At 59.2% G+C, this 56360-nt stretch carries 58 protein-coding genes (1 of these 58 running past the window's edge); 28 read left to right on the top strand and 30 right to left on the bottom strand.

Annotated features, from left to right (window positions below):
- A protein-coding gene (locus MWU49_RS12850) for an amidohydrolase (RefSeq protein WP_246973053.1) crosses the window boundary here: on the bottom strand, positions 1 to 1385 show its 5' portion. Its footprint begins 343 nt before the window's first position; only the first 1385 of its 1728 coding nucleotides appear in the window; it begins with the start codon at positions 1383 to 1385; its stop codon lies off the left edge, out of view.
- A gap of 269 nt (positions 1386 to 1654) precedes the next feature.
- Positions 1655 to 1996, bottom strand: a complete 342-nt coding sequence (locus tag MWU49_RS12845) for a hypothetical protein (protein ID WP_246973051.1) — start codon at positions 1994 to 1996, stop codon at positions 1655 to 1657.
- A gap of 291 nt (positions 1997 to 2287) precedes the next feature.
- On the opposite strand from MWU49_RS12845, the gene MWU49_RS12840 reads away from it, so the two are divergent.
- From MWU49_RS12840 to spoT, 4 genes are all read left to right on the top strand, one after another.
- The gene (locus MWU49_RS12840; RefSeq protein ID WP_246973049.1) at positions 2288 to 3304 is read left to right on the top strand and encodes a hypothetical protein; all 1017 of its coding nucleotides are present in this window, start codon (positions 2288 to 2290) and stop codon (positions 3302 to 3304) included.
- A gap of 140 nt (positions 3305 to 3444) precedes the next feature.
- Positions 3445 to 4068 (top strand): guanylate kinase, encoded by a 624-nt coding sequence (gene gmk / locus MWU49_RS12835; protein WP_246973046.1) that lies wholly within the window; start codon positions 3445 to 3447, stop codon positions 4066 to 4068.
- A 409-nt stretch (positions 4069 to 4477) separates the two neighbouring features.
- Positions 4478 to 4741 carry a DNA-directed RNA polymerase subunit omega gene (gene rpoZ / locus MWU49_RS12830; RefSeq protein WP_035232669.1) on the top strand — a complete coding sequence of 88 codons (264 nt, stop codon included), beginning with the start codon at positions 4478 to 4480 and terminating at the stop codon, positions 4739 to 4741.
- Positions 4742 to 4915: 174 nt separating this feature from the next.
- Positions 4916 to 7024 carry a bifunctional GTP diphosphokinase/guanosine-3',5'-bis pyrophosphate 3'-pyrophosphohydrolase gene (gene spoT / locus MWU49_RS12825; RefSeq protein ID WP_246973042.1) on the top strand — a complete coding sequence of 703 codons (2109 nt, stop codon included), beginning with the start codon at positions 4916 to 4918 and terminating at the stop codon, positions 7022 to 7024.
- A 121-nt stretch (positions 7025 to 7145) separates the two neighbouring features.
- On the opposite strand, the gene MWU49_RS12820 is transcribed toward spoT, so the two are convergent.
- A complete protein-coding gene (locus tag MWU49_RS12820) occupies positions 7146 to 7604 on the bottom strand; it encodes a transposase (RefSeq protein WP_246973041.1) in 459 nt (152 codons plus the stop codon).
- A 244-nt stretch (positions 7605 to 7848) separates the two neighbouring features.
- On the opposite strand from MWU49_RS12820, the gene MWU49_RS12815 reads away from it, so the two are divergent.
- Both MWU49_RS12815 and MWU49_RS12810 read left to right on the top strand, forming a co-directional pair.
- Positions 7849 to 8235 carry a RidA family protein gene (locus MWU49_RS12815; protein WP_246973039.1) on the top strand — a complete coding sequence of 129 codons (387 nt, stop codon included), beginning with the start codon at positions 7849 to 7851 and terminating at the stop codon, positions 8233 to 8235.
- Positions 8236 to 8641: 406 nt separating this feature from the next.
- Complete coding sequence (locus MWU49_RS12810; protein ID WP_246973036.1) at positions 8642 to 8878, top strand: DUF2789 domain-containing protein; 237 nt, start codon at positions 8642 to 8644, stop codon at positions 8876 to 8878.
- Between the two features lie 317 nt (positions 8879 to 9195).
- Here the strand turns inward: MWU49_RS12810 and MWU49_RS12805 are convergent, their stop codons facing one another.
- The 4 genes from MWU49_RS12805 to MWU49_RS12790 form a co-directional block, all read right to left on the bottom strand.
- Positions 9196 to 9774: a VTT domain-containing protein gene (locus MWU49_RS12805; RefSeq protein ID WP_246973034.1), complete on the bottom strand. Its 579-nt coding sequence runs from the start codon at positions 9772 to 9774 to the stop codon at positions 9196 to 9198.
- Positions 9775 to 10159: 385 nt separating this feature from the next.
- A complete protein-coding gene (locus MWU49_RS12800) occupies positions 10160 to 11266 on the bottom strand; it encodes a 5-(carboxyamino)imidazole ribonucleotide synthase (RefSeq protein ID WP_246973030.1) in 1107 nt (368 codons plus the stop codon).
- Positions 11267 to 11309: 43 nt separating this feature from the next.
- Positions 11310 to 11801, bottom strand: a complete 492-nt coding sequence (gene purE / locus MWU49_RS12795) for a 5-(carboxyamino)imidazole ribonucleotide mutase (RefSeq protein WP_035232652.1) — start codon at positions 11799 to 11801, stop codon at positions 11310 to 11312.
- A 527-nt stretch (positions 11802 to 12328) separates the two neighbouring features.
- Entirely contained in the window at positions 12329 to 13174 is an 846-nt protein-coding gene (locus MWU49_RS12790; RefSeq protein ID WP_246973028.1) for an NAD-dependent epimerase/dehydratase family protein, read from the bottom strand.
- A gap of 214 nt (positions 13175 to 13388) precedes the next feature.
- Between MWU49_RS12790 and MWU49_RS12785 the strand changes: the two genes are divergently transcribed.
- Both MWU49_RS12785 and recG read left to right on the top strand, forming a co-directional pair.
- Positions 13389 to 14291, top strand: a complete 903-nt coding sequence (locus tag MWU49_RS12785; RefSeq protein WP_246973016.1) for a hydrogen peroxide-inducible genes activator — start codon at positions 13389 to 13391, stop codon at positions 14289 to 14291.
- Positions 14292 to 14391: 100 nt separating this feature from the next.
- Positions 14392 to 16488, top strand: a complete 2097-nt coding sequence (gene recG / locus MWU49_RS12780) for an ATP-dependent DNA helicase RecG (protein WP_246973014.1) — start codon at positions 14392 to 14394, stop codon at positions 16486 to 16488.
- A gap of 425 nt (positions 16489 to 16913) precedes the next feature.
- Here the strand turns inward: recG and MWU49_RS12775 are convergent, their stop codons facing one another.
- Complete coding sequence (locus MWU49_RS12775) at positions 16914 to 17684, bottom strand: transporter substrate-binding domain-containing protein (RefSeq protein ID WP_246973012.1); 771 nt, start codon at positions 17682 to 17684, stop codon at positions 16914 to 16916.
- Positions 17685 to 17701: 17 nt separating this feature from the next.
- Positions 17702 to 18658, bottom strand: a complete 957-nt coding sequence (locus MWU49_RS12770; protein ID WP_246973010.1) for a sensor domain-containing diguanylate cyclase — start codon at positions 18656 to 18658, stop codon at positions 17702 to 17704.
- 223 nt (positions 18659 to 18881) lie between these two features.
- On the opposite strand from MWU49_RS12770, the gene MWU49_RS12765 reads away from it, so the two are divergent.
- The 3 genes from MWU49_RS12765 to MWU49_RS12755 all read left to right on the top strand — a co-directional run bounded on the left by MWU49_RS12765 (position 18882) and on the right by MWU49_RS12755 (position 20649).
- A complete protein-coding gene (locus MWU49_RS12765; RefSeq protein ID WP_246973008.1) occupies positions 18882 to 19142 on the top strand; it encodes a hypothetical protein in 261 nt (86 codons plus the stop codon).
- A gap of 167 nt (positions 19143 to 19309) precedes the next feature.
- A complete protein-coding gene (locus MWU49_RS12760) occupies positions 19310 to 20209 on the top strand; it encodes an NmrA/HSCARG family protein (RefSeq protein WP_246973006.1) in 900 nt (299 codons plus the stop codon).
- Positions 20210 to 20223: 14 nt separating this feature from the next.
- Positions 20224 to 20649, top strand: coding sequence for an SRPBCC family protein (locus MWU49_RS12755; protein WP_246973005.1), 426 nt, complete (start codon positions 20224 to 20226; stop codon positions 20647 to 20649).
- A 177-nt stretch (positions 20650 to 20826) separates the two neighbouring features.
- Here the strand turns inward: MWU49_RS12755 and MWU49_RS12750 are convergent, their stop codons facing one another.
- The 3 genes from MWU49_RS12750 to MWU49_RS12740 form a co-directional block, all read right to left on the bottom strand.
- The gene (locus MWU49_RS12750) at positions 20827 to 21189 is read right to left on the bottom strand and encodes an STAS/SEC14 domain-containing protein (RefSeq protein ID WP_246973003.1); all 363 of its coding nucleotides are present in this window, start codon (positions 21187 to 21189) and stop codon (positions 20827 to 20829) included.
- Between the two features lie 84 nt (positions 21190 to 21273).
- A complete protein-coding gene (locus MWU49_RS12745; protein ID WP_246973000.1) occupies positions 21274 to 21459 on the bottom strand; it encodes a hypothetical protein in 186 nt (61 codons plus the stop codon).
- A 354-nt stretch (positions 21460 to 21813) separates the two neighbouring features.
- Positions 21814 to 22260, bottom strand: coding sequence for a YtoQ family protein (locus MWU49_RS12740; protein ID WP_246972999.1), 447 nt, complete (start codon positions 22258 to 22260; stop codon positions 21814 to 21816).
- 150 nt (positions 22261 to 22410) lie between these two features.
- Here MWU49_RS12740 and MWU49_RS12735 point away from each other — a divergent pair, with 150 nt between their 5' ends.
- On the top strand, positions 22411 to 23205 hold the full coding sequence (locus MWU49_RS12735) for a DUF3298 and DUF4163 domain-containing protein (protein ID WP_246972998.1): 795 nt from the start codon (positions 22411 to 22413) through the stop codon (positions 23203 to 23205).
- 100 nt (positions 23206 to 23305) lie between these two features.
- Here the strand turns inward: MWU49_RS12735 and cobS are convergent, their stop codons facing one another.
- From cobS to MWU49_RS12720, 3 genes are read right to left on the bottom strand one after another with little or no spacing between them, the layout of a single operon-like run.
- Entirely contained in the window at positions 23306 to 24064 is a 759-nt protein-coding gene (cobS, locus tag MWU49_RS12730) for an adenosylcobinamide-GDP ribazoletransferase (protein ID WP_246972996.1), read from the bottom strand.
- Positions 24061 to 24603 carry a M23 family metallopeptidase gene (locus MWU49_RS12725; protein WP_246972993.1) on the bottom strand — a complete coding sequence of 181 codons (543 nt, stop codon included), beginning with the start codon at positions 24601 to 24603 and terminating at the stop codon, positions 24061 to 24063. Before MWU49_RS12725 ends, cobS begins: the two co-directional genes overlap by 4 nt.
- Entirely contained in the window at positions 24570 to 25454 is an 885-nt protein-coding gene (locus tag MWU49_RS12720) for a LysR family transcriptional regulator (protein ID WP_246972991.1), read from the bottom strand. The genes MWU49_RS12725 and MWU49_RS12720 overlap by 34 nt, the downstream gene beginning before the upstream one ends.
- Positions 25455 to 25737: 283 nt before the next feature.
- On the opposite strand from MWU49_RS12720, the gene MWU49_RS12715 reads away from it, so the two are divergent.
- A complete protein-coding gene (locus MWU49_RS12715; protein ID WP_246972989.1) occupies positions 25738 to 26514 on the top strand; it encodes a ferredoxin--NADP reductase in 777 nt (258 codons plus the stop codon).
- A gap of 203 nt (positions 26515 to 26717) precedes the next feature.
- On the top strand, positions 26718 to 27917 hold the full coding sequence (locus tag MWU49_RS12710) for an NAD(P)/FAD-dependent oxidoreductase (RefSeq protein ID WP_246972987.1): 1200 nt from the start codon (positions 26718 to 26720) through the stop codon (positions 27915 to 27917).
- A 380-nt stretch (positions 27918 to 28297) separates the two neighbouring features.
- Here the strand turns inward: MWU49_RS12710 and MWU49_RS12705 are convergent, their stop codons facing one another.
- Positions 28298 to 29548 carry an outer membrane protein transport protein gene (locus MWU49_RS12705; RefSeq protein WP_246972978.1) on the bottom strand — a complete coding sequence of 417 codons (1251 nt, stop codon included), beginning with the start codon at positions 29546 to 29548 and terminating at the stop codon, positions 28298 to 28300.
- 245 nt (positions 29549 to 29793) lie between these two features.
- On the opposite strand from MWU49_RS12705, the gene MWU49_RS12700 reads away from it, so the two are divergent.
- On the top strand, positions 29794 to 30081 hold the full coding sequence (locus MWU49_RS12700) for a DUF2218 domain-containing protein (protein WP_246972975.1): 288 nt from the start codon (positions 29794 to 29796) through the stop codon (positions 30079 to 30081).
- 127 nt (positions 30082 to 30208) lie between these two features.
- Entirely contained in the window at positions 30209 to 30775 is a 567-nt protein-coding gene (locus MWU49_RS12695; RefSeq protein WP_246972972.1) for a protein tyrosine phosphatase family protein, read from the top strand.
- 230 nt (positions 30776 to 31005) lie between these two features.
- On the opposite strand, the gene MWU49_RS12690 is transcribed toward MWU49_RS12695, so the two are convergent.
- The 3 genes from MWU49_RS12690 to MWU49_RS12680 form a co-directional block, all read right to left on the bottom strand.
- On the bottom strand, positions 31006 to 31200 hold the full coding sequence (locus tag MWU49_RS12690) for a YheV family putative metal-binding protein (protein ID WP_246972969.1): 195 nt from the start codon (positions 31198 to 31200) through the stop codon (positions 31006 to 31008).
- Between the two features lie 80 nt (positions 31201 to 31280).
- Positions 31281 to 33317: an oligopeptidase A gene (gene prlC / locus MWU49_RS12685; RefSeq protein ID WP_246972967.1), complete on the bottom strand. Its 2037-nt coding sequence runs from the start codon at positions 33315 to 33317 to the stop codon at positions 31281 to 31283.
- The gene (locus tag MWU49_RS12680; protein ID WP_246972965.1) at positions 33292 to 33474 is read right to left on the bottom strand and encodes a hypothetical protein; all 183 of its coding nucleotides are present in this window, start codon (positions 33472 to 33474) and stop codon (positions 33292 to 33294) included. The genes prlC and MWU49_RS12680 overlap by 26 nt, the downstream gene beginning before the upstream one ends.
- 43 nt (positions 33475 to 33517) lie before the next feature.
- Here MWU49_RS12680 and MWU49_RS12675 point away from each other — a divergent pair, with 43 nt between their 5' ends.
- Positions 33518 to 34060 carry a gamma carbonic anhydrase family protein gene (locus MWU49_RS12675; RefSeq protein ID WP_246973396.1) on the top strand — a complete coding sequence of 181 codons (543 nt, stop codon included), beginning with the start codon at positions 33518 to 33520 and terminating at the stop codon, positions 34058 to 34060.
- 382 nt (positions 34061 to 34442) lie between these two features.
- Here the strand turns inward: MWU49_RS12675 and MWU49_RS12670 are convergent, their stop codons facing one another.
- The 8 genes from MWU49_RS12670 to MWU49_RS12635 all read right to left on the bottom strand — a co-directional run bounded on the left by MWU49_RS12670 (position 34443) and on the right by MWU49_RS12635 (position 40971).
- A complete protein-coding gene (locus MWU49_RS12670; RefSeq protein ID WP_246972963.1) occupies positions 34443 to 35429 on the bottom strand; it encodes a lipid A deacylase LpxR family protein in 987 nt (328 codons plus the stop codon).
- A 176-nt stretch (positions 35430 to 35605) separates the two neighbouring features.
- Positions 35606 to 36055: an ion channel gene (locus MWU49_RS12665; protein WP_246972961.1), complete on the bottom strand. Its 450-nt coding sequence runs from the start codon at positions 36053 to 36055 to the stop codon at positions 35606 to 35608.
- A 3-nt stretch (positions 36056 to 36058) separates the two neighbouring features.
- Positions 36059 to 36871 carry a shikimate dehydrogenase gene (gene aroE / locus MWU49_RS12660; RefSeq protein WP_246972959.1) on the bottom strand — a complete coding sequence of 271 codons (813 nt, stop codon included), beginning with the start codon at positions 36869 to 36871 and terminating at the stop codon, positions 36059 to 36061.
- Positions 36868 to 37776 carry an oxygen-dependent coproporphyrinogen oxidase gene (gene hemF / locus MWU49_RS12655; RefSeq protein ID WP_246972957.1) on the bottom strand — a complete coding sequence of 303 codons (909 nt, stop codon included), beginning with the start codon at positions 37774 to 37776 and terminating at the stop codon, positions 36868 to 36870. Before hemF ends, aroE begins: the two co-directional genes overlap by 4 nt.
- 52 nt (positions 37777 to 37828) lie before the next feature.
- Positions 37829 to 38377, bottom strand: a complete 549-nt coding sequence (locus tag MWU49_RS12650) for an L-threonylcarbamoyladenylate synthase (RefSeq protein ID WP_246972956.1) — start codon at positions 38375 to 38377, stop codon at positions 37829 to 37831.
- Positions 38378 to 38443: 66 nt separating this feature from the next.
- Positions 38444 to 38662: a hypothetical protein gene (locus MWU49_RS12645; protein WP_246972955.1), complete on the bottom strand. Its 219-nt coding sequence runs from the start codon at positions 38660 to 38662 to the stop codon at positions 38444 to 38446.
- An 88-nt stretch (positions 38663 to 38750) separates the two neighbouring features.
- On the bottom strand, positions 38751 to 39824 hold the full coding sequence (dprA, locus tag MWU49_RS12640) for a DNA-processing protein DprA (RefSeq protein ID WP_246972954.1): 1074 nt from the start codon (positions 39822 to 39824) through the stop codon (positions 38751 to 38753).
- 76 nt (positions 39825 to 39900) lie between these two features.
- Complete coding sequence (locus MWU49_RS12635) at positions 39901 to 40971, bottom strand: LysM domain-containing protein (protein WP_246972953.1); 1071 nt, start codon at positions 40969 to 40971, stop codon at positions 39901 to 39903.
- A gap of 147 nt (positions 40972 to 41118) precedes the next feature.
- Here MWU49_RS12635 and def point away from each other — a divergent pair, with 147 nt between their 5' ends.
- The 6 genes from def (at position 41119) to MWU49_RS12605 (ending at position 47773) form a co-directional block, all read left to right on the top strand.
- Positions 41119 to 41625, top strand: a complete 507-nt coding sequence (def, locus tag MWU49_RS12630) for a peptide deformylase (RefSeq protein ID WP_246972951.1) — start codon at positions 41119 to 41121, stop codon at positions 41623 to 41625.
- Positions 41626 to 41804: 179 nt separating this feature from the next.
- Positions 41805 to 42785: a methionyl-tRNA formyltransferase gene (gene fmt, locus MWU49_RS12625; protein WP_246972950.1), complete on the top strand. Its 981-nt coding sequence runs from the start codon at positions 41805 to 41807 to the stop codon at positions 42783 to 42785.
- Positions 42772 to 44079 (top strand): 16S rRNA (cytosine(967)-C(5))-methyltransferase RsmB, encoded by a 1308-nt coding sequence (gene rsmB / locus MWU49_RS12620; RefSeq protein ID WP_246972949.1) that lies wholly within the window; start codon positions 42772 to 42774, stop codon positions 44077 to 44079. The genes fmt and rsmB overlap by 14 nt, the downstream gene beginning before the upstream one ends.
- The gene (trkA, locus tag MWU49_RS12615; RefSeq protein WP_246972948.1) at positions 44076 to 45452 is read left to right on the top strand and encodes a Trk system potassium transporter TrkA; all 1377 of its coding nucleotides are present in this window, start codon (positions 44076 to 44078) and stop codon (positions 45450 to 45452) included. Before rsmB ends, trkA begins: the two co-directional genes overlap by 4 nt.
- A 115-nt stretch (positions 45453 to 45567) precedes the next feature.
- Positions 45568 to 47019, top strand: coding sequence for a TrkH family potassium uptake protein (locus tag MWU49_RS12610; RefSeq protein ID WP_246972946.1), 1452 nt, complete (start codon positions 45568 to 45570; stop codon positions 47017 to 47019).
- Between the two features lie 127 nt (positions 47020 to 47146).
- The gene (locus MWU49_RS12605; RefSeq protein WP_246972944.1) at positions 47147 to 47773 is read left to right on the top strand and encodes a hypothetical protein; all 627 of its coding nucleotides are present in this window, start codon (positions 47147 to 47149) and stop codon (positions 47771 to 47773) included.
- A gap of 127 nt (positions 47774 to 47900) precedes the next feature.
- Here the strand turns inward: MWU49_RS12605 and MWU49_RS12600 are convergent, their stop codons facing one another.
- The gene (locus tag MWU49_RS12600; RefSeq protein WP_246972942.1) at positions 47901 to 49049 is read right to left on the bottom strand and encodes an alkane 1-monooxygenase; all 1149 of its coding nucleotides are present in this window, start codon (positions 49047 to 49049) and stop codon (positions 47901 to 47903) included.
- A gap of 145 nt (positions 49050 to 49194) precedes the next feature.
- Between MWU49_RS12600 and MWU49_RS12595 the strand changes: the two genes are divergently transcribed.
- A complete protein-coding gene (locus MWU49_RS12595; RefSeq protein WP_246972939.1) occupies positions 49195 to 49860 on the top strand; it encodes a GntR family transcriptional regulator in 666 nt (221 codons plus the stop codon).
- A 318-nt stretch (positions 49861 to 50178) separates the two neighbouring features.
- Complete coding sequence (locus MWU49_RS12590; RefSeq protein ID WP_246972937.1) at positions 50179 to 50643, top strand: hypothetical protein; 465 nt, start codon at positions 50179 to 50181, stop codon at positions 50641 to 50643.
- Positions 50644 to 50765: 122 nt separating this feature from the next.
- Here the strand turns inward: MWU49_RS12590 and MWU49_RS12585 are convergent, their stop codons facing one another.
- Positions 50766 to 51176 (bottom strand): hypothetical protein, encoded by a 411-nt coding sequence (locus tag MWU49_RS12585; protein WP_246972935.1) that lies wholly within the window; start codon positions 51174 to 51176, stop codon positions 50766 to 50768.
- A 26-nt stretch (positions 51177 to 51202) separates the two neighbouring features.
- Entirely contained in the window at positions 51203 to 53389 is a 2187-nt protein-coding gene (locus MWU49_RS12580) for an OsmC domain/YcaO domain-containing protein (protein WP_246972933.1), read from the bottom strand.
- Between the two features lie 211 nt (positions 53390 to 53600).
- Here MWU49_RS12580 and MWU49_RS12575 point away from each other — a divergent pair, with 211 nt between their 5' ends.
- The 3 genes from MWU49_RS12575 (at position 53601) to MWU49_RS12565 (ending at position 56323) form a co-directional block, all read left to right on the top strand.
- Entirely contained in the window at positions 53601 to 54206 is a 606-nt protein-coding gene (locus tag MWU49_RS12575) for a hypothetical protein (protein WP_246973403.1), read from the top strand.
- Between the two features lie 14 nt (positions 54207 to 54220).
- Positions 54221 to 55072 (top strand): hypothetical protein, encoded by an 852-nt coding sequence (locus tag MWU49_RS12570; RefSeq protein ID WP_246972930.1) that lies wholly within the window; start codon positions 54221 to 54223, stop codon positions 55070 to 55072.
- Positions 55073 to 55339: 267 nt separating this feature from the next.
- A complete protein-coding gene (locus tag MWU49_RS12565; protein WP_246972928.1) occupies positions 55340 to 56323 on the top strand; it encodes an IS110 family transposase in 984 nt (327 codons plus the stop codon).
- Positions 56324 to 56360 lie beyond the last annotated feature (37 nt).

The raw sequence follows: 56360 nt of genomic DNA, 5'->3' as shown, positions 1-56360 counted from the left end.
GAGGCAGTGGGACTGATGTGATATGCCCACTCCTTGCCCAGGGTTTGATCGCGGTGCCAATCGCCCCAGTAGTAGGTGTGCATGGAGAAGAAGGACGGCATGATCTTCAACGCCTGCATCTGATCGAGCTGGGCTTCGGTGATGGTTTGCGCATGAATCATCACGGTGCGCCGATCGTCATTGCCATACTCATCGGCGGCCACTGCCACGGCATCAATCAGCGCCTGCGCCGCCGCATCACCATTACAGTGGGTCAGTAGCTGCCAATTATTCTCGAACGCCAGATTGACCAGCCGCTGCCGTTCTTCCGCAGCAGGAATTGCAGGATAGCCCGCATAGTCCGCCGACTTGCCTTCCGGCGGCACCTTGTAGGGTTTGCTTAGCCAGGCGGTTTTGCCCTGCGGCGAGCCATCCAGGCTCAGCTTGGCGCCGGCGATACGGAAGTGGTTTTGATAGGTGGGACTGACTCCGGATGCCAACAGGTAGTCAGTGGCGGACTGAACATCCGGATAGACCGCCACATCCAGCTCCAGGCGCCCCTCGTTAGCCAGCTTGCGCCAGGTTTCAGAGGCTGGGGGACTGGCTCGGCCTTCCTGAGCCGTGGTGAAACCGTTCTCTTTATAGGCGTCGACCCCAGCCAGGGCGATTTTTTCGTTGCTGTCCGCATCCAGTTCGCCAAACAACCGGAACAGGGGCTGGAACATGGCCATTTCTTCCAGCACGCCGTTGGGGGTTTTACCATCGGCTTCGCGACGAATGACACCCCCCTCGGGATTGGCCGTGTCGGCAGTGATGCCGGCCAGCTCCAGCCCCTTGTGATTCATGGCGCCAAGATGTCCCGATTGATGGATGATCAATACCGGCGTATCTGTCGCCACCCGATCCAGTTCACTGGCAGTGGGATGACGCTGCTCTTGCAATTGGGAGTCGTCATAACCAAAGCCGATAATCCAGCCGGTCTTGGTAATGGCTCCATCATTTTGACCCTGCCATGCTTTCAATAATTCGACCAGGCTGGCCACGCTGTGGCCATCCCCATCCGGCGGCGGCAGAAGGTTAGCCACCAGCTTCTGAATGCCGGCATTGTAGATGTGGCCATGGCCATCAATGAAACCCGGCAGCAGCGTATGTCCTTGCAGGTCGACTTCGCGCTCTGCCTTCGCAGCATCTCTTGCCTTGGCCAGGTCGCCCACGAACAGGATCCTGCCATCCTTGACCAGCAACGCCTCCGCATAAGAAGGCGTATCGCCCACCATGGTGAGAATGGAACCTCCGCTATAGAGCACATCGGCGCTCTCCTGCGGGGCCTTCGCATCACAGCCGGTCAGCAACAGCGCCGCCACCAGGCTCCCTGCCAACCATCCTCTGCCAGATAAGATACTCATTGCGCTCTCCCTTGAGACAGACATTTCCCAGTCTCAGGGACAGTAGCAGTATTTGCCGGAAAAAGGACCAACAGCAAGACCCGGCTGGATTTGATATCCAGCTGATCGCTACGTACTGAGAACCCAACACTCTCACAAACGTCGGCGAGAGAATGAAGCGTCGGGGCGCAGCCCACCCCCTGCCCGCCAGGGAGAGGTGGGTAGAGAGGGAGTGCCGATGGGCGGAGGGCGGAGCGCGCCGCCCGTAGCATGCCGTTAGACCGCGTAAGTCATTTCTTGGCGGGCTTGTCGGCCTTGCCTTCGGTTTCGTCCAGATAGTTCTGCATCATTTCCATATGCAGCTCCATCTGCTTCATCATGTTCTTGATGTGCTCTCTCTGCACTTCCGGGTCGCCGTTCATGGGCATGCCCTGCATTTGCTGCTGCATCATGCCCATATGCTCACGCATCATCGGCATGGTGACCGGGCCCTCGCCGTTGTACATCATGTGGCCTGCACCCATGCCATGCATGCCGCCCATTCCGCCCTGCCCCATGCCTCCCTGCGCGGCCAGCGCAGATACAGACAAGCCCAACAGGGCGGCACTGACAGCTGTCTTGATGATCTTCATTGTCTCGACTTGGTCCGTTGGCATTAATCCAATGCCGTACCAGTCAGTGTCTGCCCCCGTTTACCCCGCAGCGTTGATCCAGGTCATGAACCCTTCAGAGAATGAGGCACGGCAATGGGAAGCCGAGAGTACAAAGGCAGGGAAGGTGGCACCCCCCTTCTGTCTGCCCTCTTGTTAAGGCGGGCTTTTTTCTTCCTTGCTCTTCCATCCTGGTGAACCAGCAGTAACATGAGCTCCCGCTTAAAAGCTGTTATTTGCATATTTCTCCATCTTTACCAGCATGGATGCATCATGAAAAAAGGCATTTTCATTCTCCTGATCGTCAGCTTTCTGCTGATCGGCATCAGCAAGATTGGTCATCAACTCAAGGCCACCTGGGACACCCAGCAACGCCTTTACGCAGGCCTTCTGGAGAACATCGCCAAACAACAAGCGAGCGTGGATGAACTTCAGGCGCGTATTGATGCTACCGAGTCCAAAGTGGTGCTGTCGGATCATGATCGCTGGCTGATTGCGCATCTGGGCAAGGTCCGGGATGGGCAGGCAAAACTGCTCCATGGCCTTCAGGCACAGTCACAACAGTTTTTCCTTCCGCTGTACCGTAGCTGGTTTGGCAATGGCTTCATGCTGGTGATCTTTGCCCTGACCGTAGCCATGGCCCTGCTGGGCAAACCGGGACGGCTGAGCAAAGAAGAGCAGGACTGGTTACAACGGCCACTGCATGAGATACCCGACCTGTATGTGGATCCGGGCGCTCACCGTCACCAGCTCGCCCCACCCGGCTCGGCCAGCAACTTCATCACCGCCCGCCTGAAACCGCGCAATGCGGATCAACTCGCCATTGTGCGCAGCCGCAGCCTGACCGCCATGGGCCTGGCCTTCCTGCTCGCTCCCCAGGGCGGATTGCTGTTTGATCTGAAGACACTGGTCGATACCTTGCTCAACACCGATACCCCCTTCACCGAGCTGCCCTGGAACACACTCAGCAACAGCCTGATGGTATCTATCCCCTTCGCACTGGTTGGCCTGTATCTGCTATTCCACACTGGCCACGGCGTACGCATCGATCGTCGCAAACAGGTGATAAATCTGGGAGACCGCACCCTGCCCTTTCGGGACGTGGCATCTCTGCAATTGAATCAGATCCTCACCACCGGAGAGCGCACTTACCACAACAGCCAGATTCAGCTGAACCTCAACAATGGGGAATGCCTGTCACTGCTCAATCACGCCGGTGACGACGCCATGTATGTGGACCTGATCCGGTTGGCACGCTTCATGGGCAAGCCGGTTGCCCTGAATCGTTAAGGAGCCTCTGAATAACGCCTTAATGACCACATGGCGTCGCCAGCACCCGCATATCCATTCCCCAACTGTCGATAAATGACGGGCCGCAACCTTCCCCCTATAATGCGGCCTTTACCCGGGATCACAGGACACCGCTCGTTATGGCCGACAAAGGCACGCTCTATATCGTTTCCGCCCCGTCTGGCGCCGGCAAGACCAGCCTGGTCGCTGCACTGGTCGACTCTCTGGCCCACCTGCGTCCGTCTGTGTCCCATACCACCCGGCCGATTCGCCCCGGCGAAAAGGATGGGGTGAACTACCACTTCACCGACCGCGATGCCTTTGTCCGTCAGGTGGAACAAGGCCGCTTCCTTGAACATGCCGAGGTGTTCGGCAACCTGTATGGCACCAGCTCCGACTGGGTAAAACAGACCCTGAACGGTGGCGAAGACGTGGTGCTGGAGATTGACTGGCAGGGTGCCACCCAGATCCGCAAGCAGCTGCCGGAGTCGGTAAGCATCTTTATCCTGCCGCCCTCCCTGGAAGTACTGGCCGAGCGCCTGCGCGGCCGGGACACCGATGGCGAGGATGTGATCCAGCGCCGGCTGGACGGTGCCCAGGAAGAAATGAGCCATTACGGCGAATTTGACTACCTGATCGTGAATGATGACTTCAACCGGGCCCTGTACGAGCTGGAAGCCATCGTCGAGGCCCGCCGTCTGGATACCCGTCGTCAGAGCGTGCGGCTGGAGCCGGTGCTGGAGAATCTGCTGGCGAAGCGGTAGGCGGGCACTCCAATCCCTTTATGGGAGCATGCCTGCTCGCGATTGGCGCATCGCCAACCTCACAATCGCTTGCAGGCAAGCTCCCACAGAAGAACCGCCGCAGGAGCCACCCTGCTGGCGATGCAATGCTGATAAGAAGCTCTTCGCCTGCGGGCCTGGCGCCTACGATCCTGGACTCCCTCCCCTGTGGGAGCGTGCCTGCACGCGATAGGACATATCCAACCGCACCATCGTCTGCAGGCAGACTCCCACAGCCTCGCTGTCGCTCGGATAGCCATGCAAGCATGGGCTCCTGCGAAGCCTGTCGCCCGCCGGCACTGGACTGATCAGCTTTTCACCATTAAAATCCCCGCCTTGCGAATTTTAGTTGGTGCTGCCCGCTGGCCGCACCCGCCTGTAGGAGAACAACATGGCACGTGTAACCGTAGAAGATTGCCTGGAACAACTGGATAACCGCTTCGAGCTGGTACTGGTGGCAGGCAAGCGCGCCCGTCAATTGCAGACTGGTGGCAAGGAGCCGCGTGTGGCCTGGGAAAATGACAAGCCCACCGTTGTTGCCCTGCGCGAAATCGCCGAAGGTCACGTGACTGCGGATTCCGTGGACAGCCCGCTGGCCGACCGCAACGCCGACGTGGACGAGCTGGCACTGCTGACCCAGTCTTTCGGCGAGTAATTCCTGCCGGTTTGGCGGAAATACCCGCGGGTATTTCCGCCCGACATCCCCATAGCTTTCCCCCTGTGTGCTGATAGGCACAACCTGTCTCCTTGTCATAGACAAAGCCCGTCCTCAAATCTAAGCTAAGAGTGAATCTCACTAGCTAACCCGCCAAGGGCGTGACGAGGACTTTTGCCCACGATTCATAATCTGGAAAAACGGCTACGCAGTTACCTGGACGACGAGCAGATCGACCAGGTCGTACGCGCTTATCATTTTGCCGAGAAGGCACATGAGGGGCAGTACCGCCGTACCGGCGATCCTTACATCACCCACCCGCTGGCGGTCGCCAATATCCTCACCGACATGCACATGGATCACGCCTCACTGATGGCGGCCATGCTCCATGACGTGATCGAGGACACCAGCATCAGCAAGGAACAGCTCGCGGAAGAGTTCAGCGAGGAAGTGGCCGAGCTGGTGGATGGCGTATCCAAGATTGCCCAGATCAAGTTCGAATCCAAGGCCGAGCAGCAGGCAGAAAACCTGCGCAAGATGATGCTGGCCATGACCCGGGACATCCGCGTCATTCTCATCAAACTGGCTGATCGCCTGCACAACATGCGCACCCTGCATGTGATGCGCGCGGAGAAGCGCCGTCGTATCGCCACCGAAACCCTGGAACTGTACGCCCCCATCGCCTTCCGACTGGGTATGTACAACATGCGGGTGGAATACGAAGACCTGGCCTTCCATGCCATCTACCCCATGCGCGCCAAGCTGATTGGCCAGGCGGTAAAAAAGGCCCGCGGCAACCGCAAGGAAATCCTCACCACCATCAAGACCAGCCTCGAGCATTGCCTGGAAGAAGAAGGCATCGAGGCACGGGTGCTGGGCCGCGAGAAGCATCTCTACAGCATCTATAACAAGATGAAGGAACAGCACAAACCGTTCGCCGACATCATGGACGTGTTTGGTTTCCGCATCATCGTGGATCGCGTGGATACCTGTTACCGGGTACTGGGCGCAGTACACAACTACTTCACCCCGATCCCCGGCCGCTTCAAGGATTACATCGCCATCCCCAAGGCCAACGGCTATCAGAGCCTACACACCACCCTCAAGGCGCGCTCCGGCATCCCCCTGGAAATGCAGATCCGCACCGAGGAAATGGAGGCCATGGCCAACAACGGCATCGCCGCCCACTGGCTGTACAAGTCCGACGGCGAGCCCGGCACACCCACCCACAGCCGCACCCAGAGCTGGATGCAGCGCCTGCTGGAACTGCAGCAGAAGACCGGTAACTCCATGGAGTTTATCGAGAACGTGAAGGTGGACCTGTTCCCGGACGAGGCCTACATCTTTACTCCCAAGGGCGACATCAAGGAACTGCCCGGTGGGGCCACTGCGGTGGATTTTGCCTACGCGGTGCACACCAAGGTGGGCAACAAGTGCGTGGCCGCCCGTATCGACGGCAAACTGGCCGCCCTCTCCACGCCGCTGGAATCCGGGCAGACGGTGAAGATCATCACGGCGCCCAACGCCACTCCGAATCCCGCCTGGCTCAACTTCGTGGTCACCGGCAAGGCACGCACCAACATCCGTCACTTCCTCAAGCATCAGCAGCGGGAAGATGCGGTGGAGCTGGGTCAGCGCCTGCTGGAAAAAGCCCTGCACAGTTACGACATGGGTCTGGATGATCTGCCCATCGAGCGGGTAGTCAGCGAACTGGCCGGCAACGGCTACTTCGAGCTGGACGACCTGCTGGAAGATATCGGCATCGGCAACCGCCTGGCGCCGCTGGTGGCCAGAAAACTGGCCGGCGCCCGGGACGATGACGAACGCCAGGAAGATGACCGCAAGCCGCTGGCCATTCGCGGCAGTGAAGGGCTGATGGTGAGCTATGCCAAGTGCTGCTACCCGCTGCCCGGCGACACCATCATCGGCCACCTCAGTGCCGGTCGCGGCATCGTGGTGCACCGTGATACCTGTAAAAACCTGCTGGCGGAAATGCGCAACGCCCCGGAAAAATGCATCGCACTGAGCTGGGACAAGGACGTGGAGCAGGAATACACCGCCGCCCTGCGTATCGATCTGATCAACAAGCGCGGCGTGCTGGCCACCCTGGCCAACAGCGTGTCCGAGCTGGGCTCCAACATCGACACCATCGACATGGCCGAGAAGGACCCCACCCTCACCACCCTGAACGTGACCATGACCGTCAAAGACCGCATCCACCTGGCCCGCATCATCAAGAAGCTGCGGACGCTGGATAGTATTGTGCGGATTCACAGGCTTTAAGACGGTCGCGATATTTCCCTGTGGGAGCTTGCCTGCAAGCGATTAAGCATTTGATCAAGGCCCAAATCGCCTGGGCATGCCCTGAAGGGCACAGAGAGCTCCCACAAATACCTCTCCGGTTTTACGGCAGCCAGATGGCGTCCCAGTGTGGGTAATCAGCAACACGGCGAGCCAACCCTGCCCGTAACGGGTTTGCCACCACATACCTTGCCAACCCCTTGAGATCCTCTTCCCGCCTCACCGCGTGATCATGAAAGCCCTGCTGCCACTCACATTCATGACCCGCGGACCTGAGCTTGCGTGTGGCACAGGATTTGACCCGCTGCACCACCGACGACAGTGAGCCCCGATCTCCCAGCTGCATCAGCCAGTGGAAATGGTCCGGCATGACCACATAAGCCAGAGTGACGGCATAACCTGCCTGCTCACACTCCATGAGCTGCTGAACCAGCGTTCTTGCCGGTAACAAGTGAGCGAAATAATGCTGTCGCCCATCGGTGACGGAGGTAATCAGGTAAACCCTCTGTGATTCACTGTAGCGGCCCGTTCTCAGGCTTTTGCTGTCAGGTAATTGGCTCATCCCGGAAGGTTATCCCCTCCCGGCCGGTACAAAAGTAATCCAGGAGCACTGTTTGATGTGGGAGCTTGCCTGCAAGCGATGTCATACTTTTCCAGGCACGAATCGCTTGCAGGCAAGCTCCCACAGGGAAACAACAACCGACAGCTACCGCTATTGCGTGCAGGCGGGTGGCGTGCCAGCATAGCCGGTTCCTGATTTCGCCTGCCGGCCGCTGGCCGGGGGCACTACTGACGAAGAAGCGATCATGTCCAACCATTCCGTAATCAGCACCGACAAGGCCCCGCAGGCCATTGGCACTTACTCCCAGGCCATCAAGGCCGGCTCCACCGTCTATCTGTCCGGACAGATCCCGCTGGTGCCGAGCACCATGGAGATGGTTGAGGGCGACATGGAAGCGCAGATTGAGCAGGTATTCAGCAACCTGACCGCAGTATGCGAAGCGGCCGGCGGCACCCTGCAGGACATCGTCAAACTGAACATCTTCCTCACCGACCTGAGTCACTTTGCCCTGGTCAATGAGGTAATGGCGCGTCACTTCCAGCAGCCCTACCCGGCCCGTGCCGCCATCGGCGTGGCCTCCCTGCCCAAGGGTGCCGGCGTGGAAATGGACGGCATCATGGATATTGCCTGAGGCCGCAACACGCAACAGGCTTCACGCAACACGCGCCCGCTTTCAGCGGGCGTATTTTTTGGTCATACCGGAATTCAGTGAATGGCAGAAAGGGGAAGGCTGGAGCCAGAATCCAGCATGGAGGGTGCCGGAAGCCTGACGCCCGACGCCTGACGAAAAACCTCGACAGCAGGCCACATCGTTCGACTTAACCTCCTTTCCCCTTTTCCGGGACGACAAGACATTAATCGCATGATGTCGTTCGCAACCCCATGAGCGGTTTTCCTGTCATTCTGCGATACCCCTTGGTGCCGCCCCCTCCAATCCCATCCCAAAGGATGGGAGACAGACGCCTTGAAAAGGCGCAGGATCAAACACAGGTTAAAGGAAAGACACCATTCACCTGCCATGAGAAAGGGAGTGCGATATGGATACCGCGGCCCACAACCTCAACACCCTGTTTGCCCAGCTCGGCCTGGATGACAGCGACGCCGGCATCGAAAACTTCATCCACAACCACTACGGAGAGCTGGGGCTCAGCATGAGCCTGCACCAGGCACCCTTCTGGTCGGCATCCCAGGCGAAGTTTCTGGCCGAATCGGTCCGCGAGGATGCGGACTGGGCGGAAGTGGTGGATTCGTTGAGTGCGCTGTTGAGGCATTAAGGCAACGGCGGGCTCCGCTCCTGGCTCCGGAAGACCACTCCGTAGGAGCTTGCCTGCAAGCGATCCGAGCCCTGGCGAGGAAATCAGTTTCGAGTTGCGAATACCGAGTTTCGAAGGGCAAAACCTTATGCCTGGCCGCTGGTTGTAGATTTTCGAAACTCGGTGCTCGTCACTCGCTTCTGGAATCCTTACCTCGCTTAGGCTCGGATCGCTTGCAGGCAAGCTCCCACAGGGGTCGCCCCGAGGGGTTTGGGCGCGGGCCGGAACAGCTTTCGGTTGGCACGGCCTCAATCCGCGTTGCAGCTTGAAGCTTGTATCTACCCGATCGGCAGCAGCATGAGGATCCGGTCGAAGAACAGGCAGTAGACCATGATCGGCAAGGGCAGGCCGAGCAGGGTGCCGATCAGGTAGGGACGCAGCGGGACGCCGCTGAGTGCCAGGGTGTAGTTGAGTGCCGGCATGGTCTGGAATACGGTGCGCAGCAGCGCCACGCTCTGTACCGGATGGGTATCCAGCTTGGCGAGGATTTTCTGCGCCCAGGGGTTATTGATCTCCCGCAGGGCACTGCCGCCAAGCCCCCGCACCAGGGCAAAGGTCACCATGCAGGAGGTCACTGCCGCCACATAGGTCACCAGCCCTCCCATCACCGTCCCCAGCGCAAGGATGGCCGCCACCAGGAAGATCCAGCCGGGTAACTGAATCAGGTTGCCCACCACAAACACCAGAATGAAGATCATTGCCCCGGTGACCGGGTTGGCTTCCAGATGCTCGCGCAGGAACGACACCGACAATTGCTCACGCAGGCCGGTCATTTCCACGGATATCAAGACCAGTGCAATGATCATGACCAGCATGATCAAACGGCGGTAGCGGGTGAGAGAGAGCGCAAGTGACACGATGGCGGATCCTGAAAACGGCCAAAGGCCAAGTTTAGACCATTTGCGCCGGGAAAGAATGTGAAGGGGAGCCGCTACAAGCGACAAGCCTCAGCTTCAGGCCTCAAGCCATGATGCGGATCCGGGCGTAGCGACGGCAATGTCTTCCGGGTGCCACCGCGAAATGGCCCAACGAAAATCGCGGTGGAACCACCGCTCCCACAAAACAGGGCAAGCCCCCTTGCTCGCAAGGCGATGGGCGTTACCAGGCTTTCGCCTGCGCCGGATCGTCATGCAAGCATGAACTCCTACAGAGGGTGGAGGCAGAGGGTATCCAGCGGCTTGCTTGTGGGCACCGACGCTCAAACGGGAAAAGCCTCACCCACGTTGTAGCTTGCCCCTCGCCTCAGCCGAGCTTGAGCTCGGACTCGAGCACGTCCTGATAGCCTTCGGGCAGCACATCGGCCCAGGCATCCAGACCTTTGCGCAGGCCTTCCAGGGTATCAGCCACCAGGTTGGCGTGGCCGACCTTGCGGCCGGGGCGCACACTCTTGCCGTACCAGTGCACCACACCCGGGTGTTGCAGCCAGGCGTTCTCGAAGGGGGTGCCGATCAGGTTGACCATGGCGGAGGGGCCATGAACATTGAGGGCGTGCAGGGGAACGCCGGCAAGCGCGTGGACGTGCAGATCGAACTGGGACCAGTCCGCGCCTTCATGGGTCCAGTGGCCGGAGTTGTGCACCCGCGGGGCAATCTCGTTGACCATCAGCTGGCCGTCCACTTCAAAGAACTCCACCGCCATGACGCCGGCGTAATCGAGCTCTTCCATGATGCCCTTGAGCATGGCTTCTGCGGGTTTCTGCAGATCGGCACAGGCGTTGGCCGGGGCCACACTCAGACGCAGGATGCCGTCCACGTGCCAGTTGCGAGTGAGCGGGTAGAACAGGGTTTCACCGCTGATGCTGCGCGCACCGACGATGGACAGTTCGCGACGGAATGGAATCTTCTTCTCGATGATGGCCTTGCCGGCCAGTTCGGCGGCGGGCACGGCGCTCAGGTCACCGCCCTCACCCACGATCCAGGTACCACGACCGTCATAGCCACCGGAGCGGGCCTTCACTACCACGCCACCAAACTGGTCCACGGCGGACTGCAGGTCTTCGACCTGGTCCAGCAGTACCCAGGGAGCGGTGGGGATGCCCAGCTTGTCGAGCATGGACTTCTGGGTAAAACGATCGGGGATCACCTGCAGGGCACCGCGGGCCACACAGCGGTCACTTTTTGCCAGATCGGCAGACAGGCCTTCCTCTGGAAACGCTTCCCGCTCCACGGTAATCACCGGGTAACGCTCCTGACACTCTTCCCAGCTGATCGGCACGGCCAGATCGGAGGTACCCGGCAGCAGCAGGGCGCGCTCCGGATCATAACGATCCACCACCAGCCCCAGCCGCGCAGCAGCTTCCGCCATCATCAGGCCAAGCTGGCCACCACCGAGAACGAGTACACGATTCATAGCAGATCCGTCAGGTCACACAGGGACAGGAGTGGCGCAGGGATCAGCCCTGGCCCAGCTCCGCATTGGCCAGCACTTCATCAGCACGGGAGGCCTTCCAGTCAGCGATCTTGTTGAGCAGCTCAGGATTTTCCGCCGCCAGCATCTGCGAGGCCAGCAGGCCGGCATTCCAGGCACCCGCCGCGCCGATGGCCAGGGTGCCCACGGCCACGCCCTTGGGCATCTGCACGATGGACAACAGGCTGTCCCAGCCAGACAGGGTGCGGCTCTTCACCGGCACGCCCAGCACGGGAAGCGGGGTCAGGGCGGCGATCATGCCCGGCAGGTGGGCGGCACCGCCAGCACCGGCGATGATCACCTTGTAGCCGTTCTCGTGGGCGCTTTTGGCGAAGTCATACATGCGCTGGGGGGTACGGTGGGCAGAGACCACCTCGGCCTTCCAGCCAACACCAAACTGGGTCAGGGCGTCACAGGCTTCTTTCATGGTTTCCCAATCGGATTGGGATCCCATTACCACGGCAACCGGTGTGCTCATTCACTTCACTCCATTGCGCCCACCACGGGCATTTGCGGCGCATCGGACACCCGGCACCGCCACTGACAATAATTGAGGCGCACACTTTACTAATGCAGGCGCCGGAGGCAAGTCTATCGGCGAAAAAATCACCAATTCTTCGGCCATTCTCCGACAGGAGGGGGATTTTAGCGTGAAAACGCCGGAAATGCGCTTGGAAGGCAGCTACAAGCTTCAAGCTGCAAGCTACAAGGCGCGAGGGAGGCCGGAGTGGGTTCAGCGCTGTGCCCGCGCACCATTTCGATTCGGGGAGGCCAGCGAGTTGCGAGTTTCGAGTTGCGAAGATCAAAACCGAACCGTTAGCGGCCTGCTCTGGGAGCTCTCTGTGCCCGTCAGGGTATGCCTGCAAGCGATTTGAGCCTTGCAAGGTGGGCAATCGCCAGCAGGTTGGCTCCCACAACCGCAAACTCGATTAACAGGTTTTGATCTTCGAAACTCGCGACTCGTACCTCGTCACTCCATCGCCATGCGAGCATGGCTCCTACAGGTCAATCTGCCCTTTCCGCCAGCACCTGCGCATACCCCTCCTGATAACCGGGGTATTTGAGGGTGTAGTGCCCTTGAGAGATATACAGGCTTTTGACCTGCTTGCCGGCAGGCGTGTTGTCGAGTGTGTTGTCGGGCACGTCGAGGGTGAGGCCTTGCTGTTCGGCCAGCCACTGCAGCACATCCAGATTGCGCCCGCCCACGTTGTCGGTGCCGACCACCAGCGGGGGCATCTCGCGGCCTGCCAACCAGCCATTGACCACGCTGTGCAGCAGGCCGACGCAATCATCGCGATGGATACGGTTGGTCCACTGGGCGTCCGGCAGGGCTTCCTCGCCGCGGGCGACACGGGCGGCCTTGTCGATCATCCGGTAACGCCCCGGACCATAGATGCCGGTAAAGCGCACCGCCGTGCCCATGGCGCGAATGCTGATTTCTTCTTCCGCCGCCAGCACCACCTTGCCGTTGTAGCGCTCCGGCTTTGGCGGCGTCGCTTCGTCCACCACCCCGCTGAGTTCACCGAACACAGCACTGCTGGAGACAAACACCACCGGCGGCAGGGGCTGCTGTTGCGCCAGTGCATCCAGCAGGGTCAGCGGTGCGCGCACATAGGCTTTCAGGTAACCCTCTTCGCTGTATTCGGAGGGCGTCATGATGATAACCACCACATCCACCTGATCCGGCGGCAGCATGGCCGCGCCGTCGGTGAGATCCTGGCTGTACAACTCCACGCCAGCCGGACAGCTGTCACCGCGACGAATCGCACTGACGCGATGTCCCTCCGCCAGCAATGCTTCCGCCAACCCGGAACCCAAGTCACCCAGACCAGCAATCAAGATGTGAGACATTTGAAAACCAATTAATAGTTAATAATGAATAATTAATAGCGAAAAAATGCGGACACCACTTACGTGAAAGCGCGGCCACGGACGGCGGAAATACTGCCCACCGCAACCGCGAGCTATTAACTATTAACTATTCATTATTAATTGAGGACCCCTCTGGCATCGCCCCTTACAGAGGTGCACAATGCAAAGACCATCGGTTTAACGTATCGACGCCATGACACTAACAGAACTTCGCTATCTAGTCGCCCTGGCCCGCGAGCGCCATTTCGGCCATGCGGCCCAGGCCTGCAATGTCAGCCAGCCGACGCTGAGCGCCGCCATCAAGAAGCTGGAAGAGCAGCTGGGCATGCCGCTGTTCGAGCGCCGCCCCCGCGAAGTGGTGGTGACGCCCCAGGCAGAGCCGATCGTGACACAGGCACAGCGGGTGCTGGAACAGGCGGACTTGTTGTCCCAGATGGCCATGAGCCAGCGCGACCAGCTGGGCTCGCCTCTGCGCGTCGGCGCCATCTTTACTGTGGCGCCCTATCTGTTTCCGTCCATGGTGCCGCGGGTGCGCAAAGCCGCCCCGGACATGCCGCTGTTTATCGAGGAAAACTATACCCACGTGTTGCGCCGCAAGCTGGAACACGGTGAACTCGATGCCATCATCGTTGCCCTGCCGTTCTCTGGCGGAGGACTGGTGCGGGCGCGTATGTATGACGAATCCTTCTCTGTGCTGCTGCCCAAGGACCACGCCTGGAGCAAGCAGGAGAAAATCGCGCCGGAGCAACTGCTCAACGAAACCCTGTTGTTGCTGGGCGAGGGCCACTGCTTCCGCGACCAGGTCATGGAACTGTGCCCGGCCATCGATTCCCAGACCCAGAAGCATCTGGTGCAGATCGAAGGCGGCTCACTGGAAACCCTGCGCCACATGGTCGCCGGCGGTCTCGGCGTGACGGTACTGCCCAACTCCGCGCTCTATCAGCACGGCTACGACAAGGACACCTTCACGGTAAGACCCTTCGAGGAACCGGTACCCTCACGGACCATCGCGCTGGTATGGCGCGACAGCTTCCCGCGCCCCAAGGCCATCGAGGTACTGCGCCAAGCGGTGCCCAAGGAAGGGCTGTCGGGATAATCAGTCACGAGACACGAGTAACGAGTTACGAAGTGCAAAACCGGTTTTGCCTTTCGAAACTCGCGACTCGTAACTCGCTGCTTTTGGGTAATGCTTGATCATGGCCAGTGATGCTCTCTCCAGCCTCCCGCTTCACCGCCTCAAGGGCGTGGGGCCGGCTGCGGCCGAGAAACTGACCAAGCTGGGTCTGCATAATCTGGAAGACCTGCTTTTCCACCTGCCCTTTCGTTACGAAGACCGCACCCGTATTACCCCCATCGGCAGCCTGCGCCCGGAGACCGGTGTCGTGATCGAGGGAGAAGTGATGGCGGCGGATGTGGTGTTCGGCCGACGCCGCGCGTTACTTTGCAAGGTGGCCGATGGCACCGGCATGGTGGCGCTGCGCTTTTTCCATTTCACCGCCGCGCAGAAAAACAATCTGGAACGGGGCCGGCCGATTCGAGTGTATGGCGAACCGCGCCCCGGTGCGGCCGGACTGGAGTTTTATCACCCGGAATACCAGATCGCCCACGGCAACCAGCCATTGCCGCCACTGGAGAAAGCCCTCACCCCGGTCTATCCCACTACCGATGGCGTTCACCAAAAAACCCTGCGCAAACTGACCACCCAGGCACTGGATTACCTGCAGGCTCATCCGCCCCAGGAACTGATCCCCCACGCCCTTCTCGACCAGAGCGGCCTGCCCTCGCTCACCGAAGCCCTACACAAGCTGCATAACCCGCGCCCGGATGACCCGGTCAATCTGCTGCTGGATGGCAAGCACCCGGCGGTGAAGCGCTTGGTAATGGAAGAGATGGTCGCGCACCAGCTGGGCATGCTGCAGAAGCGGGCCGGGCAAAAAGCTTTCCATGCCCCGCGCCTGGCCGGCACCACCCTGTTCGATCAGCTTCAGGCCAGCCTGCCCTTTGCCCTTACCGGCGCCCAGCAACGGGTCATCGGCGAACTGATGACCGACATGCGCCAGCCCCATCCCATGCTGCGACTGGTGCAGGGGGACGTGGGCTCGGGCAAGACACTGGTGGCCGCCGCCGCCGCCCTGGCCGCCATCGAGGCCGGGTATCAGGTGGCGCTGATGGCGCCCACGGAACTGCTGGCCGAACAGCACCGAGACAACTTCCGCCACTGGCTGGCACCGCTGGGTATCGAGGTGCACTGGCTGGCGGGCAGTCTGGGGGTGAAAGCCCGACGGGAAACCAACGCGGCCCTGGCAGACGGCTCGGCACAGATTGTGGTGGGCACCCATGCCCTGTTTCAGGAAGCGGTGCAGTTCCATCGTCTCGGCCTGACCATCATCGACGAGCAACATCGCTTTGGCGTGCAACAGCGTCTCGCCCTGCGCGAAAAGGGACGCTTCGAGACCCGTCATGGCGTACAGGTACCTCATCAGCTGGTGCTCACCGCTACCCCCATTCCGCGCACCCTGGCCATGAGCGTCTACGGCGATCTGGATACTTCTGTCATCGACGAGATGCCACCGGGGCGCAAACCCATCGACACCCTGGTGCTGCCGGAAGGACGCCGTCCCCAGGTGATCGAACGCATCAACGATGCCTGCCAGGCCGGCACCCAGGCCTACTGGGTGTGCACACTGATTGAAGAATCCGAGGAACTGCAGGCCCAGGCGGCGGAAGCCACCTTCGAAGAACTTCAGGCTGCCCTGCCCGACCTCACCGTGGAACTGGTGCACGGGCGCATGAAAGCAAAGGAAAAAGCTGAGCGCATGGCACGCTTCTCCCGTGGCGAGGCACAGCTGCTGATTGCCACCACGGTGATCGAGGTGGGCGTGGATGTGCCCAATGCCACCCTGATGGTGATGGAGAATGCCGAACGGCTGGGCCTGGCCCAGTTGCATCAGCTACGCGGCCGCGTGGGCCGGGGTGGTGAACAGAGTTATTGCCTGCTGCTCTACAAGAGCCCGCTGTCGCAGACCGGCAAGAAGCGGCTGGCGGTGATGCGCGAGACCACCGATGGCTTTGTGATTGCCGAGGAAGATCTGAAACTGCGCGGCCCCGGCGAATGGCTGGGCACCCGCCAGACCGGCGATCTGGCGTTCCGGATTGCCGACCTGGTGCGGGATGAGGCCCTGATGGAACCTGCCCGGGAAGTGGCCGACCGGCTGCTGGCAGAATGCCCGGCGCTGGTGGATCCGTTACTGCGCCGCTGGCTCAAGGGCGGCCAGGATTATGCGGATATTTAGGGAGCCTCTGAACAACTCCTTGCATGCTCAGTCTTTCAGGCTGATTCACAATCTAGGCGCACTTTTGAAGGCATGCTGGTTGCCTGTCGAGAAAGTGCAACAACGAGTGTGGATCAGCCTGGAAGACCCGGAGGGCGCGACCTGAAGCGCACATCAGCTGCGCCTTGCCTCTTGAAAAGGGAGCCACCCTTCCCCTCGAGACAAGACACAACTGCTGCACGCTTCAGGCCACGCTGAGTACGCAAGGAGTTGTTCAGAGGCTCCTTAACGCCAGATGCTGGACGCCTGAGGCCTGACGCTAAAACAGCCCTGATTCTCGCTGTGGGAGCTTGCCTGCAAGCGATTGAGCCTTACCAAATGCAATATCGCTTGCAGGCAAGCTCCCACAGCAGAAGCCCTGCAGACTTAACGCCAACGACCTGCATTCACTCCCCGGAAAGCACCTTCACCGGGATCCACTTGTGCTTGAGGCGCATCAGCTCGCCGCTGTTCATCCATTCCTTCAGCACCGTATCCACCTGCTCTTTCAGCAAGCGGTTTTCCGGAGCCATGACCCAGGCCAATTGCTCACTGGTCAGCGGCTTGTAGAGGCCGAGCAGTCCGGAACGGTATTTGGGATTGTTGGCCAGATTCCAGACCGTGGGCGCATCATGCACATAGGCATCCACCTCCCCGGTAATGAGCGCCTCCATGGCCGCGGCGTTACTGTCGAAGCCAACACCCTGATTGGTTTTGCTCTGCACCAGGGTCTCCCCGGTGGTGCCATTCTTGTAACCCACCCGGAAATCGCTGCGCAGCAGCACACCAGGAGCCGACAGGCGTGCGGCATCTTCCAGCCGCACTACTGCCATCTGGCCGATGGTGGTGTAAGGCAGGCTGAACAGAAAGTGCTGCTGACGCTCAGTGGTGATAGAGATACCGGACATGATGATGTCGATCTCTCCCTGCTGGAGCGCGGCAAACAGGCCAGCCAGTGAATGCTGCTGAAACTGCACAGGCCGCCCCAGGGCATCACCCAGCTGGTTGGCAAAGTCCACTTCCAGTCCGGCCAGAGCCCCGTCATCTTCCACGAAGATGATCGGCGGATAGTCCGCCATGACCCCTACCCGCAACGGCTCTCCCTTCGGTTCTCCCAGGCTGGCACAGCCAGACAGCAGCGCCCCCATCAACACCATCAGTAACGTGACTATTCGCATTGTGCTTTCCTGTTGATTCACGTGGCCTGGATCGCATCAGCGCAGGCCACCTGGTTTCTGCCCTGACGTTTGGCCGCGTACATTTGCCGGTCCGTGGCGTCCAGAAATTCGTTGATGTCTGAACAGGCGGAAGGCAAACAGGTGTTAACCCCCAGGCTGATTGTCACCTGCTTGGGTTTATCCCCCGGCACCGCTGAATGGGCAATCGCTGCACTCTCGATGCCCGCCCGGCAACGCTCCGCGACCACCCGTGCCGCGGCAGCATCGGTTTCCGGCAGGATAATGGCAAACTCTTCACCGCCGAAGCGCGCCACCATATCCCGGGGGCGCACCGCCGCTTTCTGCAATTCTGCGGCAATGGCTTTCAGGCAATCATCCCCGGCCAGATGCCCGTAATGATCGTTGTATTGCTTGAAATGATCCACATCCACCAGGATCAGCGACAGACAGGTATGTTTGCGACGGGCATCGCCCCATTCCCGTGCCAGCACCTGGTCGAACAGGCGGCGGTTACCCAGCTCGGTGAGGCCATCCTGAAACGACAGCACCTCCAGTTCCTTGCGTAAACGCTCCAGCTCCTGCTCGTTTTGCTTGCGCTCGGTAATGTCGAACATGAAGCCGACCAGCGCCTCCACTTCACCGTCCTCGCGGCGTACCACATGGACCACATCACGAATCCACACGTACTCTCCGTCACTGGTAAGCGCACGGTAATCGGCTTCATGATCCACCCCGGACTGGGACTGGGACACACAGAAATCCACTACCCAGGCCTGATCATCGGGATGCATCCGTGACACCCAGTCATCAATGCCCTTCCAGCTACCCTGCTCCCAGCCCAGCACCTCTTCGATCTGCGGCCCCATATAACTGAAGGTCATGGTCTGCCAGTCGATCCGCCAGGGAATCGCCTTGGTGGATTCCAGCAAGGTGCGGTAGGTGTTGAGATCGGGCTCATAGGGATGGGAAGACATCGGCTTACTCCGGCGAGGTGCCACTGAATACTGAGCGTTTTCAGCGTGTTACTCAAGGTAAAGCGCCTGCCATACCGTGCTGGGCGCCTTTTATCTGATTGCCATGCAATAAACGTGAAAATTTGCTGTCACAGCCTCTGGTAAAGCCGGTCGCAGCTCATTACTATCGCGCCGCTTTTCACTACGGCCCGCTGGGCCGCGCCAGACACCACAGGAGACAAACATGGCTGCAGCTCCCAAACCCATGCGTAACTGGGCGGCTATCGACCCGCTGATGCGCAAGGGCGGTGCCCACCAGGTACCGAAAAAACAGACCCGCCCGAAGATGGACTGGCGCGACGCGCTGGATGATTTCGAGGACTGGCGGAATGAAGAAACCAGCGACAATTTGGCGGGCGACATCGAGGAGGCAGAAGCCCCCTCTTTTTTGGGCCGCTCTACGGCTGCGAGTCCCATTGAGAGCCTCTCACTCCAACGCTTCTGAATTCCCGGCTCTTTGACTTTCGAAACTCGTCACTCGTCACTCGCAACTGAATCTCCCACGCGCTCAACGCCACCACATCCACCATTTTCCTGACGGATTTCGTCATTGTTGGCCGTTGCTCCTAAAGGCATTCTGTACAGAACCAGCCAGTTCTGAACGGATCGACCATGACCAACCAACGCATTCTTGTTACCGGTGCCACCGGTGCCCAGGGCGGCGCCCTGATTCCCCTGTTGCTTGAAAAGGGCTTTACCGTGCGCGCCCTGACCCGCAATCCGGACAAGCCAGCCGCCCGAGCGCTGGCCCGTGAGGGGGTTGAGGTTGTTGCCGGAGATCTGGATGACAGTGTGTCCCTGCAGCTGGCCTGCAAGGATTGTTACGGTGTCTTCGCCCTGCAGAATTTCTGGGAAAAAGGCGTGGGCTACCAGCGCGAGATCGATCAGGGCATCCGCCTGGCCGATGCCGCCGCCGCAGCGGGCGTGCAGCACTTTCTGCAGACTTCCGTCGCCGGCTGCGAGGAAGCTGGCAATGTGCTGCACTTCGCCAGCAAGTGGCAGATCGAACAACACATCGAAAAACTGGGCCTGCCGTTCACCATGTTGCGCGAAGTGTTCTTCATGGAAAATTTCTTCGAACCGGTGATGGGCAACAAGGGCAAGAAAGCCATCAACCCGGCCCTGGTGCTGGCTACCCTGGATGGCTGCCTGAACAAGGACGTCCCTTTCCACATGGTCACGGTGGAGGACATTGCCCGCGCCAGCGCCGAGATCTTTGCCAACCCGGACAAGTTCATCGGCACCCGTCCTGATCTGGCCAGCGATGTACTGACGGTGGCGCAGATGAAACAGATCTACCGGAACGTCACCGGCAAGCGCCCACTCCCCTTCCGTATTCCACTCTGGGCCCTGCGCCTGAGCAATGCGGAAGCGGCACGCCAGTATGTCTGGAACAACACGGTACGCTGGCGATTCGATCTGGAAAGCGTACGCAAGGACTTTCCGTTTCTGACCTCTTTCGAGACCTTCCTGCAACAGCGCCTTGCCGCGCGGAATAATAAAAACCACTAGATGGGGCAATCACCATGCCGGTTATATATGTAGAGCATGCTTTCCAGCACAACGCCGACACTGTGTGGCATCGAATTCGTGATTTTTCCGATCTGAGCTGGCTGCCCGGCGTCGCCGGCTGCAGCGTGAAAGGCGAAGGGGTGGGCGCGGTGCGCACGGTCACCACCGTGGATGGCGGCGAGGTAATCGAAGCACTGACCGCCATGGATGAACAGGCCCGCGCTTTTGGCTACCGCATCATCAAGGCGCCCGGTGTTCGCGAAGAGACCCATTACCAGGCGACGGTGGAAGTACAGCCCACAGACAGCGGCAGCACGGTGATCTGGCAGGCCCAGTTCAACGGCGGCAATGCGCCGGAGGAGAAAGTGGAAATGGCACGGCAGGGGGCAGAAAAGATGTACGCGCTGTGTCTTGAGAATCTGGCGGGGTTGCTGGGTTAAAGGCAGTCGCGAGGTACGAGTTTCGAGTTTCGAGTTTCGAAAGGCAAACACTCAAGGCGGGACGATTTTCCCACGACGCGGCATCGTCGGTTTTGATCTTCGCAACTCGAAACTCGTTACTCGCTACGCCCATCATCAGGCTCGTTAGCTCTGCACGCTTACAAACGGAAAATTCTTTTATTCCTCGCAGATCCAGGATTTCGCCTCTTGCTCCTGATCGCGTTCGAATACCTTGACCTGAATGTGACTGAACAGCCGGGAGGATAATCGCGCCAACCGGTGCACCCAGTCTGCGTCGGAGACCACGACCTTGCGTTCTACATCATTCCAATGGCGAATGCCGAATTTGAGATCTTCCAGCAGGGTATCCATGGCCACCCCGCCAAACCGTTCCAGTTCCACATAGACACGCACCTTGCCGTGCTCCTGCAGAACCGCTTCCAGCTTTTCCACCATGCTGTCGAATTCGGGCCGGGTGATCTTGCCGGAGATGCGCACGCCCACCACGCGACTGTCTGCAAACGGAATCAGGGTCAGCATGATTGTCTCTCCCTTCTTCTGCCCATCAACGGAACGGTGTCAGGTCCTCTCTCGGTCAACCCTGACTCAAGTTCGTTAACGCTATCACTCGGCCGGGCTGAAATCCGGTGCTGCATCACGGTCGCCACGATTCTCTGTGCCCGCATCCTTCTTCAACTCCACCTGCTCCGGCGATGAGCCAGACACGGGGGCGCCGTCTGCGCTTTCCGCCCAGGCCGAGGCGGTGGTTACCAACATCAGGGCTGCGGCGGCCAGAACCTTGCTTGTCATGTTCGCTCCTTGACTACTCAACAGTGAACGTCAGCAGGTATGACAACAGCAAAACGGTTTCTCTCCGGAGAAAATGAAAAAGATTCAGGAAGGAGTGTTGATAATACCTGGATCATTGCGGGATGGAGGAAATGAACCTACACCGCAATACCGATCCTGGCCTGACTGTTATCCCGAAAATCACGGTGGAACCACCACTCCTACAGAGAGGTAAAGCCTCCCCTGTAGGAGCCTTGCTCGCAAGGCGATGGGTGCTGCGAGGTTTACACCGGCGCCGGATCGTCATGCCAGCATGGACCACAGCAGGTCGGGGACATCGGTTGGCGCCCCGAGCTGGGGCGCCAGACAGGATGGTTATGCCTTGAGAATATACGTCAGCATTTCCACCACTTGCTCAGGAGTGCGGGCCACGGCGTCAGCCGCCGCATCCACTTCCTTGAGCGGGTGATCATGCTCTTCCTCGTGGAGGATGATCATGGGCGTACCCAGGGCTGCGGTATAGCCCGCATCAAAGGCCGCATTCCATTGCTTGTACTGGGGCCCGAAGCGAACCACCACCAGATCCGCCTCATCGATCAGCTTGCGGGTGCGGATGCCGTTGATGCCGGCGCCCAGTCGATCTTCCCAGAAGCGTTTGTCTTCCGCGCCGAGAATATTCACGCCTACCTTGTCGCTGGCTTCGTGATCGGTCACCGGGCTGGTAAATTCGATATCCAGTTCCCGTTCGGCACAACCCTGGATGATCCGTTCGCGCCAATCGGTGTGGATCTCACCGGACAGATATACAGTCCAAAAACTCATCGCTCTCTCCCATTTTCAGCAATCTCGGCCCATGCGGGCGCTCGCAGCATAGAGGCTGCCCATCACGGTTGCAAAAGGCAACTTGAACGCCGCGGGGGGCTGCTCTTAAATGCGTTCACCAATGTTCACTAATGAGGGGAAGGTTAGGTCATGCGTATGACAATGGCGCTGCTGTTTGGCCTACTGCTGCTGAGTGGTTGCGACAACACGGATCCAACAGGCAAAACACCGGCGGATGCCGACACTCATCGCCACAGTGCGGACACCCCTCGCCCTCCCACCCGGATTCGCATCGAGCTGAAAAAGAGCGCACCACAATGCGACGGCAAAGGTTGCCCCAGCGTGCAGGTGAACTGGCTTAATTACGAGCAGCAACCGGTGCTCAACAAGGCCATCGAAACCCGTTTAGCCGCCATGATGGTGCGCATGGAAGGGGACGCCGTCCATGATGGCAGCATAGAAGGGCTCGCCGATGCCTTTCTCGCCGACGCCGCGGACATGGCCATGGCCTCGCAACAGGGCTGGGAATTACGCGCCTCGGTAAAACAGCAACGAATCGAGAATGACTTGCTGACCCTGAGCATGGAAAGCTACGAATACACCGGCGGCGCCCATGGCCAACCCAATGTGGGTTACTTCCATTGGGACCTGCAGCGCCAGCAATGGCTGAAGCTGGAAGATCTGCTGGTGCCGGGCAAGGAATCCGATTTCTGGACCCTTGCACAACAGGTGCACCGCGACTGGCTGGATGCCCAGCAGCTGGACCAGACCTTCCGGGAAAGCTGGCCCTTCGAGAAGACCGATGATGGCTACTTCAACGGCGAGGGCATGGTGCTGCAGTACAACGTCTACCACATCGCCCCCTATGCCATGGGACAGCCGAAACTGGTGTTGCCTTATGAAAAACTGAAAGGGATTGTGCGGCAGAAGTATTTGCCTGATTAGTTTCGAGTTGCGAGTAACGAGTTGCGAAAGGCCAAACCCGGACAGTGGTTTGTTTTAGATTTTCGTCACTCGCTTCTCGTCACTCGATACTGAATGCCCATCAGGACGCCGCCAGCAACAACAGGAACACCAGCTCCGATAACACTACGCTGGCACCCAGGGCATCGCCGGTGTAGCCGCCCAGATTTTTCCTGAGCATGCCTCCCCAGACCACAACCACCAGAGCGATCGATATCAGCGCCGCCAGCGTTACCTGAAAGGCAAGGGCGATGAACGCAACGCCCACCGCGGCCACCGCCAACCGCTGACCGCTGAACCCCTCCGCCACCGGTTTGCTCTTGCTGGTATCCGGGTCACTCACATACGGCAGCCATCGCATCAGACAAAGCGGAGTGAGTCGACTGATGGCAGGCGCCAACAGCAGGCCCAGCCATACCGGCGACACTTCGGTCTGCAGTACCACTTTTAACAGCAGCACCATCACCAGCGCCGCCGCACCATAGGTGCCGATGCGGCTGTCTTTCATGATCTCGAGCCGGCGCGCCACGGTATAGCCTCCACCGAGACCATCGGCACTGTCTGCCATGCCGTCCTCATGAAAGGCACCGGTGATCCAGAGATGAAAGGCCACCACCAGAAGCACACAGACCTGTGGCGACCACAACATGGCCAGCAGGCTATACAGCCCCGCGTACAGCGCGCCCAGCAGCAACCCCACCAAAGGAAAATAAACGCTGCACTGGTTCATCAGGCGCTGGGAGTAGTCCACCTTTACCAGCATGGGAATTCGGGTCAAAAATCCCAGCGCCAGCCAGAATGCCTGCCATTCCCGTTGCAGGCTGAAGCCGTTCCCCTTCATTGACCTCCCCCGGCAAAGTGGCGGAGAGGGTCCAGATAAAACATCTTCTTCCAACCCTGGGGGGCGCCATCCGCCTTCCAGATCAGAGGCAGCAGGCTCACCAGCGAGTAATGCAGATGGGGCGGCTTGCCGGCAGCATTACCACTGTCACCCACTGTGCCCAACTGGTCCCCCTCAGCCAGCCACAGCCCATTGCCAACCGTCTGGTCCAGGTGAGCGTAATAATGCAGGCGCCACTTCGGCCCCAGCATCAGCACAACCCTGCCTCCGCGGGCCAGCTCGCCGCGGAAAAGCACCACCCCGCCACTACTGGCCAGTACCGGTGTGCCCTTGATGGCAAAGATATCCACCCCCTTGTGCACCCCGGAGCGACCCCAGGGGTAATACCAGAACGTATCCGGATGCCAGTCGCCGCTGCCAGCGCCGACCACCGGAATCTGACGACTCTCTGGCAGAAACAGGCCCGCCACCAGTACGGCAACCACCACCAACAACAAACGACGCACTACAATGCGGATGCGCGACATAATTCCAGCCACCTCTCAATCCCCGGGCTGCGATATTTCTGACGGTGCAGCACAAAATAAAAATCCCGACTGAAGTCACGGTGCGGCACCGGCAACTCCACCAGCGACCCCCGACGAAACGCCTCACGCAGACACACCCGCGACAGACAGCTGATGCCAAGCCCGGCTTCCACCGCCCGCTTGATCGCCTCGGTATGCTCCAGCTCCAGGGCCAAATTCAACTCCGGTACCAGCCCATGCAGGGCCCGCTCGAAGGTCTGCCGGGTACCGGAACCAGACTCGCGAACGATCCAGGGAGCGCGGCGCAGATCGTCATCCGTCAGCGCCTGCTTGCTGGCCAACTCATGCTGCGGGCTGCAGAACACCACCAGCTCATCCTCCCGCCAGGGCAGCAACTCCAGATCCGGATGATTCAGCTCGCCTTCGATCAGTCCAAGGTCCAGTTCAAAGCCCAGCACCCGATCGACAATGGAGCGGGTATTGGCCACTTCCAGATGTACCCGGGCGCCCGGCTGCTGGGCCATGTAGTCCGCCATGATCCCCACCGCCAGATAGTTACCAATGGTCAGGGTGGCGCCCACATTCAACTGGCCCAGGTCCTTATGGCTTTGCAGGTCGGCCTCCAGTTCCCGGGCCTGGGCCAGCAGCGCCTCTGCCCGCGGCCAGAACTGTCGCCCCAGCTCATTGAGTTTCAAGCGCTTGCCGGCCCGCTCGAAGAACTTCACCTCATAGAGCCTTTCCAGCTCCTTCAGCGCCCCCGAGGCCGCCGACTGGCTCATGCTCAGGCTTTCCGCCGCCTTGCTGATGTTCTCGTGATGCGCCGTGGCCAGGAACACCTGGAGCTGGCGCAGGGTGAATTTCATGCTCCCTCCGGTCGCGGCATCACGCTTCATGCAACACGCAACACGCAACAACGCGATAACCGCCTGATTATTCAGGAATCTCTTCCCCGCGCCCAATTCGGCAGCGCGCGCAACAAACATTTCCGCCTCCACCATCACTGGCCCGCGTTGTTGCGTGTAGCGTGATGCGTGCCGCGTTATCGGTAATGCCGATATACAATATCGTAATTACCCATTTTACCGATAACAAGACTTCGATTAAATTTCCACCAACTGGAATTTTGGAATAAGCGCTGATTTAACTATGTCTAATTTGAATACCGAAACCGTTACTAGCGTTCGCCACTGGAACGACACCCTGTTCAGCTTCACCACCAGCCGGGACTCGGGTTTCCGTTTCAAGAATGGCCACTTCACCATGATCGGTCTTGAACAGGACAATGGCCGTCCGCTGCTGCGCGCCTATTCCATTGCCAGCGCCAACTACGAGGAAGAGCTGGAGTTTTTCAGCATCAAGGTACCGGATGGCCCGCTCACCTCCCAGCTGCAGAAGATCCAGCCCGGCGACAAGATCTACGTGAGCCGCAAGCCCACCGGCACTCTGGTGGCTGACCACCTGCTGCCGGGCAAGAACCTGTGGCTGCTCTCCACAGGCACGGGTCTGGCGCCGTTCATGAGCATCATCAAGGATCCGGAAGTGTACGATCAGTACGACCATGTGATCCTGACCCACGGCGTGCGCCATGTGTCCGAGCTGGCCTATCAGGACATCATTGAGAACGAGCTGCCGAACAATGAATTCTTCGGCGAGTTCGTGAAGGGCAAACTGCTCTATTATCCGACGGTGACCCGCGAGCCGTTCCGCAATCAGGGTCGTCTCACCGACCTGATGAGCAGCGGCAAGATCTTCGACGATCTGGGTCTGCCGAAGCCGAGCCTGGAGAACGACCGCTTCATGCTCTGCGGCAGCCCGGCCATGCTCAAGGACACCACCGAGATCCTCGACAACTGGGGCTTCAAGGAAACCCGTGCCGGGGTACTGGGCGAATACGTGATCGAGCGGGCGTTTGTGGAGAAGTGAGACGCAACATGCTGCACGCTTCACGCAACATGCTTGAAGACAAGGGCCGCTTTCGCGGCCCTTTTTTGTTGCTGCCGGATGCCTGACGTGTAAATCCCCTGACGAGCACAGAGAGCGCCTACATCAGGCTATGTCCCGGCCATGAACCTGTCCCTCGCAAACTGCTACTATGAATATGTTTGCCTTTGAGGGGGACGTGACTTTTGCAGCCACAATCCATTGCATTGATTGGCGCAGGCACCGCTGGACTGGCTACAGCCGCAGTACTTGCAGAACAGGGGCATCGAGTCACACTGATTGAGCGTGCCAAAACGCTGGAACCTGTTGGGGCAGGCTTGCTGCTTCAACCTTCCGGGTTGCAAGTACTTCGGGAAATGGGCCTGTACGAAGCCATTACGCATTATGGTGCCCGGATTGATGCCCTGGTCGGCCACACCCGCAGCGGCCGCCGGATCATGAACACCTCCTATGGCACCCTGGACACTAAGCTCCATGGCCTTGGTATCCACCGTGCCAGTCTCTGTCATGTTCTTAGTAAGCACCTGCAAAGCCTGCCTCACCAGCGCCTGATGGGACATACCGTCGCAACCGTGGACACGGCCGAAGACCACACCATGGTGGAGACGGAACACCAGGGAGCCAGCCAATCCTTTCGGTTCGATGCCATACTGATTGCCAATGGTAGCCACAGCCAGCTTCGCCCCGCCGCCTGGACCCGCTTTGACCAGCTTTACCCCTGGGGCGCCATGTGGTCCATGCAGCCCATGGTCAACGCCTTTGCGGCGCCGTTGCTGCAACAACGCTACCACCATGCCAGCCAGATGGCAGGCATCCTGCCCACAGGAAGCCAGCCGGACAAACCCGGCCAGCCCCTCGCCAGCTTCTTCTGGAGCCTGCCAGTCTCACAGATGGCAGATTGGCAGCATCCCGACTTTGATTTCAGCTTCTGGCGGCAACAGGCACTGCAACTCTGGCCAGAACTGGAAACCTTTCTGGCCCCTCTCAGTCATCAGAGCCAGCTGCTGGCTGCGACCTATCGGGACGTGATCATGGATTGTTGGGGAAAGAACCGACTAGGCGTGATCGGTGATGCCGCCCATGGCATGAGCCCGCAACTGGGCCAGGGGGCCAATATGGCCCTGCTGGATGCCCGGGCCATTGGCAAGGCGGTGGCCACATCGGACAGTTGGCCTGCAGTCTGGGAGACCTACCACAGACAACGAGGCCCGCAGATCCGTTTTTATCAACGCATGAGCCGCTGGTTAACCCCGGCTTTCCAATCCCACAGCCGCCTGGTTTCCACTGGCCGGGATCTGTTCTTTCCCCTCATGGAACAGATCCCGTGGCTGCGCCTGCAAATGGTAAAGACCGTTGCCGGACTGAAAGAAGGACTAGTGGATTAAGAAGCATCGGCATCACATGCAATCGCCTCGAATCTCAAGCAGCCACAAAAAAAGGACCGCAAAGCCACTGCTGTCCCACAGTTTCATGAAGATCCTGAGGAAGTGGAGGCGCCTTCTCCTGTGGGAGCTTGCTTGCAAGCGAATAGTCCTTTTCCGCACCAACATTCGCCTGCAAGCAGGCTCCCACGAGACAGGCATCTGCGAGTGTCAAAATGCGCCGGTGAAATCCTGTTTCCCTAAACAGAGAAACCCGCCGGCTTGCCAGCCTGGCGGGTTTCGGACTTCGCTAAATCAAACTGTGGGACAGCAGTGCCGCAAAGCGGTCCTTTTTCTTAAGCGTGGTGCATGTTGCGTGAAGCGTGATGCAGCCGCGAAGCGGCCTAAAACTTATAGGCGAAGCTCACCGAGGCGCCGATCTGGTACATGCGCAGGGCGATGGTCTGGCCCGGGCCCAGCGGATTCTCGCCTTCCACTTCCTTCTCCGGGGAGTAGAACGCCATGCCGGAAATGTCCCACTTGTCGTTCAGGGCGGTGGTCACGCCAGCAGTGTAGTGCCACTCCTGCACGCCCGGGGCAAGGATGTTGAACAGTACTTCCTCATCCGGAATCGGCTGCTCACCATAGCTGACACCGGCACGCAGCTGGGTGTCGTTGGTCAGGTCCAACTGGTAGCCCAGCTTGTAGGTGGTCATGTCATCCCAGCCGAAGCCGGCACCATTGTCGTCACCCAGACGGCTCTGCTGCAGAAGCAGGGGCTGGATGGAATTACCCACCGCATCCACTTCGGAATAACGCACGTGCTGCACGTCGAACAGCACATGATGACGACCACCCTGCCAGGCCAGGCCCACATTGAGCATGGGCGGGATATCGAAATCGCCCTGCTCGGCAAACAGACCGGCGTAGTCATCAAACTCGGACATGTAGATGCGTGAGCGGTAGCTGGCACCCAGGCGCAGTTGCTCGCTCACCCGACCCTGCCAGCCCAGCTGAACACCATAGCCCCAGCTTTCGTCGGTGCCGTTGTCATTCAGGTTGGCCGGATCGGAGGAGAACATGGAAAACGCGGCCAGGCCCTGAGCCTCGAAACGCTGGTAGGCCACGATCGGCGCAATGCCCACCGCCTGCTTGTCATCCAGCTGGAAGCTGTAGGACGGCATGATAAACAGCTGTTCCAGGTTCACACCCGCATCCCCGCCGTAGAAGGGGCCCATGGCATCCTTGTCGTAATCGGTGTTCATGCCACCGTTACCGAACAGGGTGAGGCCCACGGTGTGCTTGTCATCCAGGGCGCGCTTGTAACCGAAATGCGGGATCACGAAATGCTCGGAGCTGCTCTCATAGGTACCTGGCCGAAGGTAGAAGGTGCCCATGGGAGGCATACCCGCAGGGCCACCCTCCACTTCATACTCTCGGCGGGGAGAAAACCACTCGGCACCCACATCCAGACGATCTTCCACAAAGCTCATCCCGGCCGGGTTGGCGGCGGCGGCAATGGCGTCCTGGGACCAGGCCACGCCAGTGCCGGCCATGCCTTTGCTGATGGTGCCGTAGCCATGGGAGAAGTAGCCGTTGGTGGCCAATACGGGGGATGCCAGCCCAAGCAGGGCCAGTGCGGAAAGTCGTCTCATTGCAGCCTCTCTGGAGGGAGTCAGGGGTAAGAGGGAGGCGCACTATAGCGAATGGCGTTCATATAAAAAAGCAATCAAATGAAATATGAATATCGTTTTTTGTAATGACTGGTACGGAAGTGCACTTTTCTGCGTAGAGACACCGTTGATCAAAAAAACTGATTGGAGCCCGTCACTGACAGGCCTCCCTTGCCAGGGCTTCTCGGCGCAGGATGACATGACAGCAACAATCGTGGAGAGCCATCATGTACTCAAGCACCACCACCATCCTCACCGAACAGGGGCAACGATTGATCACCCGTCTGGGGCGCCACTGGGGCCACAAGTTTGCTGTGGTCCAGGAAGACCACCGGCTCACCATTCCCTTCAGCGAAGACTCCCGGGCCGACATGCAGGTGCAGGCCGAGGGTTTGAGAGTACGGATCGATACGTCAGATCCGGAACGTCTGGGCAGCCTGCAGCAAGTGGTTGCGGATCACCTGCAACGATTTGCCAAGGACCAGACGCTGCAATTCCACTGGCAGGTGATTTGAGGGAAGCGCTGGTCTGAAATGTCAGGCAGTGGTGCTTTCGGTATACCCCGGAGAGACTTGGCCATTGAACCGCCGGGCCTCCGGGACAACACTATGTATCCCCCCGGTAATGGCAGAGACCCGCCCCATGGAACGGCCCGGAAAACTGAAGACCCTGATCAAGATGTTTGATCTGCGCCACATGAAAAGCTGGAACAACATGCGCAGCAGCATGGGCTTTACCCGCAGCCTGTTTTTGCCCAGCCGCTCTGCAGACAACCTGGACCAGATCTTCAATTTCCAGCTACTGACCCCGTCGCTGGCCAGCTCCGGACAACCCAGCGAAGAACAGTTCAAACGCATCGCCAAAGCCGGCTTTACCACGGTGATCAATCTGGCCCCACATGGCGCGGAAAACGCGCTGGAAGATGAGGCGCTACTGCTGAAAGAGCTGGGCCTGTATTACATGCATATTCCGGTGGATTTCAAGAAACCCACCGACTGGGATTACAAACGCTTCTGCCACACCATGAAGGAAGCCGGGGATCAGCCCGTGTGGGTGCACTGCGCCGCCAACATGCGCGTGTCAGCCTTTCTCTACCGTTACCGCATCGAGAAGCTGGGCGTAGACGAAGAGATCGCCCGTCGCGACATGGAAAAGATCTGGACGCCGTTTGGGGTGTGGAAGGATTTTATTGAGGGGAAGGCCGCGTAGGGTTGCGGGAATACCTGATCGCCGTGGGGTCGATCCGTGCTTCATACGGTTCGTCGGCAGTTTGAGAAGCGTTTCTGGAATCCTTACCTCGCTTAGGCTCGGATCGCGAGCAGGCTCGCTCCTACAGCGGCTTCGCAGAAAAGCTGAAACGCCCGGAACTTTTCGGATTATTCCTATCCAAGCGCTAGCTTGTAGCTTGTAGCTTGTAGCTTGTAGCTTGTAGCTATTATCTATTTCTTCGGCGGTTGCAGGCTGACCGGCTGGGCCAGTGCGTCAATGGCTTCGGCGGGCTTCTCGTCGAGATCCTTTGTGGCACCGCAACTGACACACTCCATCCACTGGCGATCGCCATCGATGATGCGCTGGATCTTGTCCATCTGCCCACACTCCGGGCAAGTGGCCCCGGCAATAAACTGTCGTTTCATGAGTACTCCGTACCTGACGCTGAACGCCCAACGCCTGACACTGTTTGGCGTCGGGCATCAGGCGTCATGCGTCCAGCGTTTTAGCCATTGATTCCCGAATGACGCAACAGCGGTTCCACGCTCGGCTCACGGCCGCGGAAGGCCTTGAACAGATCCATGGGTTCGCGGCTGCCGCCCATGGCGAGGATGGCGCTGCGGAATTCACGGCCGGTGGCCTCGTTGAATTCCCCTTCTTCCTCGAAGCGGGAGAACGCATCGGAGGACAGCACTTCCGCCCACTTGTAGCTGTAGTAGCCCGCCGCATAGCCGCCGGCAAAGATATGCCCGAAGCTGTTGGGGAAGCGGTTGAACGCCGGTGGCTGGATTACCGATACCTGCTCGCGCACTTCATCCAGCACCGCCTGAATGCTCAGGCCATCCTGGTACTCGGCATGGATACGCATGTCGAACAGGGAGAACTCGATCTGCCGCACCATCTGCATGGCACTCTGGAAGTTCTTGGCTGCCAGCATTTTTTCCAGCTTGTCTTTCGGCAACGGTTCACCGGTTTCGTAATGACCGGAAATCAGGGCAATACCCTCTTCCGTCCAGCACCAGTTTTCCAGGAACTGACTGGGCAGCTCCACCGCATCCCAGGCCACGCCATTGATGCCGGAAATACCGGAGACATCCTGCTCGGTAAGCATGTGATGCAGGCCATGACCAAACTCGTGGAACAGGGTGACCACTTCATCGTGGGTAAGCAGGCCGGGCTTGCCGCCAGCAGGCGGGGCAAAGTTACAGGTCAGGTAGGCCACCGGCGTCTGCAGGCTGCCGTCGGCACGACGGCGGCGAATGCGGGCGTCGTCCATCCAGGCACCACCGCGCTTGCCGGTACGGGCATACATGTCCAGATAGAAAGCCGCCCGCACGGAGCCGTCATCATCCACCAGTTCATAGAAACGTACGTCGTCGTGCCAGGTGTCCACGTCTTCGCGCTTTTCGAACTTGATGCCAAACAACTTGCCGACGATACCGAACATGCCGTTGATCACAGTGTCCGCCGGGAACCAGGGGCGCAGCTCTTCCTCGGAAATGCTGTAGCGTTCCTCGCGCAGGCGCTCGCTCCAGAAACCGATGTCCCAGGGCTGCAGATCCTCGGCTCCCTGCTCGGCCGCAAAGGCCTTGAGTGCCGCCAGCTCTTCCTCTGCCTGAGGCTTGGCCCGTTTGGCGAGATCTTCGAGGAAGGTCATCACCTCACGAACGTCCCGCGCCATCTTGGTGGCCAGGGACTTTTCCCCGTAGTTGGCAAAGCCCAACAGTGCCGCCTGCTTGTGACGCAGGGCGAGGATCTCATTCATGATCGACGCATTATCAAACTGGCCGGCATGGGGGCCCTGATTGGACGCCTTGGTAGTCCAGGCGGTGTACATCTCCTTGCGCAGTTCCGGGTTCTTGCTGTGGCTCATCACGGCGATAAATACCGGTGCATCCAGGGTCAGCAGCCAGCCGTCCTTGCCGTCGGCTTTTGCCCGGTCCGCCGCACCCGCCCTGGCACTCTCCGGCAGGCCATCCAGCTCGGCTTCCTCGGTCACATGTTTGGTCCAGGCCTGGGTGGCATCCAGCACGTTGTCAGAGAACTTGCTGGTGAGCTCGGACAGGCGCTTGGAATTGGCCATGTACTCGGCTTTCTTGTCTTCCGGCAGATCCACCCCGGAAAGGCGGAAATCGCGCAGGGTGTTTTCCAGATCCTTCTGCTGGGCTTCGCTGAGCGTGTCCCACTCGGCACTGTCGCGCACCGCCTGGAAGGCCGCGCACAGGGCCGCATTCTGGCCTACTTCGGTGCCGTATTCGCTGAGCAGCGGTAGACAACTGTTGTAGGCGTTTCGCAGTGCCTCATCCTGGGCCACCGCATTGAGGTGGCCGGCCGGACCGAATGCCTTGCCGAGTCGGTCGTCTTCTTCATCCAGCGCCTGCACCAGGTGGGCGTAGTCAAACTTGCCCGCCGCCAGCACCTGTTCGATACGGGCGCGGCCATCGGCTACCAGCTGCTCCACCGCAGGCAGGACATGCTCCGGCTTGATAGCCGAGAAAGGGGGAAGATCGGGGTAATCAATCAGCGGATTGTTGTTGCTCATTCGGTATCGGTCCTGCTTCTGTGGGCGCTGCCGGCAAGCGATGACGGGCGGTGTCATCCGGTTGCAGCAGCGTCTGGAAAATCAGCCACTTGCTCAGCACGAAAACGCCAAGCAAGATCATCACTATCAACAGTATACGGGTGGGTGGCTTGTTCATGCGCCTCCCTGACCATGAATTTAGACTATCGAGTGTATCAGTGATGGGGATTCGCCGCTTTGAAGACAAGGCCCCGCAATTGGGGGATCGGGTATTTGTAGACAGGGACGCCACCGTGCTCGGGGATGTCACCCTCGGGGACGATAGCTCCGTGTGGCCCAAGGCGGTGATCCGCGGCGACATGCATCATATCCGTATCGGCAAGCGGGTCAGCATCCAGGACAATGCGGTGTTGCACATCACCCATGACTCCACCTTCAACCCCGGCGGCTATGGCCTGACCATCGGCGACGACGTCACCATTGCACACCAGGCCATGCTGCATGGCTGCACCCTGGGCAGCCGGGTGATGGTGGGCATGCAGGCCATCATCATGGATGGCGTGGTGGTGGAAGACGAGGTCATCATAGCCGCCGGCTCCCTGGTGAGCCCGGGCAAGCGCCTGGAAAGCGGCCATCTTTACCGCGGCCAGCCGGCCAAACAGGCTCGACCGTTGACCGATGAAGAGCGGGAGTTCCTGAGTTATGTGGCCGGAAATTATGTGCGCTTGAAGGATCGTTATATGGCGGATGGGGAGCATACCTAGGAGTACCATGCCCCCTTTGCAGGGCCCCATGACAAACCAGGACGCGAGTTGCGAGTTGCGAGTTGCAAGTTGCGAAGATCAAAATCCAAAGTGGCTCTACCCTCTACCCTGCAGGATTTTGGTTTTCGAAACTCGCTTCTGGAATCCTTACCTCGCCAAGGCTCGGATCGCTTGCAGGCAAGCTCCTACGGGTTCTAACAAGGACATGTGCCAGCTGCATCTCAGTTGCACTCCGGTTCCTACAGCGGCTTCGTAGAAATGCAGAACCTCGGGAACTTTCCGGCCTTCCCTAATCCAATCAAGCGTAGCTTGTAGCTTGTAGCTTGTAGCTTGTAGCTTGTAGCTTGTAGCTTGTAGCTTGTAGCTTGTAGCTCGTAGCTATTTATATTTTCCACATGAACGACATGTTACCGAAGCTGAGCACGTCATCGTTATTGCGCAGCGGCGACTGGGAACCTTGCAGGGTCAGGGTGAAGGAAAAATTATCCAGATGCAGACCGCTGCCAACCACCAACCCAAAGATGCCGTCACGGGTTTCCAGGTCGTAGAGGTCGGTTTCTTCTTCCAGGTAGAAATACCCGATGTATTCCGCTGAAGCACCCAGGAAAATTTCCCACCCCGTACCATTGTGATCGAACAATCCGACCTGGGAGCTGGAAGTCCCGACCCCGGCATAATCCGGGGTGAAATTGTTGGGAAGATTTTTTCCGAAGCGAACAAAGCTGCTGATACCCGCCGTGCCAAGAAAGTTATTGGCATCCAGCATGGCGCTGTAACCCATATCAGTCTGTAAACCGTTAGCGTGATCATGGCGAAACAGCCGATTGGCAAAGACCGCTATCAACCCGCCAATCACATCCGGCCCCAGCTGGTTATCCCAACCTCTGGGCTCCTCTGAACCGGTAATCTTGTGAATGACTTTCTGACTTTGCTCGGCACCGGAATCCGGCCCGGTCACACCCACCCGAATGCCATAGCCGACCAGATGCTCGCGGTTCCAGCTGAACATGCCCAGCTCCAGGTTGCTGTAGCCCACGTAGGGCACATCAGCATAATCCGGTGCACTGCGGGTAATGTCTGAAGGGGTAACCATGGTCTGCTCCAGACCCACGGCAAGGGCATGTTTCTGGTCGTTAAGATGAACGCCCGGCAAGAAGGTGGTTGCCCGGGCCAGACCACAGGTCAGCCCCCTGTCGGAGCTATCGTCACAACCTTCATGGGCATTACCCACCCAGCTGAAACGCACCCCATTGGTATAACGACCGTCTTCTCCAACGAACAGATCATTATCCCAGGCAAAGCCGAGGGTGGAGGCGGAAGACACCGAACAAAGCCAGGCAAACAAGAAAAGCACTAAACACGCACGCATTGGACAATCCTGTAAAAAATCGGTTGTCCCCCGAAAACCAGCTACAAGCTACAAGCTACAACGCGAAATGATGCCTCGGTACCTGCAACGTTATCCCCGCGATCAACACGATGAGCGCGGGCTGAAAAGTTGCAGAACACAAACACTTTGCCCGTGTTGAAGCTTGTAGCTTGAAGCTAAAACCGCCAGCGCCGCTGCATCACCAGGAACGCAAAAGACGCCGACCAGGTAATCAATATCAGTCCATTGAGTGCTTCTACCCCGGCGATCAATCGCAGGGTTCCCATGGGGAACAGGTCACCCAGTCCCAATGAGGTATAACAGGCCGCGGAAAAATACAGGTGGTCGAGAAAACTGCCATCAACAGCGCCGCCGATGTTCATGGCGGTATCACTGTTATCGAGCATCAGATACACCCAGCCGTAGAGGGTGATCTCGACCATATGGGCGGCGAACATGGCGATCACCACGATCAGGATTTCGCCACGAAAACGCTGCTTCCAGCGTTTGAGAAATTCCGACAGTCCGTACAGTGTCCAGTAGTGAAGCGTCACCGTGACCAGCACCATGCCCAGACTCACCAGCGAGGCATAGATGACTTCGTACAGGACCGCGTCGTTTTCCATTCGTTATCTCAGCATGGCCATGACGGCAGCCGTCTCGGGGCGCCAGCCGCGCCAGATCTCGAACGCTTCTGCCGCCTGCTCAACCAGCATACCCAGCCCATCGGACACCGCCGCCGCGCCCTGCTGCTGCGCCCAGCGCATGAACGGCGTCGGCTCCTTGCCATACACCATGTCATAGGCCACCGCGCCCTCCGCCAGCAGACCGTCTGGCAATGCTGGCATCTCACCATGCAGGCCCGCAGAGATGGCATTGATCACCACATCGAACTGACCCGCCAGCCCCTCAAGGCCACTGCCCAGCACCGGTGAATTACTGCCATCCATAAAACGGCGCGCCAGTATCTGGGCTTTTTCTGCAGTGCGGTTGGCCACACGAACCAGGGTGGGCTTTTCTGCCAGCAGCGGGCCCATGACGCCGCGCACAGCACCGCCCGCACCCAGCACCAGCACCCGCTTGCCCTGGATCTGCCAGCCCAGGTTGTCACGGATGTCTTTCACCATCCCGGCGCCATCGGTGTTGTCACCGTTCAACTGTTCGCCTTCCCACCAGAGCGTATTCACCGCCCCGGCCTGATTGGCCCGCTCTGTGACGGCAGCGCAAAGTTCGAACGCTTGCTCCTTGAAGGGCACGGTCACGTTGGCCCCAAGACCGCCGTCGGCACGAAACGCTTCCAATGCACCGGAAAAATCTTCCAACGGCGCTTCGCGCTTTTCATACCGGACGTCATCGCCTTTCTGGCTGGCAAAGGCATGATGGATGTCCGGCGAACGGGAATGGGCTACCGGGTTACCGAACACACAATACAGCGAACTCATAGCCACTCCCGCTTGATCAAAAACTTGTCATAGAGTTCGCTTTCCGGGCTGCCCGGCTCCGGATGCCAGTCATAATCCCAACGCACCAGCGGCGGCAACGACATGAGAATGGATTCGGTGCGGCCACCGGACTGCAGGCCAAAAATGGTGCCGCGATCATAGACCAGATTGAATTCCACATAACGGCCACGACGATAGAGCTGGAACTGACGCTCGCGCTCGCCGTAGTCGTGATCCTTGCGACGCGCCATGATCGGGCGATACGCCTCGATATAGGCGTCACCGATGCTGCGCATCAATGCAAAGCTGGTATCGAAATCAAAACGGTTGAGATCATCGAAAAACAGACCGCCGACACCTCGGGGCTCATCACGGTGCTTGAGGTGGAAGTAGTCATCGCACCAGTGTTTGAACTCCGGGTAGATGTCTTCACCGAACGGTTCGCAGGCCGCCCTGGCAGTCTGGTGCCAACCCACCACGTCTTCTTCAAAACCATAGTAGGGCGTCAGATCGAAGCCACCACCAAACCACCACACCGGTTCTTCGCCTTCCTTCTCGGCCACGAAGAAACGCACATTGGCATGACTGGTGGGCACGTAGGGATTCTTCGGGTGAATCACCAGCGACACGCCCATGGCCTGGAAGCTGCGACCGGCCAGCTCCGGACGGGCTGCGGTAGCAGAAGGCGGCAGTTGCGCACCGAACACATGGGAGAAATTCACCCCGCCCTTTTCGATCACCGCGCCGTTTTCCAGCACCCGGCTGCGGCCACCGCCGCCCTGCTCGCGCTCCCAGCTGTCTTCTCGGAATTCAGCGCTGCCATCTTCGGCGGCCAGTTGCTCACAGATACGATCCTGCAGGCCCAGCAGGTAGTCTTTTACGGCCTGCAGTGAAACGTCTGACATGATTCTCTCCCCGGGGAATGCTTTCCCGCCCAAACCGCTGGCGGGCGTATGGTCAGGCGCGCAAGGTGCGCCCGCTTTCCAGATCGATAATGGTAGAGGGTTTGCTGGCCCGGTCACAGGCTCCGGTGACGATAAAGTCGAGCTGGTCACCGAGCTGGCGGGCGACCTGGAAAGGATTTCGCGCCGACGGCCGGCCGGACAGGTTGGCGCTGGTGGAAATGATCGGGTGGCCCACCCGACGGCACAGCTCCCGTGCCAGCGGATGATCCGGCACCCGGATGGCCACCTTGGGATGGCTGCCCCGCACCCAGGCAGGCACAGCGTCGGTGATCGGCACCAGATACGTAAGCGGTGCAGGCCAGCCGGCAGCCAACTGTTGTTGCTGGGCGTCGGTGAGCTGCACATAGGGCAGCAGCTGCTCAAGATCCGCGCCGATCAGGATCAAACCCTTGTCCACCGGGCGCTGCTTGATGGCCAGCAGTCGCATGACTGCGGCTTCATTAAAGGGATCGCAGCCCAGCCCGTAAACGGACTCGGTGGGATAAGCCACTACGCCCCCGGCCTGGATGATCTCTGCTGCGGATTGAAGATGCTGTTTCATGAAGGCTTGCCCGGCACCAAAACGCGCAACATACCCTGCCTTCTGGTGACCGACAAGAGTACGTCACTACCAGATCGGAGCCGCTACCCGACGGGCCAGTATCCGTACATGCCCGTCACCGTCAGTCTGTTGTTCGCACTCCACCCGGTCACCCTCGCCAAAGCGCAGTGGCGGAGCATCCTCCTCCACAGCAGTAATGCGGTACAGTTTTCCGCCCAGAGAGACCGCATCCACGGCAAACCAGCGGGACGGGTCCTCTCGGCAGGGCACCAGGATCTCAAACATGTCGACAGCCCTCCCCGACCAGGCCGGTTGGCAAGTCACACCTTCATGGTAGGCCCTTGAAGCACTGGTGTCAGACGTCAGGCGTCCATCACGACGCCCGTGAAGCATGCGAGCACTTCAGATAACCGCCGGCAACGCGCTCCACCCAACCTTCCATTTCCAGATCTGCCAGCTGCCCGGCCAGCTCATTCATGGGCAGGCCGGTGCGAGTCTGCAACATGTCGAGAGAATTGATACCACTGGTAAGGTGCTGCAGCAGGGCGGGTTTACCACCATCGCGGATCAGGTCGCAGCTCTCCAGCGCGCGCCGGAACTCTCCAAAGGCATTGAAGATATCCTCCATGGATTCCAGCCAGGTAGCGCCATCGCGGAGCAAGTGATGACAGCCCTTGCTGAGCGGGTTGTGGATACTGCCGGGAATGGCAAACACTTCCCGCCCCTGGGCCAGGGCGGTGCGAGCGGTGACCAGGGAACCGCTGCGAATGGCGGCCTCCACCACGATGGTACCCAGGCTCAATCCGCTGATCACCCGGTTACGCTGGGGAAACTGGGACGGCAGCGGCGGCGATCCGGGGGCAAACTCGGACACAATCGCCCCGCCCTGATCGGCGATCTGATTGGCCAGGGTGGCATTGCGCGGCGGGTAGAGCCGGTCCGGGCCACTGCCCAGTACCGCCACGGTACGGCCTGCGGCCAATGCACCACGGTGCGCCGCGGCATCCACCCCCAGCGCCAGACCACTAGTCACCACAAAACCGGATTCCGCCAGCTGCCGGGCAAAGCGGCGGCTGTTGTCCAGGCCGTCGGCGGAGGCATTGCGCGCGCCGACAATGGCGATGGACGGCGCATTCAACACCGCCACATCGCCGCGCACCGCCAGCACTCCGGGGGGATCATTGATCTGCGCCAGCAACTCCGGGTAGTCCCGGTCGCCGAGCGCGATCCAGCGCCAGCCCTGCTCGCGCAGTTGCTCGTAATGGGCGGTGAGATTGCCGGTGTTATCCAGCAGCCGGGCACGGTCTTTCAGTCCCGCCGGCAGCAGGGGCAAAAAATGTTCGACCGGGGCAGTATTGATCCGGTGGTGTTGCAGGGCACGGCCCAGGGCCGCTGATGAGGGAGAAAACAACGCCTGCAACAGCAGGCGTTTGAATTGTCCGTCCATCGCCCACCTCCTTGTGTGCGTTGACGGTGAATGGGGCGCCGCGGCGCCAGCGGTGAGCGCTACCGCATGTGCTTGATCAGTAGCTGCCCGCCGGGCTCTTGGCAATATCATTCATATAAATAGGCCGTGTGGACTCCATAATCAAGCCATAACTGACCTTGTCGAAGACCCGGAAGATCACCAGGGAACCGGTTTTCTCAGCCGGCAGGGCCACGTTGTCGCCCAGCTGGCGGTCACGGACCACCTCACCTTTGCCGAACAGATCCAGTACGTTGCCTTCCTTCAGGCCATCGCGGAGCCCCTTGTTCAGCACTACCACGTCGTTACGGGCCACGCTGTTGAGGCGGTCGAAGAAGCGAATTACCTGGGCTTCAATCTTGGTGTCCGGCGCGCTGGGGTACAGCACGGCGCGAACGCGACGATCTTCCGTGGAGAAGATGCGGTCGTCGATACGAACGTCTTCAGTGGAGTCGGTCAGGCGCAGGCTGACGATCTCGCCCTCATGGTTGGCCACCCGGCCCAGACCCACCTGGCGCGCCTCGTAGCCCAGCACTTCGTTGGTCTCAGGGTCTACATACTGCTCACCGGTACGGTAGACGCCGTAACCCTGCTCCAGCTCTTCCCACTTGGTACGATTGTCGCGCACGTAGACGGTATCGCCTTCACCAAACACCACGCGACGGTCACGACCACCGACGATATAGGGCGCTTCCTGAATTTCCTGACGGGTCACCACCAGGCCTTCCTTCAGGTAGGCAGCAATGGCGCTGGCGGGGATCATCGGGATCGCTTCATCGTTGGCGATTTCCCGTACCCGCGGGGTCAGCTTGACCACGCCATTGGACATGACGGTTTCTTCCACGCCCCGCTTCACGGTCAGACGCGGCTCACCATCAACATAGGAAAGACGAATTTCATCCCCCGGATAAATCAGGTGGGGGTTACCAATTTCTTCATTAACCTGCCAGATTTCCGGCCATTGCCAGGGCTCTTCCAGAAAACGGGCACTGATGTCCCACAGGGTGTCGCCATTCTTGACATAATACTTGCCGGGATGCCCATCTTTCAGCATCACTGCAGCGGAGGCCAGGCCTGTCACTGACAGCAGCAGCCCGACGGTAAAGGCGCGCTGGACCGATTTCATCATCATCGGATTCCTTTTATCATTATTGGACTCATCCCCTAAAGAGGCCGTGCGACGCCGAGGCAGACACGGTTTCTTTTGGATATTAGCAATGCGATCATATATTTAGCAACCGAATTTCGAGTGCTATCGCAACTTCTGAGAAGGTACATGGCCAAACTGGAAATACTGGAATTCCCTGACCCCCGGCTGAGAACCGTAGCAAAGCCGGTGGAAAAGGTGGATGACGAGCTTCGCAAACTGATCGACGACATGTTCGAAACCATGTACGACGCCCCCGGCATTGGCCTGGCAGCCACCCAGGTCAATGTGCACAAGCGGGTGATCGTCATGGACCTGTCCGAGGAGAAGAACGAACCCCAGGTGTTCATCAACCCGGAAATCACCCCTCTGACCCAGGAACTGGCCCCCTATGAAGAGGGCTGCCTGTCGGTGCCCGGGTTCTACGAAAAGGTGAAGCGCCCGGCGCGGGTGAAGATCAACGCCCTGGACCGGGACGGCAACGCCTTCGAGGTCGAGGCCGACGAACTGCTCGCCACCTGCATCCAGCACGAGATCGACCATCTGGAAGGCAAGCTGTTCGTGGACTACGTGTCCCGCCTCAAGCGCGACCGGATCAAGAAGAAGCTGGAGAAAGTGCACCGGCTGCAGGGGTAAAAGCAGCTGCAAGCTACAAGCCTCAAGCTGCAAGGCGCGCCCACCATCTTCATATTTTTCATGTATGGTGCCCGCGCCAAGGCCTTGTGCGCGGCTAGCACCGTTTCAGAACCCACATACCTTTTTCGCGTTGCAGCTTGTAGCTTGAAGCTTGCCGCTCACAACCCAGAGGCTGTTCATTGAAACCCTTACGTCTCGCCTTCGCCGGCACCCCGGATTTTGCTGCGGCCAGTTTGCAGGCCGTGCTCGACAGTGACCATGAGGTGGTGGCCGTGCTGACCCAGCCGGACCGGGCCGCTGGTCGTGGCAAGAAAGTGCAGATGAGCCCGGTGAAGCAGCTGGCTCAGGCCCATGACATCCCCGTGCTGCAGCCGGAGAACCTGAAAGGCGAGGAGATCCGCCAGCAATTGCGCGATCTGGACCTGGATGCGTTTGTGGTGGTGGCCTATGGCCTGATCATCCCCCAGGCGGTGCTGGATATCCCGCGGCTGGCCTGTCTTAACGTACACGGTTCACTGTTGCCGCGCTGGCGTGGTGCCGCGCCGATCCAGCGCGCCATCAGCATGGGCGATACCGAAACCGGCAACACCATCATGAAGATGGAAGCGGGCCTGGACACCGGGCCCATGCTGCTGTGGGAACCCCTGCCCATTGGTGAGGCAGAGACCGGCGGCGAACTTCACGACCGACTGGCTGCCCAAGGCGCCCGCCTGCTGGTCACCGTACTGGATGATCTGGAGCAGTATCTGGCCAACGCCACGGTGCAGCCGGAGGACGGCGTCACCTATGCTCACAAGCTGAGCAAGGCAGAAGGACGACTGGATTTCCGCCTGCCCACCCGCGCCCTCTACAACCGCATTCGCGCCTTCAACCCCTTCCCGGTAGCCTGGGTCCCCCTCAAGGGCCAGCCCATGCGCATCTGGCAGGCCAGCGAAAGCCCCCTGCCCGGCAAGGATGATGATGAGCCCGGCCAGATCCTCAAGGTGGACGACAGCGGCATCCAGGTGGCCACCGGCGACGGCATCCTGATCCTCGAAGCCCTGCAGTTACCCGGCAAGCGGCGCATGGCCGTGGCCGACCTGCTGCGCGGCAACCCGGATCTGTTCAAGGTGGGCGAGCCCCTCGGTGACGCACTGGACAGCAACAGTGGCGACGCCTGACCCGCGGCTGAGCGCGGTCCGTGTCCTCGACCGCGTGATCCCCGGCAAGGGCGACGGCGAAAGCCTGCGCGAAGTGCTGCGCGACTTTCCCCTGCAGGGCAGCGATGGCGGCCTGATGCGCGACATCAGCTTCGGCGTCTGCCGCCACCTGCGCCCACTCAACCACTGGCTCAACCAGCAGCTCTCCAAACCGCTCAAGGCCAGCGCCCAGCCGGTGCGGCTGGCGTTACTGGCCGGGCTTTATGAGCTGTGGTTCAGTGACCGCCCGGCCCACGCCATCGTCAATGCCTACCCGCAGCTGTGTCGCAAGATGAAAGCCCCCTGGGCCGCCGGGCTGAGCAATGCGGTACTGCGCAAGGCCAGCAAACTGAACGTAGAAGATGCTCTACAGGACGCCTCCCCCAACATTCAGTTGAGCCTGCCAGACTGGCTGTATAAAAGCTGGACCCGGGACTGGCCGGAACAGGCCGAAGCCATGGCCCGCGCCAACCTGCAGACCCCGCCTTTTACCCTGCGGGTGAACCGTCAGCAGCAACAGCGCGCCGGCGCCATCGCCGCCCTCGGCGAAGGTGCCCGCCCCGGCGAACTGTCACCGTGGAGCATCTACGTGAAGCCGGCCCGGCCCGTGTTTCAGCTGCCTGGTTTCGAGCAGGGCGCCCTGTCGGTCCAGGATGAAGCCGCGCAGCTGCCCGGCGAACTGCTGCAGGCACCACCGCAAGGGCGCATCCTTGATGCCTGCGCCGCCCCCGGCGGCAAGACCGGCCAGCTGCGGGAAAAATTTCCCGACGCCGATCTGGTCGCTCTGGAACTGGAACCGCGCCGGCTCACCCGCATTGAAGAAAATCTCGCCAGACTGGGCGCCACCGCCACCCTGCTGCAGGGGGACGCCAGCGCGCCTGACAGCTGGTGGGATGGCGAGCCCTTTGATGCCATCCTGCTGGATGCGCCCTGTTCCGCCACCGGTATCCTTCGTCGCCAGCCGGACGTGAAATGGCATCGAAAAGCGTCGGACATTCCTGCACTGGTTGATTTACAAGCGCGCATGCTGGATGCACTATGGCCGCTGCTCAAGCCCGGCGGCATGCTGGTGTATGCCACCTGTTCGGTACTGCGCGACGAAAATGATCACCAGATCAGCGCGTTTCTGCAGCGCCAGCCACAGGCACGGGATGTGACGCCACGCCCGGAACAGGCCACAATGGTCGATGCGGGATGGCAGTTGTTTCCGCAGCAAGACGGACCAGATGGCTTTTATCTGGCTTGCCTGCGCAAGGGGGCTCAGCACGACGCATGAAAATCATCATTCTCGGTGCCGGTCAGGTGGGGGGAACCCTGGCAGAAAACCTGGCCAACGAGCGTAACGACATCACCGTCATCGACACCGATGCGGAGCGTCTTCGCGAGCTGGGCGACCGACTCGATATCGGCACCGTGCGTGGCATGGGCTGTTATCCCAATGTGCTGAAAGAAGCCGGCGCCGAAGACGCCGACATGCTGATTGCGGTCACCAATTCTGACGAGGCCAACATGATCGCCTGTCAGGTGGCCTATTCCCTGTTCCGCACCCCCTCCAAGATTGCCCGTATCCGTACCGCCCACTACACCAGCCGTTCGGACAAGCTGTTCAATGAAGGCGCCCTGCCCATTGATGTGATCATAAGCCCGGAGCAGGTGGTCACCGACTATATTCGTCGCCTGATCGAGCACCCCGGTGCCCTGCAGGTAGTGAACTTTGCCGGTGGCCGGGTACAGCTGGTGGCGGTGCGCGCCTATTACGGCGGCCCGCTGGTGGGTAACGAGCTGCGCGAACTGCGCAAGCACATGCCCAACGTGGATACCCGGGTGGCTGCCATCTTCCGCCGCGGTCGCCCCATCATTCCGGAAGGCAACACGGTGATCGAAGCGGACGATGAAGTGTTCTTCATCGCCGCCAAGAACGACATCCGTGCCGTGATGAGTGAGCTGCGCCGCCTGGAGCACAACTACAAGCGCATCCTTATCGCCGGCGGCGGCAACATCGGATACCGCCTGGCCAAGACCATTCAGCACCGCTACAACGTGAAAGTGCTGGAACGCAGTCCGGGGCGCGCCGACTGGCTGGGTGAAAAACTGGCCCAGACCGTGGTGCTGCAGGGTCTGGCCACCGACCGTGACGAACTGCTGCGCGCCAACATCGAAAACACCGATGTGTTCTGTGCGCTCACCAATGATGACGAAGCCAACATCATGGCCTCGCTGCTGGCCAAGCGACTGGGCGCACGCAAGGTGATGACGCTGATCTCCAACCCGGCCTACGTGGATCTGGTCCAGGGCCACGACATCGACATCGCCATCTCGCCGCAGCAATCCACCATCGGCAGCCTGCTCAGCCATGTGCGGCGCGGTGATGTGGTGAACGTTTACTCCCTGCGCCGCGGTGCGGCTGAAGCCATCGAGGCGATTGCCCATGGCGATGCCAAATCCTCCAAGGTGGTCGGCCGCGCCATCGAAGATATCGACCTGCCTGAAGGCACTACCATCGGTGCCATCGTGCGTGGCGAAAAAGTGCTGATTGCCCACGATGATGTGGTCATCGAACCGGATGACCACGTAATCCTGTTCCTGATCGACAAACGCCGCACCCGGGACGTGGAAAAACTGTTCCAGGTAGGGTTTACGTTCTTCTGATGATGAGACGCCCGATGCCGGACGCCCGACGCCGGACAAGACACGCACACCTCACGCTTTCAGCGTCTGGCCTATGGTGTCCCGAACCCAGCCCCTTATCTGACAAGGAGGCTGCATGCATTTTGCGCTGATCTCGAAAATTCTTGGCCTGCTGCTGGTGGTGTTCAGTTTCACCATGATGCCACCGGTGGCGGTGTCTTACTGGTATCAGGAAGGCGGCGAAACCCCCTTCCTGATTTCCTTCGTGCTGACACTCGCCCTTGGCCTGGCTCTGTGGCTGCCATTCTTCCGCAACAAGGCAGAACTACAGACCCGCGACGGCTTTCTGGTGGTTACCCTGTTCTGGTCGGTGCTGGGGGTCATCGGCGCCCTGCCGCTGATCATCAGTGATGATGTGCCGGTGGGTTTCACCGATGCCGTGTTCGAATCCGTATCGGGGCTGACCACCACCGGCGCCACCGTGTTGTCCGGGCTGGATTTCATGCCCAAATCCATTCTTTACTACCGCCAGCAGCTACAGTGGCTGGGCGGCATGGGTGTAGTCGTACTGGCCGTTGCCATTCTTCCCATGCTCGGCATCGGGGGCATGCAGCTGTACAAGGCTGAAATCCCCGGCCCCATGAAGGACGCCAAACTCACCCCACGGATCGCCGAAACCGCCAAGGCCCTGTGGTACATCTACCTGTTCATTACTATCGCCTGTGCCACCCTGTTCTGGGCTGCCGGCATGAGCGTATTCGACGCGATCTGTCACAGTTTCAGCACCGTGGCCACCGGCGGCTTCTCCACCCACGATGCCTCCATGGCGTATTGGGACAATCCCTGGATCGACTGGACCGCCACCACCTTTATCCTCATCGGCGGCGTCAACTTTGCATTGCACTTCGCCATGTGGCGCGGCCGCTCACTGCTGGTATTTATCCGCGATCCTGAGTTCCGCTTCTTCATCACCCTGTTTTTGATTTACACCAGCATCATCACCGCAGGGTTGTTGTTCTTCCATTACGATTTCAACTTTGCCGACGCCCTGCGCCATTCTGCGTTCCAGGTCGCCTCGTTCAGTACTGGCACCGGTCTCACCAGTACCAATGCCGCCGGCTTCCCGGGATTCATTCCCTTCCTGCTGGTATTCACCAGTTTCATCGGTGGCTGTGCCGGCTCCACCGGTGGCGGCATGAAAGCCGTCCGTGCGGCCCTGGTATTTCACCACAGCATTCGCGAACTGCGCCGACTGATCTATCCCAACGGGGTGTTTGCCCTGCGCTTTGGCCGCCAGTCCATCCCCGACCGGGTATTGCAGGCGGTATGGGGTTTCGTTGGCGTCTATATCACCATCTCGGTAATCTTCACCCTGCTGTTCACCATGACCGGCATGGATCTCACCACCGCCGTCAGCGCGGTAGCCGCCAGCCTTAACAACCTGGGCGTCGGCATCGGCGATGTGGGAGCCGGTTTCGCTGATATCACCGACAGCGCCAAGTGGATGATGACCGTCCTCATGGTCGCCGGTCGCCTGGAAATCTTCACGTTGCTGGTGCTGTTCACGCCCATGTTCTGGCGACAATGAAAAGACAGTTAATAGTTAATAATTAACAGTGAATAGTTGCGCGGGGTTGGCCATGCCGGCGGGAAGGCCGTGCCCGCGCCAACGTGAAAACCCAAAACCTTTTTCTCAACTCCCACAAGGAAAAGTGATGTCATTTCTTTCCCAGTTGCTGATGCAACTGCCTTCGTTTTTGATCGCACTGACCGGTTTTGTGCTGGCCGGCATTTTCATGAAGCGAGCCAGTACTGCCGCCATTCTGGTTATCATCGCCAGCATTTTGACCTTGCTGCAAAGCACCCTGGCCATCTTCAACCACCTGGTGCTGCTCGAGATGATGATTGATGGACAGCTGAGTGACACCGCCTACAGCATTATCGTCAGCGGTGGCTTCACCTTGTTTTATGTGGCGATCAGCGCACTCATGCTGTGTGCGGCCTTTGCGGGACGAAACGCTCAAACCACATCCCGGGCACAACCGAATATTGCAGAAATCACAGCAAGCACCCACGCCAGCCTCAACCCCCACCGCGGCGGGCTGGTGCTGACGTTTGGCCTTCTTGGCCTGCTATTGTTTGCCCCGCTGGGGATTGCGGCCTGGGTCATGGGCAACAATGATCTTGCATCCATGCGTGAAGGCCACATGGACAAAAGCGGAGAAGGCATAACTCTCGCCGGCAAGATCCTCGGCATCCTGGCCACCACGTTGATGATCTTCGGCGCCATCGTCTTTTTCGCCGCTATGGCCGTTTTCGCCAGCAACTACCGCGGCTTCTAATCACAGGATAAACACGCATGTTGCCTGATGTGTGTTGTAGCCGCAGAGCGGCACAAAAAAAAGCCCCGGCAATGCCGGGGCTTTCATCTTTCGCTGTTAACTATTCACTGTTCACTGTTAACTGCCTTCAAGCGATATTATTCACCCGCTTGCTATCCCGGAACAGCTGATCCATCTCACCCTCATAGTAGGCTTCCACCCGCGGGTTCATGACTTTTCTCCACAGCGGCGGGAACAGGGCCAGGACATACATGCTGGCGTAACCACCGGGCAGCTGCGGGCTTTCTTCGTAGTGGCGCAGTACCTGATAACGACGCTTGGCGTAGGCGTGGTGGTCACTATGACGCTGCAACTGGAACAGGGCGATGTTGGTCAGCAGGTAGTTGGAGTTCCAGCTGTGTGCCGGGGTCACCCGCTCGTAACGGCCCTTGTCATTCACACGACGGTGCAGACCGTAGTGTTCGATGTAGTTGATGATTTCCAGTGCCAGGGCCGCGAAGAAGCTCTGCCCCAGGAAGAACACCACACCTTCCCAGCCCCACAGCGCCCCAAAGGCCACCGCAAACAGGGCGGAAATGCTGTACCACCAGATCAGCTCGTTGTAGATGCTGATGTTCTTCTTGCCCTTGCGCTCCAGGTACTGCTTTTCCAGCGCCCAGGCATTCTTGAAGTTGCGCACGAAGGCCTTCGGCAGGAAGTCATACAGGCTCTGGTTGTAGCGGCTGGAAGAGGCATCATCCGGCGTAGACACATGCACGTGGTGACCACGCACGTGCTCTACCTTGAAGCCCGCGTAGGTCACGGATGACAGCAGCAGGCCACCCATCCAGTTCTCGATCTTCGGATCCTTGTGGATCAGCTCATGGCCCAGGTTGATGGCGATGATGCCACCCACGGTACCGATGGAAACGATCCAGCCGATCTTGCCGAGCAGGCCATAGTCATTGGTCATGAAAATGTGGCCGGAATAGAACAACACCGCGATCCACACAAAGCCCATCAGGATGGTGAACACCCGGTAGATGGTTTCTTCGGTCAGTGTCGGTACCTGAACCGCTTCATCCGGGTTGGAGGGATCCTTGCCGATGATGTAGTCGGCCACCGGGATGATCCCGAAGATCACGAAATACAGGAACCAGGCCCAGTAATCCTGGGTACCGCTTTCCAGGCCCACATAGGCAGAGAACGGTACCAGCGGCACCATCGTTGCCCAGAACGCCAGGTAGCTCCATTTTTTTATTGTCAGCATCCGATCAGGATTCACATTCTCGAACATGGCCTTGTCCTCGCTTGTTCAAGCTCAAAGTAACAGTCAACGATGGCAACATTATCCTTGATCTCTTGAATTGTCAAACAACTCAAGAAATGAAATACTGCCCCCATGACGTCATAATGGCGCCGCCGATCCACAGGAAGTTGTCATGTCGTTGCAAGCTGTCAGTCTGAGCGAACAGATCGCCCGCCACCTGGGCGAACGCATCATCACCGGGGAGCTGGCCCCGGGGGCCAAACTGCCCGAAAGTGAGCTGGCCAAGGATCTTGATGTGAGTACCAACTCACTCCGGGAGGCTTTCAGGCTGCTGGAAAAGCAACATCTGATCGAGCTTCAGCCGCGCCGGGGCGCGCGGGTCTGTGAGGTCACCGAAACCCAGGTCAAGGACCTGTACGAGTTCCTGTTTCTGCTGCTGTCGCAACTGGCGGAGCGTGCTGCCGTGAGCTGGCAACCGGGGCAAATCGAAGATCTGGTGGCCATGCTGCCGCAGCTGGAGCAGCATTTTCATAACAACGACATGCCTGCCGCTCATCAGTTGGCCTTCCGTTTCGTGGAGATCGCCACCGCCCGCTTCTCCGCCAACCGCTACCTGGAAACCGACATCCAGAACCTGATCCCCCTGCTCAAGCGATATTCCTTTATCGCCCTGCAGGAAGACACCACAGAGTTCGATGTGTCGCTACAGATCTTCAAGCGCCTGCTGGTGAATATCGTCGGCCGCAAGCAACAGGACGCCGGTGCGGACATTCGCGAATACGGCGACAACCAGTGTCAGATTGTGTTGCGGGCGATTGCCAAACGGAACGCGGCTTAAAAGCAGTGAACAGTTAATAGTGAATAGTTAACAGCTGCGCGGGCTTGGCCATGCCAGTGGCAAGGCCTCCCCCGCGCCAACGATAACCCCCTCCCCTCTGCAATACCCCCCATAACTGACAACCCCGGTTTTGTGCGAAGCACTGTGGGAGCGTGCCTGCACGCGAAAGATTCTTTGTCCGCAGCGAAACCTTCCCTTGCAGGCAAGCTCCCACAGTGGCGCTGCTTGCAGTGGTGTGTCGTACCTCATATGGGGGATGCGCCATCACCGTTCGCTGCGCCAGACTCGTTACTGACAACATTAACTGGGGAACGACCAATGAAAGCTTCACGTCTTCTGATTGCCTCACTGCTGGCCGCCAGTCTGGCACCCGCTACCGCCCTGGCGGTGGGCCCGGGTTCTGGCAGCGACAGCAAATACAATGTTCGTATCGGCAACTGCAGCGCCAGCAGCGTTGAGGTTCGCTATCGTCTCGACAGCCTCATGGGCGAACCGGTGGTGGGTGGTTCCTGGCGCTGGAATGGGGACAGTAACTGCGATGCGCCCAGCAGCACCGTGATCTGGCTTAAAGTGCAGAGCGGATCCAGCTACGGCTATGTTCGCCTTGATCCTGCAGTACCCGATGCCAATCAGGGCTTTGGCTACAATGTCTCGGGCTCACCGGACTGGGATGAAGTGGTGTGTGGTTACAGCGGCACCCGCGCCAACGGGTGTATGGATCCGGGTTCCGCCAAGCAACTGTGGAAGAGCGGCCGGGTAACCGGGTTCGAGATTGCCTGGTAACAGGCGAAGGGGGGGGGCGCAGCGAATAATCTCCGCCCTACGGGGAGGAGCCCGCTGCGCTCAGTGCCAACCACGGCGTTTACCTCAGTGAACGCTGTGTCCTCTGTGGTAAAAGCCGCCTTTTAAAGCAACCGCGAACGCTGGCGATCGCCTTCATGGAAGGCTGCCAACAGTGACCAGCCGAGGAAGGCAGTGCAGGTGGTCAGGAAGTCGCGGATCAGGAATTGCACCTGCTCCACATCCACACGGGTATCGAAAGCGTCAAAGCCGCATTCCACCACCTCGGGGGCATCCTTGCTTTTACTGTCATCGCTGACCACGATCTGCAACGTGGCCCCGTCGGCATTCCATTCGCACAGCAGATAGCGAGAGTCATCGCGCACATTGCGATCGAGCAGGCTCACCGCTTTTTCCAGCGCCGCTTCCAGCCCTTCCTTGATGGCCATCTCATCGTCGCCGGGACAACGGATCGCATGCAGCGTCTGCCCATTGGCGCCGTCGTTGTGGGGCTGTTGTGTCCAGTTCTGCGTCATGATCTTTGCGTTTCCCTTTACCGTGTTCAGAGCCCGGCCAGGCGTGCCCGCGCCGCGTGCAGTTTCTTGTAGCTGTCGATCAGGCGCAGATGCTTGTCCAGCCCTTCCAGCTGCATGTTGGTGGGCGTGAGCCCCGGGAAGCGCACGGTACCTTCCACCGCCCCCACCACCTGCGCCATGGTGTCCTCGCCAAACATGCGATTCAGGTTATAGCGAAAGTCTTCCAGCTCCAGGTCTTCGTCCAGGGCAATTTCCAGCACCGCGTTCATGGCCCGGTAGAACAGCCCGCGCTCCACGGTGTTGTCGTTGTACTGCAGGAACATGTCCACCAGTTCGCCAGCCTCTTCCAGGCGACCCAGCGCCAGCAACACCAGCAGCTTCAGCTCCAGCACGGTGAGCTGGCCCCACACCGTATTCTCGTCAAACTCGATGCCGATCAGGGTGATGATGTCGGTGTAATTGTCGATCTGGCTGTCTTCCAGCCGCGCCACCAGGGCACTCAGCTCATCATCGCTGAGCCGATGCAGGTTGAGGATATCCTCGCGATAATCCAGTGCCTTGTTGGTGTTGTCCCAGATCAGATCCTCAACCGGGTACACCTCGGAAAAGTCCGGTACCAGAATCCGGCAGGCCGGCGCACCGAGCTGATCGTGCACCGCCACGTACACTTCCTTTTCCTGCTCTTCGAGAATACCGAACAGCTTCTCCGCTTCTTCCTCGGTGGTGCCGGAGAAATCCCAGTCCACAAACTCATAGTCCGCGGCCGAGCTGAAGAAGCGCCAGGAAATCACCCCGGTGGAATCGATGAAGTGCTCCACGAAGTTATTCGGCTCGGACACTTCCATGCTGTTGAAGGTGGGCGGCGGCACATCATTCAGGCCCTCGAAGCTGCGCCCCTGCAGCAACTCGGTAAGACTCCGCTCCAGCGCCACATGGAAACTGGGATGCGCGCCAAAGGACGCAAACACACCGCCGGTGCGAGGGTTCATCAGGGTCACGCACATCACCGGAAACTCCCCGCCCAGGGAGGCATCCTTCACCAGCACCGGGAAGCCCTGGGCCTCCAGCGCCTTGATGCCTTCCACGATACCGGGGTAGCGGGCCAGCACATCCTCCGGCACATCCGGCAGTACGATTTCCTGCTCGATGATGTATTTCTTCACCGCCCGCTCGAAGATCTCCGACAGGCACTGCACCTCGGCTTCTGCCAGGGTATTACCGGCGCTCATGCCGTTACTGAGGAACAGGTTCTCGATCAGATTGGAGGGGAAGTACACCGTCTCGCCATCGGACTTGCGCACGAACGGCAGCGAACAGATGCCGCGGTCGGCCCGGCCAGAGTTGGTATCGATCAGATTGGAGGCGCCCAGCTCGCCATCCGGGTTGTAGATGGCGCGGGTGTGCTCGTCTAGGATTTCCTCCGGCAGCGCATCGTTGGGGCCGGGCTTGAACCACTTTTCATTGGGGTAGTGGACAAACTCGCTGTTGGCGATCTCTTCCCCGAAGTACTGGTCGTTGTAGAAGAAGTTGCAGCTCAGGCGTTCAATGAACTCCCCCAGCGCGGAACACAGGGCGCTTTCCTTGGTGGCGCCCTTGCCGTTGGTGAAACACATGGGCGAGGCCGCATCGCGGATATGCAGGGACCACACATGAGGGACGATATTGCGCCAGGAGGACACCTCGATCTTCATGCCCAGGTCCTCCAGGATCCCGGTCATGGTGGCGATGGTTTCCTCAAGAGGCCGATCCTTACCCTCGATCAGGGTGCGGCTGGCGTCGTCCGGGTTCACCGTCAGCAGCGCCTGGGCATCCTCGTCTAGGCTCTCCACCGCATTGATCTGGAAGTCCGGCCCGGTCTGCACCACCTTCTTCACGGTACAGCGGTCTATGGCGCGCAGGATACCGGTGCGGTCCTTGTCGGAGAGATCCTCCGGCAGCTCCACATTGATGCGGAAAATCTGGTTATAGCGGTTTTCCGGGTCGACGATATTGTTCTGCGACAGGCGAATATTGTCGGTGGGGATATCCCGGGTGTTGCAGTACACCTTCACGAAATAGGCCGCGCACAGGGCTGACGACGCCAGAAAGTAATCGAACGGGCCGGGCGCCGAACCATCACCCTTGTAGCGGATGGGCTGATCCGCGATCACCGTGAAGTCGTCGAATTTGGCTTCCAGACGTAGGTTGTCGAGAAAATTGACCTTGATTTCCATGGGGGCACTGCCGGGTTGGAGAGTGGATGTATCAGGCCGGCATTATCCCTGTTTTGGGGCGCGACGTCTGCCTGGCATCCGCTGCCCCTGCCCGTACCCGGCAATCCCCGCTGATCCTGTATAGGGGCCACGTGCTTAAAGTTTACCCAAAAACAGGGTTTCCACCCTATAATTGCCGCCAATATCAAAACGACATCTTTTGGGGGAAATCATGAAAACAATCAACCAGCGTCTTGCCGCTCTGGCACTGCTCAGCGTATCCGGGCTGACCATGGCAGACCAGGTAATCGAAGACGACCTGATCGTCAAAGGCGTGTCTGGCGATCTGACCAAACCCGGTAGCGCCTGTATCGGCGCAGATTGTATCGACGGCGAGGAATTCGGTTTCGACACCCTGCTGCTGAAAAGCGAGTCCCCTCAGATCTTTTTTAACGACACCAGCACTTCCAACCCGTTTCCCCAAACAGACTGGCGTGTTGGCGTAACAGATGGCGAATCTTCCCTTCCGGCGGCCTTCTTTATTCTGAATGCCAGCAGCGGCATGTATAACCTGCAGATCAGTCCGCAGGGAGACGTGGCTCTGGGAGCGGGTGCCACAACAGAGGAAAATGCGGTTTCCGTAGGAAGCGCAGGGGCGGGTCGCCGTATTACCCATGTAGCTGAGGGCGTCGAAGATACCGATGCGGTTACCCTTGGCCAATTCAACACCTATGCAGCCTCTGTGGACACCACCGATATCGATGCAGAAATTCAACTTCTGCAGGATCGCATTGATGATCTTGCTGCGCGCCTCAGCACACTGTCTGAAGCAGAATAAGGCGGGTGACTATCATGAAAAAATTGCTCTTCGTGATCGGGCTGCTGCCCGCCTTCGCCCTCGCTGATCAAGTCATTGAAGACGCCTTGATTGTGTCCGGCAATACCTGCCTTGGTCAGGACTGCAACCTGAACCAAAACTTTGCTTACGCTCCGCTCGAGCTTAAAGAGAACAACCTGAGAATCAGGCTCACGGATATTGGCTCTCCCACTCAGGATGTCTCTGTCATCGGCCCGGACTACACCATTCCTGCCTCACTCGGGGACAGCTGGAGCATTGTGGCCAATGATTCCTCCAGCGGCGGCGACGGTTATCTTTCCATTGAACAACATCAGGACCCTTCACTACGCCTGAGTGATGGCACCGCTACCGACTACACCTGCGTCCATAAAGACTTCGGCTACCCAGTAATGGGCGAGGCCGCCAAGGATTATATGACCGTCACTGTCGAGGACACCCCCATTCCTGAGGGTGCCCCCTGGGAAGACCAATGGTGTGCCACTCGCTCAGAAACCGTTGTTCGCAACGGCATTCGCTTTACTGTTGGCAGCACCACAACCAACGGTGGCGTAAGCATCGGCTTCGACAGTGAGAATGCAGAAGGCACTGTCAGCGTCGGCAATGACAGCAAACTGCGTCGTCTCGCCAACCTGGCAGACGCATTGAGTGATGTAGACGTGCTGACCGTGGCACAGATGGATGTGTATGCCGAGCAGAAAGCCGCCCTTGCCGCACTGGATGCCAAACTCGACAACATCGAGCGAGCCATCAGCGCTATCGAAAACCCGCGCTCCAGCGGCGGCAGCCTCCCTGCCACCCTGCTAACGACACTTGCTGGTCTGTTGCTTTTCCGCCGCCGGCGTTAACCCCCCCCCCGCTGGAGCCCTCTGCAATCTTCAGGGCAGGCCTGCAGGCGATCTCAAAACATCGCCTGCAGGCAGGCTCCTTGTATCTCTCCACGAGTGCTGATTAGCTACCAGCACTCACGGGTCGGGCTGAAGCCTGGCAGGCTCCTGAGGACATAGATCCTGTGCTGTAGATCTGGCTCCGACCCACATTCTCTTAAATCTGAACGGTATCCGGGCTCTCCCCACCGCGGGATGAAGCCGCATAAGCAAGGGAAGACACGAGAGATGCAGTTTGTTGGAATCGATGTTAGCAAGAAGAAACTCGACACACTTTGGCTTCGCCAAACCCAACCCCAGAAGGTCAAAACACGGGTTTTCCAAAATACCCGTGGCCAAGAGCAGACTGTTGTTCAATGGCTGCTCAAACAGACCGGGGCCAAGCCCTCCGAGATTCATGTGGTCCTGGAGGCCACCAGTGTTTACCACGAGAACCTGACCTATGCCCTCCATGAAGCGGGCATGCAGGTCTATGTCGCCAACCCGGCACGCACCCGAGACTTCGCCAAGAGCGAAGGGTTCTTGAGCAAGACAGACAAACTCGATTCGCTAGGTCTGGCTCTGTATGCGAAAGAGAAGCATGAGCGGCTTCATCTGTGGCAGCCAGAAGCCCCTGAAGTCAGACAGTTACGCGCCCTTGGTGCTCGACTGGATGCCCTGGAGAAAGACCAGCAGCGGGAAGAAAACCGGCTTGAGAAAGCCCAATTCAACCAGTCCAGTGAACGAGTTATCGCCTCTATCAAGGATATGATCTCAGCGCTGAAGGAAGAGATACGCAAGCTGAAGCAGGATATCGATGATCACATCGATGGCCATCCTCAACTCCAGAACGATCGAGCTTTACTGGATAGTATCAAGGGCATAGGTGATGTGATGTCCAGGGAGCTGCTGTCGTTGATACACAGCCGGCAGTTCCGATCGGCCAAGCAGTGCGCCGCCTTCGTGGGATTAACCCCGATGCACAACGAATCAGGCGACTCGAGGAAGCCGGCAAAGATCCGCAAAGGTGGGAGATCCTCAATCCGCGGGAAACTCTACATGGCGGCCGTTACAGCCTGTACTCACAACCCGGACATCCGGGCACTGAGACAGAGAATGGAGGCCAAAGGGAAATCAAGGATGGCCATCGTAGTGGCTGCCATGAGAAAGCTGGTGCAGATTGCCTACGGGGTAATCAAACACCAGAAGGAATATACCCCGCAAGTCGCCTAGAGAAGGCTTGCAGGGTATGGAGAGAGACGGTATCTAC

The sequence above is a fragment of the Alcanivorax sp. S6407 genome (assembly GCF_023016115.1).
In the GTDB taxonomy this organism is placed as follows: domain Bacteria; phylum Pseudomonadota; class Gammaproteobacteria; order Pseudomonadales; family Alcanivoracaceae; genus Alcanivorax.
This window is presented reverse-complemented; position numbering and strand designations above follow the sequence as displayed.

Bases quoted from the DNA above. Each gene is read 5' to 3' on its own strand.
- MWU49_RS12845 (WP_246973051.1), bottom strand. From the start codon at position 1,996: ATGAAGATCATCAAGACAGCTGTCAGTGCCGCCCTGTTGGGCTTGTCT.
- MWU49_RS12840 (WP_246973049.1), top strand. From the start codon at position 2,288: ATGAAAAAAGGCATTTTCATTCTCCTGATCGTCAGCTTTCTGCTGATC.
- gmk (WP_246973046.1), top strand. From the start codon at position 3,445: ATGGCCGACAAAGGCACGCTCTATATCGTTTCCGCCCCGTCTGGCGCC.
- rpoZ (WP_035232669.1), top strand. From the start codon at position 4,478: ATGGCACGTGTAACCGTAGAAGATTGCCTGGAACAACTGGATAACCGC.
- MWU49_RS12820 (WP_246973041.1), bottom strand. From the start codon at position 7,604: ATGAGCCAATTACCTGACAGCAAAAGCCTGAGAACGGGCCGCTACAGT.
- MWU49_RS12815 (WP_246973039.1), top strand. From the start codon at position 7,849: ATGTCCAACCATTCCGTAATCAGCACCGACAAGGCCCCGCAGGCCATT.
- MWU49_RS12810 (WP_246973036.1), top strand. From the start codon at position 8,642: ATGGATACCGCGGCCCACAACCTCAACACCCTGTTTGCCCAGCTCGGC.
- MWU49_RS12800 (WP_246973030.1), bottom strand. From the start codon at position 11,266: ATGAATCGTGTACTCGTTCTCGGTGGTGGCCAGCTTGGCCTGATGATG.
- purE (WP_035232652.1), bottom strand. From the start codon at position 11,801: ATGAGCACACCGGTTGCCGTGGTAATGGGATCCCAATCCGATTGGGAA.
- MWU49_RS12790 (WP_246973028.1), bottom strand. From the start codon at position 13,174: ATGTCTCACATCTTGATTGCTGGTCTGGGTGACTTGGGTTCCGGGTTG.
- MWU49_RS12785 (WP_246973016.1), top strand. From the start codon at position 13,389: ATGACACTAACAGAACTTCGCTATCTAGTCGCCCTGGCCCGCGAGCGC.
- recG (WP_246973014.1), top strand. From the start codon at position 14,392: ATGGCCAGTGATGCTCTCTCCAGCCTCCCGCTTCACCGCCTCAAGGGC.
- MWU49_RS12775 (WP_246973012.1), bottom strand. From the start codon at position 17,684: ATGCGAATAGTCACGTTACTGATGGTGTTGATGGGGGCGCTGCTGTCT.
- MWU49_RS12770 (WP_246973010.1), bottom strand. From the start codon at position 18,658: ATGTCTTCCCATCCCTATGAGCCCGATCTCAACACCTACCGCACCTTG.
- MWU49_RS12765 (WP_246973008.1), top strand. From the start codon at position 18,882: ATGGCTGCAGCTCCCAAACCCATGCGTAACTGGGCGGCTATCGACCCG.
- MWU49_RS12760 (WP_246973006.1), top strand. From the start codon at position 19,310: ATGACCAACCAACGCATTCTTGTTACCGGTGCCACCGGTGCCCAGGGC.
- MWU49_RS12755 (WP_246973005.1), top strand. From the start codon at position 20,224: ATGCCGGTTATATATGTAGAGCATGCTTTCCAGCACAACGCCGACACT.
- MWU49_RS12750 (WP_246973003.1), bottom strand. From the start codon at position 21,189: ATGCTGACCCTGATTCCGTTTGCAGACAGTCGCGTGGTGGGCGTGCGC.
- MWU49_RS12745 (WP_246973000.1), bottom strand. From the start codon at position 21,459: ATGACAAGCAAGGTTCTGGCCGCCGCAGCCCTGATGTTGGTAACCACC.
- MWU49_RS12740 (WP_246972999.1), bottom strand. From the start codon at position 22,260: ATGAGTTTTTGGACTGTATATCTGTCCGGTGAGATCCACACCGATTGG.
- MWU49_RS12735 (WP_246972998.1), top strand. From the start codon at position 22,411: ATGCGTATGACAATGGCGCTGCTGTTTGGCCTACTGCTGCTGAGTGGT.
- cobS (WP_246972996.1), bottom strand. From the start codon at position 24,064: ATGAAGGGGAACGGCTTCAGCCTGCAACGGGAATGGCAGGCATTCTGG.
- MWU49_RS12720 (WP_246972991.1), bottom strand. From the start codon at position 25,454: ATGAAATTCACCCTGCGCCAGCTCCAGGTGTTCCTGGCCACGGCGCAT.
- MWU49_RS12715 (WP_246972989.1), top strand. From the start codon at position 25,738: ATGTCTAATTTGAATACCGAAACCGTTACTAGCGTTCGCCACTGGAAC.
- MWU49_RS12705 (WP_246972978.1), bottom strand. From the start codon at position 29,548: ATGAGACGACTTTCCGCACTGGCCCTGCTTGGGCTGGCATCCCCCGTA.
- MWU49_RS12700 (WP_246972975.1), top strand. From the start codon at position 29,794: ATGTACTCAAGCACCACCACCATCCTCACCGAACAGGGGCAACGATTG.
- MWU49_RS12695 (WP_246972972.1), top strand. From the start codon at position 30,209: ATGGAACGGCCCGGAAAACTGAAGACCCTGATCAAGATGTTTGATCTG.
- MWU49_RS12690 (WP_246972969.1), bottom strand. From the start codon at position 31,200: ATGAAACGACAGTTTATTGCCGGGGCCACTTGCCCGGAGTGTGGGCAG.
- prlC (WP_246972967.1), bottom strand. From the start codon at position 33,317: ATGAGCAACAACAATCCGCTGATTGATTACCCCGATCTTCCCCCTTTC.
- MWU49_RS12680 (WP_246972965.1), bottom strand. From the start codon at position 33,474: ATGAACAAGCCACCCACCCGTATACTGTTGATAGTGATGATCTTGCTT.
- MWU49_RS12675 (WP_246973396.1), top strand. From the start codon at position 33,518: ATGGGGATTCGCCGCTTTGAAGACAAGGCCCCGCAATTGGGGGATCGG.
- MWU49_RS12670 (WP_246972963.1), bottom strand. From the start codon at position 35,429: ATGCGTGCGTGTTTAGTGCTTTTCTTGTTTGCCTGGCTTTGTTCGGTG.
- MWU49_RS12665 (WP_246972961.1), bottom strand. From the start codon at position 36,055: ATGGAAAACGACGCGGTCCTGTACGAAGTCATCTATGCCTCGCTGGTG.
- aroE (WP_246972959.1), bottom strand. From the start codon at position 36,871: ATGAGTTCGCTGTATTGTGTGTTCGGTAACCCGGTAGCCCATTCCCGT.
- hemF (WP_246972957.1), bottom strand. From the start codon at position 37,776: ATGTCAGACGTTTCACTGCAGGCCGTAAAAGACTACCTGCTGGGCCTG.
- MWU49_RS12650 (WP_246972956.1), bottom strand. From the start codon at position 38,377: ATGAAACAGCATCTTCAATCCGCAGCAGAGATCATCCAGGCCGGGGGC.
- MWU49_RS12645 (WP_246972955.1), bottom strand. From the start codon at position 38,662: ATGTTTGAGATCCTGGTGCCCTGCCGAGAGGACCCGTCCCGCTGGTTT.
- dprA (WP_246972954.1), bottom strand. From the start codon at position 39,824: ATGGACGGACAATTCAAACGCCTGCTGTTGCAGGCGTTGTTTTCTCCC.
- MWU49_RS12635 (WP_246972953.1), bottom strand. From the start codon at position 40,971: ATGATGAAATCGGTCCAGCGCGCCTTTACCGTCGGGCTGCTGCTGTCA.
- def (WP_246972951.1), top strand. From the start codon at position 41,119: ATGGCCAAACTGGAAATACTGGAATTCCCTGACCCCCGGCTGAGAACC.
- trkA (WP_246972948.1), top strand. From the start codon at position 44,076: ATGAAAATCATCATTCTCGGTGCCGGTCAGGTGGGGGGAACCCTGGCA.
- MWU49_RS12610 (WP_246972946.1), top strand. From the start codon at position 45,568: ATGCATTTTGCGCTGATCTCGAAAATTCTTGGCCTGCTGCTGGTGGTG.
- MWU49_RS12605 (WP_246972944.1), top strand. From the start codon at position 47,147: ATGTCATTTCTTTCCCAGTTGCTGATGCAACTGCCTTCGTTTTTGATC.
- MWU49_RS12600 (WP_246972942.1), bottom strand. From the start codon at position 49,049: ATGTTCGAGAATGTGAATCCTGATCGGATGCTGACAATAAAAAAATGG.
- MWU49_RS12595 (WP_246972939.1), top strand. From the start codon at position 49,195: ATGTCGTTGCAAGCTGTCAGTCTGAGCGAACAGATCGCCCGCCACCTG.
- MWU49_RS12590 (WP_246972937.1), top strand. From the start codon at position 50,179: ATGAAAGCTTCACGTCTTCTGATTGCCTCACTGCTGGCCGCCAGTCTG.
- MWU49_RS12585 (WP_246972935.1), bottom strand. From the start codon at position 51,176: ATGACGCAGAACTGGACACAACAGCCCCACAACGACGGCGCCAATGGG.
- MWU49_RS12580 (WP_246972933.1), bottom strand. From the start codon at position 53,389: ATGGAAATCAAGGTCAATTTTCTCGACAACCTACGTCTGGAAGCCAAA.
- MWU49_RS12575 (WP_246973403.1), top strand. From the start codon at position 53,601: ATGAAAACAATCAACCAGCGTCTTGCCGCTCTGGCACTGCTCAGCGTA.
- MWU49_RS12570 (WP_246972930.1), top strand. From the start codon at position 54,221: ATGAAAAAATTGCTCTTCGTGATCGGGCTGCTGCCCGCCTTCGCCCTC.
- MWU49_RS12565 (WP_246972928.1), top strand. From the start codon at position 55,340: ATGCAGTTTGTTGGAATCGATGTTAGCAAGAAGAAACTCGACACACTT.